This window comes from Actinomadura sp. WMMA1423 (assembly GCF_006547145.1).
Classification (GTDB): domain Bacteria; phylum Actinomycetota; class Actinomycetes; order Streptosporangiales; family Streptosporangiaceae; genus Spirillospora.
Genome location: NZ_CP041244.1, coordinates 2,299,983 through 2,357,021, shown reverse-complemented (window position 1 = coordinate 2,357,021; position 57,039 = coordinate 2,299,983). Strand labels below are relative to the sequence as shown.

At 73.3% G+C, this 57,039-nt stretch carries 51 protein-coding genes (2 of these 51 running past the window's edge); 32 read left to right on the top strand and 19 right to left on the bottom strand.

The annotated features are described in order from the left end of the window. From hrcA to FKD65_RS10915, 3 genes are all read left to right on the top strand, one after another. Positions 1-863, top strand: the 3' portion of a protein-coding gene (gene hrcA / locus FKD65_RS10925; protein WP_141577342.1) for a heat-inducible transcriptional repressor HrcA. 148 nt of this gene lie to the left of the window's left edge; the window shows 863 of its 1,011 coding nt (coding positions 149-1,011); its start codon lies beyond the left edge, outside the window; it ends in the stop codon at positions 861-863. Continuing rightward, the gene (gene dnaJ, locus FKD65_RS10920) at positions 864-1,997 is read left to right on the top strand and encodes a molecular chaperone DnaJ (RefSeq protein ID WP_141577341.1); all 1,134 of its coding nucleotides are present in this window, start codon (positions 864-866) and stop codon (positions 1,995-1,997) included. A 148-nt stretch (positions 1,998-2,145) separates the two neighbouring features. Further along, positions 2,146-2,877: a 16S rRNA (uracil(1498)-N(3))-methyltransferase gene (locus FKD65_RS10915; RefSeq protein ID WP_141577340.1), complete on the top strand. Its 732-nt coding sequence runs from the start codon at positions 2,146-2,148 to the stop codon at positions 2,875-2,877. A gap of 6 nt (positions 2,878-2,883) precedes the next feature. Here the strand turns inward: FKD65_RS10915 and FKD65_RS10910 are convergent, their stop codons facing one another. Beyond that, positions 2,884-3,570, bottom strand: a complete 687-nt coding sequence (locus FKD65_RS10910) for a hypothetical protein (RefSeq protein WP_141577339.1) — start codon at positions 3,568-3,570, stop codon at positions 2,884-2,886. Then, positions 3,567-4,109, bottom strand: a complete 543-nt coding sequence (locus FKD65_RS10905) for a SigE family RNA polymerase sigma factor (protein WP_240810078.1) — start codon at positions 4,107-4,109, stop codon at positions 3,567-3,569. The genes FKD65_RS10910 and FKD65_RS10905 overlap by 4 nt, the downstream gene beginning before the upstream one ends. 346 nt (positions 4,110-4,455) lie before the next feature. Here FKD65_RS10905 and FKD65_RS10900 point away from each other — a divergent pair, with 346 nt between their 5' ends. The 4 genes from FKD65_RS10900 (at position 4,456) to FKD65_RS10885 (ending at position 7,819) form a co-directional block, all read left to right on the top strand. Beyond that, a complete protein-coding gene (locus tag FKD65_RS10900) occupies positions 4,456-4,800 on the top strand; it encodes a histidine triad nucleotide-binding protein (protein ID WP_141577337.1) in 345 nt (114 codons plus the stop codon). Positions 4,801-4,935: 135 nt separating this feature from the next. Then, the gene (locus tag FKD65_RS10895) at positions 4,936-6,000 is read left to right on the top strand and encodes a PhoH family protein (RefSeq protein ID WP_141577336.1); all 1,065 of its coding nucleotides are present in this window, start codon (positions 4,936-4,938) and stop codon (positions 5,998-6,000) included. Next, positions 5,997-6,473 carry an rRNA maturation RNase YbeY gene (gene ybeY, locus FKD65_RS10890; RefSeq protein WP_141577335.1) on the top strand — a complete coding sequence of 159 codons (477 nt, stop codon included), beginning with the start codon at positions 5,997-5,999 and terminating at the stop codon, positions 6,471-6,473. Before FKD65_RS10895 ends, ybeY begins: the two co-directional genes overlap by 4 nt. Further along, the gene (locus tag FKD65_RS10885) at positions 6,473-7,819 is read left to right on the top strand and encodes a hemolysin family protein (protein ID WP_205718628.1); all 1,347 of its coding nucleotides are present in this window, start codon (positions 6,473-6,475) and stop codon (positions 7,817-7,819) included. Before ybeY ends, FKD65_RS10885 begins: the two co-directional genes overlap by 1 nt. A 117-nt stretch (positions 7,820-7,936) precedes the next feature. Here FKD65_RS10885 and FKD65_RS10880 read toward each other — a convergent pair whose 3' ends face one another. Beyond that, positions 7,937-8,275 (bottom strand): cytidine deaminase, encoded by a 339-nt coding sequence (locus FKD65_RS10880; protein ID WP_141577334.1) that lies wholly within the window; start codon positions 8,273-8,275, stop codon positions 7,937-7,939. A 180-nt stretch (positions 8,276-8,455) separates the two neighbouring features. On the opposite strand from FKD65_RS10880, the gene FKD65_RS10875 reads away from it, so the two are divergent. From FKD65_RS10875 to era, 3 genes are all read left to right on the top strand, one after another. Then, positions 8,456-10,588: an MMPL family transporter gene (locus FKD65_RS10875; protein ID WP_141577333.1), complete on the top strand. Its 2,133-nt coding sequence runs from the start codon at positions 8,456-8,458 to the stop codon at positions 10,586-10,588. Positions 10,589-10,640: 52 nt separating this feature from the next. After that, positions 10,641-13,982 (top strand): AfsR/SARP family transcriptional regulator, encoded by a 3,342-nt coding sequence (locus FKD65_RS10870; RefSeq protein ID WP_141577332.1) that lies wholly within the window; start codon positions 10,641-10,643, stop codon positions 13,980-13,982. A gap of 395 nt (positions 13,983-14,377) precedes the next feature. After that, positions 14,378-15,268, top strand: coding sequence for a GTPase Era (gene era / locus FKD65_RS10865; RefSeq protein WP_141577331.1), 891 nt, complete (start codon positions 14,378-14,380; stop codon positions 15,266-15,268). Between the two features lie 10 nt (positions 15,269-15,278). On the opposite strand, the gene FKD65_RS44130 is transcribed toward era, so the two are convergent. After that, a complete protein-coding gene (locus FKD65_RS44130; protein ID WP_168221006.1) occupies positions 15,279-16,106 on the bottom strand; it encodes a hypothetical protein in 828 nt (275 codons plus the stop codon). A gap of 101 nt (positions 16,107-16,207) precedes the next feature. Here FKD65_RS44130 and FKD65_RS10855 point away from each other — a divergent pair, with 101 nt between their 5' ends. The 3 genes from FKD65_RS10855 to leuA all read left to right on the top strand — a co-directional run bounded on the left by FKD65_RS10855 (position 16,208) and on the right by leuA (position 19,529). After that, the gene (locus FKD65_RS10855; RefSeq protein ID WP_141577330.1) at positions 16,208-16,819 is read left to right on the top strand and encodes a TerB family tellurite resistance protein; all 612 of its coding nucleotides are present in this window, start codon (positions 16,208-16,210) and stop codon (positions 16,817-16,819) included. A 1-nt stretch (position 16,820) separates the two neighbouring features. Further along, positions 16,821-17,591, top strand: coding sequence for a dimethylargininase (gene ddaH / locus FKD65_RS10850; RefSeq protein ID WP_141577329.1), 771 nt, complete (start codon positions 16,821-16,823; stop codon positions 17,589-17,591). Positions 17,592-17,801: 210 nt separating this feature from the next. Beyond that, a complete protein-coding gene (gene leuA, locus FKD65_RS10845) occupies positions 17,802-19,529 on the top strand; it encodes a 2-isopropylmalate synthase (RefSeq protein WP_141577328.1) in 1,728 nt (575 codons plus the stop codon). A gap of 71 nt (positions 19,530-19,600) precedes the next feature. Here leuA and FKD65_RS10840 read toward each other — a convergent pair whose 3' ends face one another. Further along, positions 19,601-19,852, bottom strand: coding sequence for a protealysin inhibitor emfourin (locus FKD65_RS10840; protein WP_240810077.1), 252 nt, complete (start codon positions 19,850-19,852; stop codon positions 19,601-19,603). Next, positions 19,849-20,895 (bottom strand): M4 family metallopeptidase, encoded by a 1,047-nt coding sequence (locus FKD65_RS10835; RefSeq protein ID WP_141577327.1) that lies wholly within the window; start codon positions 20,893-20,895, stop codon positions 19,849-19,851. The genes FKD65_RS10840 and FKD65_RS10835 overlap by 4 nt, the downstream gene beginning before the upstream one ends. A gap of 182 nt (positions 20,896-21,077) precedes the next feature. Here FKD65_RS10835 and recO point away from each other — a divergent pair, with 182 nt between their 5' ends. Both recO and FKD65_RS10825 read left to right on the top strand, forming a co-directional pair. Then, positions 21,078-21,842 carry a DNA repair protein RecO gene (recO, locus tag FKD65_RS10830; RefSeq protein WP_141577326.1) on the top strand — a complete coding sequence of 255 codons (765 nt, stop codon included), beginning with the start codon at positions 21,078-21,080 and terminating at the stop codon, positions 21,840-21,842. Next, positions 21,839-22,645 (top strand): isoprenyl transferase, encoded by an 807-nt coding sequence (locus FKD65_RS10825; RefSeq protein ID WP_141577325.1) that lies wholly within the window; start codon positions 21,839-21,841, stop codon positions 22,643-22,645. Before recO ends, FKD65_RS10825 begins: the two co-directional genes overlap by 4 nt. A 182-nt stretch (positions 22,646-22,827) precedes the next feature. Here FKD65_RS10825 and FKD65_RS10820 read toward each other — a convergent pair whose 3' ends face one another. The 7 genes from FKD65_RS10820 to FKD65_RS10790 form a co-directional block, all read right to left on the bottom strand. After that, positions 22,828-23,253, bottom strand: coding sequence for an OsmC family protein (locus FKD65_RS10820; RefSeq protein ID WP_141577324.1), 426 nt, complete (start codon positions 23,251-23,253; stop codon positions 22,828-22,830). A gap of 357 nt (positions 23,254-23,610) precedes the next feature. Continuing rightward, complete coding sequence (locus FKD65_RS10815; protein WP_141577323.1) at positions 23,611-25,224, bottom strand: M4 family metallopeptidase; 1,614 nt, start codon at positions 25,222-25,224, stop codon at positions 23,611-23,613. A gap of 211 nt (positions 25,225-25,435) precedes the next feature. Then, entirely contained in the window at positions 25,436-25,822 is a 387-nt protein-coding gene (locus FKD65_RS10810; RefSeq protein ID WP_089312674.1) for a Fur family transcriptional regulator, read from the bottom strand. Beyond that, positions 25,819-26,721: a metal ABC transporter permease gene (locus tag FKD65_RS10805; protein WP_141577322.1), complete on the bottom strand. Its 903-nt coding sequence runs from the start codon at positions 26,719-26,721 to the stop codon at positions 25,819-25,821. The genes FKD65_RS10810 and FKD65_RS10805 overlap by 4 nt, the downstream gene beginning before the upstream one ends. Further along, on the bottom strand, positions 26,718-27,434 hold the full coding sequence (locus tag FKD65_RS10800) for a metal ABC transporter ATP-binding protein (RefSeq protein WP_240810076.1): 717 nt from the start codon (positions 27,432-27,434) through the stop codon (positions 26,718-26,720). Before FKD65_RS10800 ends, FKD65_RS10805 begins: the two co-directional genes overlap by 4 nt. Positions 27,435-27,447: 13 nt before the next feature. Then, the gene (locus FKD65_RS10795; protein WP_141577321.1) at positions 27,448-28,398 is read right to left on the bottom strand and encodes a metal ABC transporter substrate-binding protein; all 951 of its coding nucleotides are present in this window, start codon (positions 28,396-28,398) and stop codon (positions 27,448-27,450) included. Between the two features lie 32 nt (positions 28,399-28,430). Further along, a complete protein-coding gene (locus FKD65_RS10790) occupies positions 28,431-28,739 on the bottom strand; it encodes a DUF6703 family protein (protein WP_141577320.1) in 309 nt (102 codons plus the stop codon). A 28-nt stretch (positions 28,740-28,767) separates the two neighbouring features. Between FKD65_RS10790 and FKD65_RS10785 the strand changes: the two genes are divergently transcribed. The 3 genes from FKD65_RS10785 to FKD65_RS10775 all read left to right on the top strand — a co-directional run bounded on the left by FKD65_RS10785 (position 28,768) and on the right by FKD65_RS10775 (position 32,194). Then, the gene (locus FKD65_RS10785; protein ID WP_141577319.1) at positions 28,768-29,052 is read left to right on the top strand and encodes an antibiotic biosynthesis monooxygenase; all 285 of its coding nucleotides are present in this window, start codon (positions 28,768-28,770) and stop codon (positions 29,050-29,052) included. 153 nt (positions 29,053-29,205) lie between these two features. Then, positions 29,206-30,636 carry a DUF1906 domain-containing protein gene (locus FKD65_RS10780; RefSeq protein WP_141577318.1) on the top strand — a complete coding sequence of 477 codons (1,431 nt, stop codon included), beginning with the start codon at positions 29,206-29,208 and terminating at the stop codon, positions 30,634-30,636. Between the two features lie 169 nt (positions 30,637-30,805). After that, positions 30,806-32,194, top strand: coding sequence for a glycine--tRNA ligase (locus FKD65_RS10775; RefSeq protein ID WP_141577317.1), 1,389 nt, complete (start codon positions 30,806-30,808; stop codon positions 32,192-32,194). A 132-nt stretch (positions 32,195-32,326) separates the two neighbouring features. Here the strand turns inward: FKD65_RS10775 and FKD65_RS10770 are convergent, their stop codons facing one another. Beyond that, positions 32,327-33,004: a hypothetical protein gene (locus FKD65_RS10770; protein ID WP_141577316.1), complete on the bottom strand. Its 678-nt coding sequence runs from the start codon at positions 33,002-33,004 to the stop codon at positions 32,327-32,329. A gap of 300 nt (positions 33,005-33,304) precedes the next feature. Between FKD65_RS10770 and FKD65_RS10765 the strand changes: the two genes are divergently transcribed. Together FKD65_RS10765 and secD are read left to right on the top strand one after the other, a co-directional pair. Then, the gene (locus tag FKD65_RS10765) at positions 33,305-33,745 is read left to right on the top strand and encodes a hypothetical protein (protein WP_141577315.1); all 441 of its coding nucleotides are present in this window, start codon (positions 33,305-33,307) and stop codon (positions 33,743-33,745) included. A 63-nt stretch (positions 33,746-33,808) separates the two neighbouring features. Then, complete coding sequence (secD, locus tag FKD65_RS10760; RefSeq protein WP_141577314.1) at positions 33,809-36,079, top strand: protein translocase subunit SecD; 2,271 nt, start codon at positions 33,809-33,811, stop codon at positions 36,077-36,079. Between the two features lie 46 nt (positions 36,080-36,125). On the opposite strand, the gene FKD65_RS10755 is transcribed toward secD, so the two are convergent. Together FKD65_RS10755 and FKD65_RS10750 are read right to left on the bottom strand one after the other, a co-directional pair. Further along, entirely contained in the window at positions 36,126-37,304 is a 1,179-nt protein-coding gene (locus FKD65_RS10755) for a septum formation family protein (protein WP_141577313.1), read from the bottom strand. A gap of 111 nt (positions 37,305-37,415) precedes the next feature. Further along, positions 37,416-39,302 carry a glycoside hydrolase family 15 protein gene (locus tag FKD65_RS10750; protein WP_240810075.1) on the bottom strand — a complete coding sequence of 629 codons (1,887 nt, stop codon included), beginning with the start codon at positions 39,300-39,302 and terminating at the stop codon, positions 37,416-37,418. Between the two features lie 322 nt (positions 39,303-39,624). Between FKD65_RS10750 and ppdK the strand changes: the two genes are divergently transcribed. The 8 genes from ppdK (at position 39,625) to FKD65_RS10710 (ending at position 49,200) form a co-directional block, all read left to right on the top strand. Then, entirely contained in the window at positions 39,625-42,324 is a 2,700-nt protein-coding gene (gene ppdK / locus FKD65_RS10745) for a pyruvate, phosphate dikinase (protein ID WP_141577311.1), read from the top strand. Between the two features lie 126 nt (positions 42,325-42,450). Beyond that, positions 42,451-43,320 carry a YdcF family protein gene (locus tag FKD65_RS10740; RefSeq protein WP_141577310.1) on the top strand — a complete coding sequence of 290 codons (870 nt, stop codon included), beginning with the start codon at positions 42,451-42,453 and terminating at the stop codon, positions 43,318-43,320. A gap of 32 nt (positions 43,321-43,352) precedes the next feature. Then, a complete protein-coding gene (locus tag FKD65_RS10735; RefSeq protein ID WP_141577309.1) occupies positions 43,353-44,627 on the top strand; it encodes a deoxyguanosinetriphosphate triphosphohydrolase in 1,275 nt (424 codons plus the stop codon). A 117-nt stretch (positions 44,628-44,744) separates the two neighbouring features. Next, positions 44,745-45,971 carry an NAD(P)/FAD-dependent oxidoreductase gene (locus tag FKD65_RS10730; RefSeq protein ID WP_141577308.1) on the top strand — a complete coding sequence of 409 codons (1,227 nt, stop codon included), beginning with the start codon at positions 44,745-44,747 and terminating at the stop codon, positions 45,969-45,971. Positions 45,972-46,019: 48 nt separating this feature from the next. Continuing rightward, positions 46,020-47,189: an MFS transporter gene (locus FKD65_RS10725; protein WP_141577307.1), complete on the top strand. Its 1,170-nt coding sequence runs from the start codon at positions 46,020-46,022 to the stop codon at positions 47,187-47,189. A gap of 143 nt (positions 47,190-47,332) precedes the next feature. After that, positions 47,333-47,785 carry a GtrA family protein gene (locus tag FKD65_RS10720; protein WP_240810313.1) on the top strand — a complete coding sequence of 151 codons (453 nt, stop codon included), beginning with the start codon at positions 47,333-47,335 and terminating at the stop codon, positions 47,783-47,785. A gap of 55 nt (positions 47,786-47,840) precedes the next feature. Continuing rightward, positions 47,841-48,701: an RNA polymerase sigma factor SigJ gene (sigJ, locus tag FKD65_RS10715; RefSeq protein WP_141577305.1), complete on the top strand. Its 861-nt coding sequence runs from the start codon at positions 47,841-47,843 to the stop codon at positions 48,699-48,701. Positions 48,702-48,762: 61 nt separating this feature from the next. After that, positions 48,763-49,200, top strand: coding sequence for a carboxymuconolactone decarboxylase family protein (locus FKD65_RS10710; protein ID WP_141577304.1), 438 nt, complete (start codon positions 48,763-48,765; stop codon positions 49,198-49,200). Positions 49,201-49,247: 47 nt separating this feature from the next. On the opposite strand, the gene FKD65_RS10705 is transcribed toward FKD65_RS10710, so the two are convergent. Then, a complete protein-coding gene (locus tag FKD65_RS10705) occupies positions 49,248-50,117 on the bottom strand; it encodes an LLM class F420-dependent oxidoreductase (RefSeq protein WP_141577303.1) in 870 nt (289 codons plus the stop codon). 131 nt (positions 50,118-50,248) lie between these two features. On the opposite strand from FKD65_RS10705, the gene FKD65_RS10700 reads away from it, so the two are divergent. Beyond that, positions 50,249-50,638, top strand: a complete 390-nt coding sequence (locus FKD65_RS10700) for a MerR family transcriptional regulator (RefSeq protein ID WP_141577302.1) — start codon at positions 50,249-50,251, stop codon at positions 50,636-50,638. 27 nt (positions 50,639-50,665) lie between these two features. Here the strand turns inward: FKD65_RS10700 and FKD65_RS10695 are convergent, their stop codons facing one another. After that, entirely contained in the window at positions 50,666-51,271 is a 606-nt protein-coding gene (locus tag FKD65_RS10695; protein ID WP_141577301.1) for a TIGR03086 family metal-binding protein, read from the bottom strand. Between the two features lie 82 nt (positions 51,272-51,353). Between FKD65_RS10695 and FKD65_RS10690 the strand changes: the two genes are divergently transcribed. Continuing rightward, on the top strand, positions 51,354-52,766 hold the full coding sequence (locus FKD65_RS10690) for a PLP-dependent aminotransferase family protein (protein ID WP_141577300.1): 1,413 nt from the start codon (positions 51,354-51,356) through the stop codon (positions 52,764-52,766). A 95-nt stretch (positions 52,767-52,861) separates the two neighbouring features. Here the strand turns inward: FKD65_RS10690 and FKD65_RS10685 are convergent, their stop codons facing one another. Next, entirely contained in the window at positions 52,862-54,136 is a 1,275-nt protein-coding gene (locus tag FKD65_RS10685; RefSeq protein WP_141577299.1) for an ABC transporter ATP-binding protein, read from the bottom strand. A 266-nt stretch (positions 54,137-54,402) separates the two neighbouring features. On the opposite strand from FKD65_RS10685, the gene FKD65_RS10680 reads away from it, so the two are divergent. Both FKD65_RS10680 and dnaG read left to right on the top strand, forming a co-directional pair. Continuing rightward, a complete protein-coding gene (locus FKD65_RS10680) occupies positions 54,403-55,938 on the top strand; it encodes a M20/M25/M40 family metallo-hydrolase (protein ID WP_141577298.1) in 1,536 nt (511 codons plus the stop codon). A 116-nt stretch (positions 55,939-56,054) separates the two neighbouring features. Next, on the top strand, positions 56,055-57,039 hold the 5' portion of the coding sequence (dnaG, locus tag FKD65_RS10675) for a DNA primase (protein WP_141577297.1). The gene runs 992 nt beyond the window's last position; 985 of the gene's 1,977 nt are visible here — the first part of the coding sequence; it begins with the start codon at positions 56,055-56,057; its stop codon lies beyond the right edge, outside the window.

Genomic DNA, 57,039 nt, shown 5'->3' with positions numbered 1-57,039 from the left:
AGGAGCAGGGCTACATCGCCCAGCCCCACACCAGCGCGGGGCGCGTCCCCACCGACAAGGGATACCGGCTGTTCGTCGACCGGCTGTCCACCATCAAGCCGCTGTCGGTCGCCGAGCGCCGCGCCATCGAGACGTTCCTGTCCGGCGCGTACGACCTCGACGACGTCGTCGGCCGGACGGTGCGGCTGCTCGCGCAGCTCACCCGGCAGGTCGCGGTGGTGCAGTACCCGTCGCTGACCCGCTCGGCGGTGCGGCACGTGGAGCTGGTCCCGGTGGCGGAGGGGCGGCTGCTGCTCGTCCTGATCACCAACACCGGGCGGGTGGAGCAGCGCGTCATCGAGACCGGCCCGATCTCCGAGGAATCGATCGGCCACCTCCGGGCGTTGCTCAACACGTGCCTGGACGGGCTCGGCTTCGGCGAGGTCCCGGCCGCGGTGGCGGACCTGCCCGACAAGGTGGGCCCGGACGAGCGGCCGGTCGCGGCGGCGGTGCTGTCGGTGCTGCTGGAGACGCTCGTCGAGAAGCACGAGGAGAAGATCGTCTTCGCGGGGGCGGCCAACCTCGCCGCCGTGGACTTCTCGCAGAGCCTGCGGGAGGTGCTGGTGGCGCTGGAGGAGCAGGTCGTCCTCATGCGGCTGCTCGGCGAGACCGGCGACTCCTCTACAGTTACGGTGCGGATCGGCACCGAGAACCCCGACCAGGGGCTCAAGTCGACCTCGGTCGTCGCCGCCGACTACGGGGTGGGCGACCTCACTCTGGCCCGGCTGGGAGTGCTCGGGCCGACACGCATGGATTACCCCAGCACGATGGGAGCGGTACGGGCAGTGGCACGCTACGTGGGACAGATCCTGGCGGGGTCGTAAGTGGCGAACGACTACTACGCGACCCTGGGCGTCCGGCGGGACGCCAGCGCCGACGAGGTCAAGAAGGCCTACCGCCGGCTCGCGCGGGAGCTCCACCCGGACGTCAACCCGGATCCGGAGACCCAGGAGCGGTTCAAGGAGATCACCCAGGCCTACGAGGTGCTCTCGGACCCCAAGAAGCGCGAGATGTACGACCTCGGAGCCGACCCGTTCGCGTCGGCGGGGGCCGGGGGCGCCGGGGGGTTCGGCGGCGCCGGGTTCCCCTTCAGCGACATCATGGACGCCTTCTTCGGCACCGCGACCTCGCGGGGCCCGCGCTCGCGCGCGCGGCGCGGCCGGAACGCGACGCTGCGGGTCGAGCTCGACCTCGCCGAGACCGCGTTCGGCACGACGCGGGAGCTGTCCATCGACACCGCGGTCGCCTGCACGACCTGCGAGGGGTCGGGCTGCGCGCCCGGCACCCACCCGGAGACGTGTGAGACGTGCCACGGGCGCGGCGAGGTGCAGCAGGTCCAGCGCTCGTTCCTCGGCCAGGTCATGACGGCCCGTCCGTGCCCGGCGTGCGGCGGCTTCGGGTCGGTGATCCGCAACCCGTGCACCGAGTGCTCCGGCGACGGCCGGGTCCGCACCCGGCGGACCGTCAAGGTCAAGATCCCGGCCGGGGTGGAGAACGGCATCCACATCCAGCTCGCCGGCGAGGGCGAGGTCGGCCCGGGCGGCGGCCCGCCCGGCGACCTGTTCCTGGAGATCGTGGAGAAGCCGCACCCCATCTTCGAGCGGGAGGGCGACGACCTGCACTGCACGGTCGAGATCCCGATGACGGCGGCGGCCCTCGGCACCAGCGTCACCATCGAGACGCTGGACGCCGCCGAGAGCGTCGACATCAAGCCCGGCACGCAGTCGGGGCAGGTCATCACGCTCTACAACCGGGGCGTCCGGCACCTCAACGAGAGCGGCCGCGGCGACCTGATGATCCACGTCAACGTGGAGACGCCGCACAGGCTCGACGAGGAGCAGGAGGAGCTGCTGCGGCGGCTCGCGACGCTGCGCGGGGAGGAGCGCCCGCCCGGCAGGTTCGCCCCCGGGCAGCGCGGCATGTTCTCCCGGCTCAAGGACGTCTTCAACCAGCACTGAAGCGCAGTGGCGGAGGCCTACCGGGAAGGCCTCCGCGGCGACTAGGAGCATGGTGGTGGGGCCCCGCGCGAACGGCGCGGGGCCCGGCCCTACGGAGAGCAGTGATGTGTTCAGCTGACCGGGGGCCCGCGCCCCGCGGGCGCCTCGGATGAGCCCGCCGGTCTTCCTCGCCGGGACGGACGCGCTGGAGCGCGACCGCGTCCTGCTGGACGGGCCCGAGGGCCGGCACGCCGCGGCCGTGCGGCGGCTGCGGCCGGGGGAGCGGGTCGACCTCACCGACGGCGAGGGCCTCCTGGCCGAGTGCGCGGTCACCGCCGCCGACCGGGCCTCCCTCACGCTGGACGTGCTGGCCCGGCACCGGGAACCCCCGCCCTCGCCGCGCCTCGTGGTCGTCCAGGCCCTCCCGAAGGGCGACCGGGGCGAACTTGCGGTCGAGACCATGACCGAGGTCGGCGTCGACGAGATCGTCCCGTGGTCGGCGTCCCGGTGCGTCACCCGCTGGCGCCCGGAGCGCCGAGAGAAGGCCCTCGGGCGCTGGCGCGCGACCGCGCGCGAGGCCGGCAAGCAGGCCCGGCGGAGCCGGTTCCCCGCGGTGCCGGAGCTCGCCTCCACCGATGACGTCGCGGAGCGGATCGCCGCCGCGGCCCTGGCCCTGGTCCTGCACGAGGAGGCCGATGCGCCGCTGAGCGCCGTGGAGCCGCCGGCGGAGGGCGAGATCGTCCTCGTGGTCGGCCCCGAGGGCGGGATCAGCGAGGACGAGCTGGAGCGCTTCGCCGCCGCGGGCGGCCGCGCCGCGCGGCTCGGCCCTACCGTCCTGCGCACCTCGACGGCGGGCGTCGCGGCGGCCAGCGTGCTGCTGGCCGCCACCGGCCGCTGGTAGCGCCGGTCAGGGCGTCGTGGAGGCGCCCTGCTCGGTGATGTTCGAGGGCGTGCTCGACTCGGTCGGCGGCGTCGGCTGCTCGCTCGGCTTGGTCGGCGGCTCGGGCGTGGTGCTGGGGGGCGGTGACGAGGGCGGCGTGCTCGGCGTCTGCGTCGGCGTCTCGCTCGGGCACGGCGTGGTCGCCGGCGTCGGCGCGGGGGACGTGCCGGCCGAGGTCCCCGGCGAGGGGATGCGGCAGGACGAGAGCCCCGGCGAGGAACTGGGGCTCGGGGACTGCGAGTCGCTCGGCTCGCCCGCCTCGCTGCCGCCGGGCGACGAGGGGCCGGGGAACTCGGGCCCGTTCCCCTGGCCGGTCTGGTCCCCGGTGGCGTCGCCGCCGCCGTGGCCGGCCTGGCTGCTGTTGCCGACCGACTGCTGGATCAGGTCGATCGTCTGCGGTGCCGTCACGCCCAGTCCGGCGATCACCACGGCGGCGGCCACGGCGAGGGCGGGCCGCGCCCAGTTCACGGTGAACCGGTCGAACCCGAAGCGCGCCGGGCCGAAGCGTCCGAGACCGAACCGGCGGCCCTGGCCGCCCTCGATCCGGGCCCGGATGCGCTCCAGGCCGTCGCCCGCGGGATTGACCGAGTCCGCCTCCGCGTGCAGGGCGCGGCGGAGGATCTCGCCGTGCTCGTCGTGGTGGTCGGTGGTCATGAGAACTGCTCCAGGACGTTGCGTAGCGCGGTCATGCCCCGCGCCGTATGACTCTTCACGGCGCCGCGGGAGATGCCCATCGCACCGGCGATCTCCGCTTCGGACAGATCGCCGTAGTAGCGAAGGACGAGCGCCTCCCGCTGGCGGGCGGGGAGCCGGGAGAGCGCGTCGATCACCGCCGAGCGCTCCAGCTCCCCGATGGCGCCGGCTTCCGCGCTCGGCGCGTCGGGCAGGCCCTTGGGGGCGTACTTCTCGACGACGGCGCGGTGCCGGAGCACCGATCGCGACCGGTTGACCACCGACTGCCGCAGGTACGACAGGGCCTTGTCCGGGTCGCGCAGCCGGCGCCAGCCGCCGTGCATCGCGACGAACGCGTCCTGCACGACCTCCTCGGCCGTCCCCGCGTCCCGGACGAGCATCGCCGCCAGGCGCACCAGCGAACGGTAGTTGGCGCTGTAGAGGGCGGTCACCGCCTGATCGGCGTCCCAGGCGGCGGCCACCGCTCCCGCCGTGCCCCTGGCCACGAGGGTCTCGGTCACGTCAGTTGGACGCGCACCCTCGTCGTTCGGTTTACGAAAGGGCATGTCCTGGTTTGCCTCGGTCACCTATCCGCCGCCTTTGCCGGCCCCTCGCCGTCCATTCGGACGAACGCGTCCGACCGGCATCTAACGGGCGTTCCCGCCGGGCGAGGTGCGCCGCAACGCCTTGTGGACCGGGGGGTCACGCCTTGAGCCGACAACCATAGCCAGTGGCCGGTCGCAATGCCGACGGCCACCGGGAGTCGACTCGGTGAAACCCTATCCGCCACGGCCGATCGTGATCCATGACTCTGCCGGTCCCGATAGGATTTTCGAGCGGTCACGGACCGCCCGCGAGGGGAGACAGATGACCGACTGCCTGTTCTGCAAGATCGTTTCCGGGGACGTCCCCGCCACGATCGTCCGCGAGTCGGCGGGGACGGTCGCGTTCCGCGACATCAACCCGCAGGCGCCCACGCACGTCCTGGTCATTCCGCGCGACCACCACCCGACGGCGGCCGAGCTGGCCGCGGCCGACGCCGAGCTGCTCGCCGAGCTGGTGCGCGAGGCCCACCAGGTCGCCGCCGACGAGGGCATCGCCGAGACCGGCTACCGGGTCGTGTTCAACACCGGCCCCGGAGCGGGCCAGACGGTGTTCCACGTGCACGCCCACGTGCTGGGCGGGCGCGGCCTCAACTGGCCGCCCGGCTGAGCCGCCGGGCAGGGCCGCCCGCCGCGCGGGAAATGCGGCGGCGGCGTGTCGGGGGTCGCCAGTACGATGGAACCGGTACACCTTGACACCCGGAGCAGACAGAAGGCAGGTCCGAAAGGCCGCAAGGCCCGGCTGATGGTCGAATCAACTCACGCGAGGCCGACGCGCGACGACCGGACAGGCTCGCGCTCGCAGATCAAGATCGTGGTGCCGGACGAGCATTCGATGGTGAGCCTGCTGGGCTCCCGCGACGAGTTGCTCCACGCGATCGAGCACGCGTTCGGCGCCGACATCGACATCCACGTCCGCGGCAACGAGATCACCGTGACCGGCCCGGAAGGTGAGACCGACCTCGTCTCCCGGCTCTTCACCGAGATGCTCGAGCTGCTCAAGGGCGGGACCCAGCTCACCCCCGACGCCGTCGAGCGCAGCCTCGCGATGCTGCGCGGCGAGAGCGGCGCGCGCCCCGCGGAGGTCCTCACCCTGGACGTGCTGTCCAGCCGTGGCCGGACCATCCGCCCGAAGACGCTGAACCAGCGGCGCTACGTCGACGCGATCGACAAGCACACGATCGTGTTCGGCATCGGGCCCGCGGGCACCGGCAAGACGTACCTGGCCATGGCCAAGGCCGTCCGCGCGCTGCAGGACAAGCAGGTCAACCGGATCATCCTGACGCGCCCCGCCGTCGAGGCGGGCGAGCGGCTCGGCTTCCTGCCGGGAACGCTCTACGAGAAGATCGACCCGTACCTGCGCCCGCTGTACGACGCGCTGCACGACATGGTCGACCCCGACTCGATCCCGCGCCTGATGGCCGCCGGCACCATCGAGGTCGCCCCTCTGGCCTACATGCGTGGTAGAACCCTCAATGACTCCTTCATCATCCTGGACGAGGCGCAGAACACCTCGCCCGAGCAGATGAAGATGTTCCTCACCCGGCTCGGGTTCGGGTCGAAGGTCGTGGTGACCGGCGACGTCACCCAGGTCGACCTGCCGAACGGGCAGATGAGCGGGCTGCGCGTCGTCCAGGAGATCCTGGACGGCGTCGGCGACATCCACTTCTGCCGGCTCGACAGCCGCGACGTCGTGCGGCACAAGCTCGTCACCGACATCGTCGACGCCTACAACCGCTACGACGAGAAGCAGGTGCCGCCGTTCAAGCAGGGCGCGGGCGGCGGCCCCCGCAAGCGGGGGCGGCAGTGAGCGTCGAGGTGCTGAACGAGTCGGGCGTCCAGGTCGACGAGCAGGGCATCGCCGACCTGTCCCGGCACGTCCTCGACGGGATGCGCGTCCACCCGCTGGCGGAGCTGTCGGTCCTGCTGGTCGACGAGGCCGCGATGACCGAGCTGCACGAGAAGTGGATGGACGAGCCGGGCCCGACCGACGTGCTGTCCTTCCCCATGGACGAGCTCCGTCCCGGGCACATGTCCGGCGGCGCCGACGAGGACGGCGAGACCGATCCCGGGCTGCTCGGCGACGTCGTGCTGTGCCCCGCCGTCGCCGAGAAGCAGGCGCGGGACGCCGGGCACAGCACCGCCGAGGAGCTGGAACTGCTGTGCACGCACGGCATCCTGCACCTCCTGGGCTACGACCACGCCGAGCCGGAGGAGCACAAGGAGATGTTCGGCCTGCAGGCCGGGCTCCTCGGCTCCTGGCGGGAGAAGCGCGGCGGTTGATGAGCACCGCGCAAGCGTGGCTGTCCGCCCTGGCGGTGGGCCTGGTCTTCCTGGCGGGCCTGCTGGCCGGCACCGAGACCGCGCTCGCCCGGGTGTCGCGCGTCACCGTCGAGGAGGCCGTCCGCGAGGGGCGCCGCGGCGCCAGGCGGCTGGCCGAGGTCGTCGCCGACCCGGCCCGCTACGTCAACATGGTCCTGCTGCTGCGGATCGGCTGCGAGCTGGTCGCCACCGTGATCGTCGCGGACCTGTGCATCTCCTGGCTGGACGAGACCTGGCGCGCCTACGTCACCGCCGCCGCCGTCATGATCCTCGTCAGCTACGTGGTGATCGGCGTGGGGCCGCGCACCCTCGGCATCCAGCACGCCGACCGGATCGCGCTGGCGGGCGCCGCCGTGATCCACCCGGTGACGCGGGTGTTCGGGCCGCTGCCCCGGCTGCTCATCCTCCTCGGCAACGCCCTCACGCCCGGCAAGGGCTTCCGGGAGGGCCCGTTCGCCTCCGAGGCGGAGCTGCGCGACCTGGTCGACCTCGCCGAGCAGCGCAGCCTGATCGAGCCGGTCGAGCGGGAGATGATCCACTCGGTGTTCGAGCTGGGCGACACCCTCGTCCGCGAGGTGATGGTGCCGCGCACCGACATCGTGTTCGTCGAGCGCACCAAGACGCTGCGGCAGGCGATGTCGCTGGCGCTGCGCAGCGGCTTCTCCCGCATCCCCGTCGTCGGCGAGAACGAGGACGACGTCGTCGGCATCGCCTACCTCAAGGACGTCGTCCGGCGCAGCCAGGAGCACCGCGAGGGCGAGTCGGTCGAGACGGTCGACTCGGTCATGCGGCCGGCGACCTACGTCCCCGACAGCAAGCCGATCGACGAGCTGCTGCGCGAGATGCAGGCCCGGCAGATCCACGTCGCGATCGTGATCGACGAGTACGGCGGCACCGCGGGCCTGGTCACCATCGAGGACATCCTGGAGGAGATCGTCGGGGAGATCACCGACGAGTACGACGTGGAGACCCCGCCGGTGACGTGGCTGTCCGACGACGCGGTCCGGGTCACCGCCCGCCTTCCCGTGGAGGACCTCGCCGAGCTGTTCGACGTGGAGATCGACGCCGAGGACGTCGAGACCGTCGGCGGGCTGCTCGCCCACGCGCTCGGCCGCGTCCCCATCGAGGGCTCCACCGCCGAGGTCGCCACCAGCGACGCCGGGACCGGCGAGACCGGCCCCGCGCTGTCGCTCAAGGCCGAGACCATCGCCGGCCGCCGCAACCGGGTCGGCACCGTCCTGGTGCGCCGCCTCGGCGCCCCGGTCGAGGGCGCCGAGAACCGCGCGGCCTCCGACCACTCCCGCTGACCGTCCGCCCGCCGAGGCCCCACCCGTCGGCGGACATGCAGAGGCGGCCGGATCACGTCCGCCGGGGGAGGCCGATGAGCGCGTTTCGCCGTCGCGCGGGGGCGGTGGCGGGCGGTCTCAGGGGCCGACCGTGTCGCGGACGCTTCCGTCGGGGGCGGCGAGCAGGACCGGGGCCTTCGGGCCGAGGTCGCGGACGGCGGCGATGTCGGCGGGGTCGGCGGCCTCGGCGGCGGTGACGACGGCGGCGGCCTCCAGGTCCTCGGCGCCGCTGGAGACGGCCATCGCGACGGCGACCTTGAGCGCCGAGAGCTTGAGGGACGGCAGGTCCACGCTCGTGGCGGAGTAGGTGCGGCCCGTCTCGTCGCGCACGGCGGCGCCCTCGGCGGCGCCCGTGCGGGCGCGCGCCGACCTGGCCAGGGTGATGATCTTCGCGTCCTCGGCGTTCAGCTCGCTCACGCACCCAAGCGTACGGGCATCGCGGACGGGCGGGGCGGGCGGCTCGGCGGCTCCCGAGCCCGGCCCGCGAGGCCGGGCCGGGCGGCCTGGTCGGCGGTCCGCAAGTCGGCTGCAAGTGGACGGCAAGGGCCGCACGTGAGCCTGTATGCCGTCGGACAATGCCGTTCTGGGGGAGAAGTGATGTCCCGTCTGCTCTACCGCCTGGGGAGGGCCGCCGCCGTGCGGCCCTGGCGGTTCATCGTCGTGTGGCTGGTGCTCGTCGCCGCGATGGCCGGGCTCTCCGGCGTCGCCGGGGGGACACTGCACGACAACTACACGATGTCCGGGACGGGCTCGCAGAAGGCCACGGACCTGCTGGAGGCCAGGTTCCCCGCGCTGTCGGGAGCCGACGCCCGCGTCGTGGTGCACGCGAAGTCCGGAAAGGTCGACCCGGTGAAGCTCACCGCGGCGGCGGGAGAGCTGCGCAAGCTGCCGCACGTCAGCGGCGTCGACCCGGCGGAGCTCGGCAAGGGCGGCGCGACCGCGCTGATGACCGTCCGGTACTCGGTGCCGGTCACCGACCTCAAGCCCAAGGAGACCCTCGACCTGCTGCGGTCGGCCACGCGGAACCTGGACGCCGCCGGCTACCAGGTCGAGTTCGGCGGCCAGGTCCCCGAGAACGTGACGGCGCCCGGCGGCGTCGCCGAGGCCATCGGGATCGTGGCCGCCCTCGTCATCCTGCTGCTGGCGTTCGGGTCGGTGGTGGCGGCCGGGCTGCCGCTCGCCGTCGCGCTGGCCGGGCTCGGCGTCGGCGTGTCGGGGATCACGCTGGTGGCGGCGTTCACCGACGTGGCGACCACCGCGCCGACGCTCGCCACCATGGTCGGGCTCGGGGTCGGCATCGACTACGCGCTGTTCGTGCTGACCCGGCACCGGGAGGGGCTCGCGGAGGGCCTCGACGTCCCCGAGTCGGTCGGGCGCGCCATCGCGACCGCGGGCCTGTCGGTGATCTTCGCGGGGTTCACGGTGCTGCTGGCGCTGTGCGGGCTGGTGCTGTCGCGGATCCCGGTGTTCATGACGATGGGGTTCACCACCGGCCTCGTCGTCGCGGCGACCGTGCTGAGCGCCGTCACGCTGCTGCCCGCCGTGCTCGGCCTCGCCGGCCGCCGGGTGCTGCGCCGCCGCGACCGGGCCGCGGGCGCGCGGATCTCCGTGCATTCGCCGCGGGTCCGGCGGTGGGCCGTGCACGTCGGGCGGCACCCCTGGCCGTGGCTGCTCGCCGCCGCCGTGCTGATGCTCACCCTCGCCGCGCCCGCGCTCGGCATGCGGACGTGGCCGAGCGACGCCAGCAGCGAGCCGACGTCCAACACCGTCCGCAAGGCCTACGACCTCGTCGCCGAGGGGTTCGGCCCGGGCGCCAACGGCCCGCTCGTCGTCGCCGTCGATCTCACCAGGACCGACAAGGTCGCCCTGCCGGGGCTGCGGGACCGGCTCGAGGCCACCGAGGGCGTCGCGTCCGTGGCGCCCCCGGTGGCCTCCCCGCGCGGCGACGCCGCGGTGATCATGGTCACCCCGGACTACGGGCCGCAGGACGAGCGCGTGACCGGCCTCGTCGACCGGATCCGCGCGGACGTGCTGCCGCCGGACACCGAGATCACCGGGCTGACCGCCGCCTACGTGGACCTGTCCCGGATGCTGTCGGACCGGCTGTGGCCGGTGATCGGCGTGGTGGTGGCGACGTCGTTCGTCATGCTGATGATCGTGTTCCGGTCGCTGCTGGCGCCGCTGAAGGCAGCGGCGATGAACCTGCTGTCGATCGGCGCCGCGTACGGGGTGCTCACGGCGGTGTTCCAGTGGGGCTGGGGCGCCGAACTGCTCGGCCTGCCGCACAGCGTCCCGGTGTCGTCGTTCATCCTGCTGCTGATGTTCGCCGTCCTGTTCGGCGTGTCCATGGACTACGAGGTCTTCCTGCTCTCGCGGGTCCGGGAGGAGTGGCTGCTGCACGGCGACGCGCGCGGCTCGGTGTCCACCGGGCTCGCCGCGACCGGCCGGGTGATCAGCAGCGCGGCGCTGATCATGGTGGCGGTGTTCCTCGGCTTCGCCGCCGACCCCGGCCTGGTGATCAAGCAGATGGGGGTCGGGCTCGCGGTGGCGGTGGCGCTGGACGCCACGGTCGTCCGGCTGGTCCTGGTGCCCGCCACGATGTCGCTGCTCGGACGGGCGAACTGGTGGCTGCCGGGGCCGCTGGCCCGGGTGCTGCCCGAGATCGATCTGCACGGCGGCTCGGCGCCCGCCCCGGCGGCCGAGCGGCGGCCCGAGCCCAGCCGCGCGTAACCGGGGGAGTGATCACGATGGTGCGGCATGTCCCGGTTAGGCTGAGCGGGACATGTCGCCTGTCGTACGCGTTCTCGGGGCCTTCGGAGCCGAGGTGGCGGGGGCCTCCGCCGACCTCGGCGGTCACCGGCAGCGCTCCGTGCTCGCCCGCCTCGTCGCCGCGCGGGGCCGGATGGTGCCCGCGGACAGGCTCGTCGACGACCTGTGGGCGGGCACGGCCCCGCCGCGCGCCGCCGCCGGCCTCCAGTCGTTCGTGTCCCACCTGCGCCGCGCGCTGGAGCCCGGCCGTCCGCCTCGCACGCCCGCGCGGGTCCTGGTCACCGAGCCGCCCGGGTACGCGCTGCGGCTGCCGGACGGCGCCGTCGACGCCTGGCGGTTCGACGCGCTGATCGACCAGGCCGCCGAACTGGCCGCCGGCGACCCGGTGGAGGCCCGCCGCCGCGCGGAGGCGGCGCTCGCCGAGTGGCGCGGGCCCGCCTACGCCGAGTTCGGCGACCTGCCGTGGGCCGCGGCCGAGGCCGCCCGCCTGGACGAGCGGCGCCGGCTCGCGGTCGAGCGCCGCGCCGGGGCCATGCTGCTGCTCGGAGCCGCCGCCGAGGCCGTCCCCGACCTGGAGACCCATGCCGCCGCCAACCCGCTGCGCGAGGAGGCGTGGCGGCTGCTGGCCCTCGCCCTCTACCGCGCCGGGCGGCAGGGCGACGCGCTCGGCGCGCTGCGGCGCGCCCGCACGGCTCTCACCGAGGAACTCGGCGTCGATCCAGGCCCGGCACTGCGCCGCCTGGAAGGCGACATCCTGGCGCAGGACCCCGCCCTGGGGGAGCCGGAACGGCCGGCGGCGCCGCGCCCCGTGCTGCGGCTCGCGCCGGAGCCCCGAGCCGGGGACGGGCCCGTCTTCGTGGGACGCGTCCAGGAACTGGAGCGGCTGGAGGAGGCCGCCCGCAGCGCGGCCGCGGGCCGCGGCGGCGCCGTGGTGCTCTGCGGCGACGCCGGGATGGGCAAGACCGCCCTCGCCGAGAGGTTCTCGCGCCACCTGGCCGGACGGGGCTGGACGTGCGGATGGGGGACGGCGCCGGAGACCGGGGGAGCACCCGCGGCCTGGCCCTGGGCCGAACTGCTGCGCGGTCTGGCGGCCGCCGCCCCGCCCGGCCCGAGCCTGGCCGGACGGCTCGGGCCGCTGCTGGACGACGCCGTCATCGAGCACGACGACGCAGACGTCGTCACGGGCCGCTTCCGCCTCCACCTGGCGGTCGGGGACTACCTCGCCGAGTTCGCGGCCACCGCGCCGCTCCTGCTCGTTCTGGACGATCTCCACTGGGCCGACGAGGAGACCCTCGCCCTGCTCATCCGGCTCGCCGGGCGGCTGCGGGACCGTCCCGTCCTGCTGCTGGCCACGTTCCGGCAGACCGAGATTCCGGACGGCCTCGCCGCCGCGCTGGCCGCCCTCGCCCGGCACGAGCCCGCGCGGATCGAGCTGGCCGGGCTGTCGCCGGCGGAGGTCGCGGCCCTCGTCCGGGGCACCTGCGCCGCCGGCGTGGACGACGCGGAGCTGTCGGCGATCGCCGAGCGCACGGGCGGCAACCCGTTCTTCACCCGGGAGACGGCCCGGCTCCTGGACGCCGAGGGGCTGCCCGCCGCCACGCGCCGGGTCCCGGCCGGCGTCGGCGACGTGCTGCGGCGCCGCATCGCGCGGCTGCCGGGACCGGTCCAGACCGTGCTGCGGGACGCCGCCGTCGCCGGCCGGGACGCCGACCTGCGCGTCCTGGCCGACCTGGCCGGGGACGAGGAGACGGTGATCGACGCCGTGGAGGCGGGCCTGGCCGCGGGCCTCGTCACCGAGCCCGCACCCGGCCGGATCCGCTTCGCGCACGCCCTCGTCCGCGACACCCTCTACGCGGGCCTGTCCCGGGCCCGCCGCACCCGCGTGCACGGCCGGGTCGCCGCCGCGCTCGAACGGCACCTTCCGGGTGAGGTCGCCGCGATCGCGCACCACTACCTCGAATCCGGCACAGACCCCGACAAGGCGGTCCGGTACGCGCGGCGTGCCGCCGCGGCCGCCGAGATGCGGTTCGCGCACGGCGCCGCGGCCGACCTGTGGGTCCGCGCCGTCGAGACGCTCCGCGCCCGGGGGCCCGAGGCGACCCGCGACCGGCTGGAGGCGGAGGTCGCCGCGATCCGGTCCAGCGCCCTCGCCGGACAGGTCGTCGACGCCAGGATCCGGCGGATCGCCGCCATCGCCGACGCCCGCGCGTTCGGCGACATGCGGCTCCTCGCCCGGGTCATCGTCTGCTTCGACGTCCCGACGCTGTGGACGAGCCGCGAGTACGGGAGCCTCGACCTCGCCGTCGTGGAGGCCACCGACGAGGCTCTGCTGCGCCTGCCCGAGGACGAGCCGGAGCTGCGGGTCAGGCTGCTGACCACGCTCGCGATCGAGCTGGAGGGCGAGCAGGACGACCGGGGCGCCGCGGCCGCCGCCGGGGCGCTCCGCCTGGCCCGCGCGCTGGGCGCGCCCGAGCTGATCGCCCTCGCGCTCAACGGCTCCTACATCAACTCCTACCGGGGCGCGGAAGGGCTCGCCGAGCGGCACCGGTTCGCCTCCGAGCTGCTCGACCTCGCCACCGAGCACGACCTCGGCACCTACCGCGTCCTCGCGCACCTGCAACTCCAGCAGACGAGCGTCGCCGCGCTCGACCTGCCCGCCGCGCACGGGCACCGCGCCGAGGGCCGCCGCCTGGCCGAGCAGTACGGGCTGCCGCTGCTCGCCCGCATCGCGGACTGGTACACGGCGCTGGTGCGCGCCTTCGCCGCCCGGCCGGACGAGGCGGAACGCGCGTTCGCCGAGGTTGGCGGCTCCATCGGGCGGACCCGCATCTGGTTCAGCGAGCGCGGAATGGCGCTCCTCGGCCCGTTCTGCCTGCGGCTCGTCCAGGGGCGGGCGCAGGACGCCATGGACGAGGCCGCCTGGCTGCACGAGCAGTGGGGGCACGTCGCGGCCACCGCGGACATCTACGCCCTCACCCTGGCCGCCGCCGGCCGCGCCGCCGAGGCCCGCCGGATCGTCGCCGGAGCCGGGCCGGTCCGCCGCGACTACTTCTTCGACCTGACGATGGCGGTCCGCGGCCTGCGCGCCGTCGCCCTCGGAGACCGCCCCCTGGCCGAGGAGGCCTACGCGGCGCTGCTGCCCTACGAGGACCACTTCACCGGCGGGGCGACCGCCGTCGCCACGGTCGGCCCCGTCGCCCAGGTCCTCGGCGACCTCGCCCGCTTCCTGGAGCGCCCCGCCGACACGGCCGCCGCCCACTACCGCAGGGCCGCCGAGGTCTCCGCCCGCCTGGACGCCCCCTTCTGGACCGAGAAGGCCACCGCGGCCCTCAAGTCCCTCGGCACCGCGGCGTGACCGCCCCCACCCCGAACCCGACTAGACTGGCGCCACACCGACCGCCCACACGGCGACAGCCCGCAGTGCCCGTCGACGAAGGGCCACCAAGGCCTGAGGAGGGACACTGCCATGAACGCGCACGCCGGTTTCGAAGGTGCGTCGACCCCGGCCACCGGCGCAACCACGCGACGACCCCAATGGTTGCGATCGCGTCCGAAGGCAGGTTCGAGCCTGCGAGAACCTGATCGCGTAGCGAGCCGCCAAGGCGAGACGGAGCGATGCCAGCGATCGCCCGCAGTGCCCGACGATGGAGGGCCGCAAGGCCCGAAGGAGGAGTGCACTGCGATAAGCACAGATCGCCCGCGTTTCTCGACGATGGAGGGCCGCCAGGCCCGAAGGAGGAGAGAAACGCAATGAATACCGGTTTCGCCTGTTTTGTTGGGCGGCCCAATGTGGGCAAGTCGACGCTGATGAACGCGCTGGTCGGGACGAAGGTGGCGATCACCAGCAGCCGCCCGCAGACGACGCGGCGCGCCATCCGGGGAATCGTGCACCGTCCGGACGCGCAGCTCGTCGTCGTCGACACCCCCGGCCTGCACAAGCCCCGGACGCTGCTCGGGGAGCGGCTCGACAGCCTCGTCCGGTCCACACTGACCGAGGTCGACGTGATCGGGTTCTGCGTGCCCGCCGACCAGCCGGTCGGGCCCGGCGACAAGTACATCGCGCGAGAGCTGGCGGGGGTGAAGAAGACCCCCGTGGTCGCGATCGTCACCAAGACCGACCTCGCCGCCCCCGAGCGGGTCGCCGAGCAGCTGCTCGCGGTCGGGCGGCTCGGCGAGTTCGCCGACATCGTGCCGTGCTCGGCCGAGAGCGGCTACCAGGTCGGCCTCGTCGCCGACCTGCTGATCTCGCACCTGCCGGAGGGCATGCCGCTGTACCCGGAGGGCGATCTCACCGACGAGCCCGAGCAGGTCCTGGTCGGCGAGCTGATCCGCGAGGCGGCGCTGGAGGGCGTCCGCGACGAGCTGCCCCACTCGATCGCCGTGGTCGTGGACGAGATGGCGCCCCGCGAGGGCCGCGACGACCTCGTGGACGTCTACGCCCACCTGTTCGTCGAGCGGTCCAGCCAGAAGGGGATCATCATCGGCCACAAGGGTTCGCGGCTGCGGGAGGTCGGCGCGGCGGCGCGCCGGCAGATCGAGGCGCTGCTCGGCACGAAGGTGTTCCTCGACCTGCGCGTCAGCGTCCTCAAGGACTGGCAGCGCGACCCCAAGCAGCTCCGCAGGCTCGGCTTCTACGACTGAGGGGGCGGCGTCAGTCCGCGTCCTGCCGGGGCGCCTTCCCGCCGGCGCCGGGCTGGTCCTCCTTGCCGGGCTCGCCGTCGGGGTGCCGCGGTTCCTCTTGCGGCTGCCCCTGGCGGGCCCACGCCTGCCGCTCCGACGGCCAGGCGGCGTACTCCCCGGACGCGTGCTGCTGGTCTGCGTACTGCTCGCCGGTGTACTGCTGGTCGGCGTAGGGGTACTGCGGGTCTTCCTGGTCTTCCCGCTGCTGCGACCTCGCGACGCGGTCGCTGACCGGGCGGGCGAGGCTGAAGCCGACCACGAGCAGGGACGTGATGACCGCGAGGTACCAGCCGAACCGGACGGTGATCTGGTAGCCGAGGTCGAGGCCGGTCTGGGGCAGGTCGTCGCGGACGTCGCCGAGCCGCAGCACGAAGATCCCGCACACCAGCAGGGCGAGCATGCCGGGCACCGCGGCGAGGCCGCCGATCCGGGCGTCCCGCCCGATCAGGTCCCAGGCGGCCAGCGCGATCGCGATCACGGCGAGGACCGGGACGGCGAGGACGATGTCGTCGGCGTCGATGCCCGCGATGCTGCCGAGGTCGCGGCTCAGCGAGCGGCCGAACAGGTCGACGACGACCTCGGCGCGCGCCCACGGCAGGAACGCCGACACCAGCAGCCCGGACGCGGCGGTGATCAGGGCGGCGATCCACGCGGCGCCCCCTCGGCGCGGGTACGGGCCGGGCACGGCGGGGACGGTCTCGGCCTGGTCGTCGTGGGTCGGCGGGTAGCCGTCGACGGGCGGCAGGAAGGACGGGCGCGGCCGCGCGCGTCCCGCGTCGGAGCCCAGGTCACCGGTCATGAACCCAGCGTAAACGTAAGAAGGGCATTGCCCGGGACGGCCACCTCGGCGCGCGCGGATCTGTAGGTTGGAACGAAGTCCGTTATGGGAGGAGAGCGCCGGTGTTGCTCGTTTTTGGCCTGACGGCGGTGTTCCGTACGGTCAGCGAGGGGACGTTCCACTGCCCGCAGTGCGGGGGTGACCGCGCCTACCGCAGGCGCACCGGACGCCGCTGGTTCTCGGTGTTCTTCGTCCCGACGGTGCCGCTGTGGCGCCTCGGGCAGGCCGTGGAGTGCCGCACGTGCCGCGCCCGCCTCCCCGTCTCCACCCTGCGGATCCCGACCGCGCAGCAGATGGCCGAGGCCCTCGCCGCCGGGATGCGGGCGGCCGCCGCCCTGGTGCTGCGCTCCGGCGACCCCGCCGACGCCGCGGCCCGCGCCCGCGCGATCGCCACGGTCACCGGGTACGGCGAGCCCGCCTACGACGCGGCCGCCGTGGACGCCGACCTCGTCCTGCGCCGGACGTTCCTCGAGCAGGAGGTCGTCCAGGCCGGAGCGCACCTCGCCGTGGAGGCCAAGGAGTGGTTCCTCGCGCAGGCCGTCCGGATCGGGCTGGCGGACGGCCCGCTCGGCGAGGGGGAGCGGTCCGCCCTGCACGGCATCGCCGACCTGCTCGGCATGTCCCGCGCCTACGCGCTCGGCGTCATCGTGACCACTGAGGGGGCGGCTCGCTGACATGGACTCCGCCGCCTGCCCCCCGGGCAGGGCACTGGTCAGAGCGCCCGGCCCGCGTCTCGCCGAGGCGATCGTCACCCACGCGGCCCGCCGCCCCGTGGACGTGGAGCTCGCGGCGCGCCAGCACGAGGCGTACATCGCGGCGCTGCGGGCCGCGGGCTGGCGCGTCCGGGCCGTCCCGCCCGCCGACGACCAGCCCGACGCCGTCTTCGTCGAGGACGCCCTGGTCGTCTGCGGCGACCTGGCCATCGTGGGCCGGTCCGGCGCGCCGGGCCGCCGCGGCGAGACCGCGGGCGCGGAGCGGGCCGCGCGGGAGCTCGGCCTGCGGATCGAGCGGATCAAGGAGCCGGGCACGCTGGACGGCGGGGACGTCCTGCAGGTCGGCGGCACCGTCTACGTGGGCCGCGGCGAACGGACGAACGAGGAGGGCATCTGCCAGCTCGCGCACCTGCTGGGCGGGCGGAAGGTCGTCCCGGTGGACGTCCGCGGCTGCCTGCACCTGAAGTCGGCGATGACCGCGCTGCCGGACGGCGGTCTGATCGGCGTCCCCGAGATGGTGGACACGGCGGTGCTGCCCTGCCTGCGGGTAGCACGGGAACCGGAGGGCGCCCACGTGGTGGTGCTGGGTCCCGACCACGTCCTCATGGCGGCGTCCGCGCCGCGCACCGCCGCCCGGCTGGCGGCGGACGGCCTGCGCGTCACGAGCGTCGACATCAGCGAGTTCGAGGCGCTCGACGGCTGCGTGACCTGCCTGTCCGTCCTCGTCCCCTGACCGGGCCGGGGCGCCGGGGAAGACACCGCGTCTCAGCATCCGGACGCTCGTTTCCGTAACACGGATGGCATCTGTTAACTTGGCGAACGTGTTGCGTGAGCTGCTCCTCCTTAGCGGCCGCAGCGGGGCCCTGTAACCAGGCCGGCTCCCTCGCTGCGGGGCTTCGCCGTGGACGTCGGCCGCGAGGTTCGAGCAGAGAGAACTCAACGGATGTATCCGCAACAGCAGACTTCCGGCATGCCCTTCCAGCGCTACGCGCCCTTCGCCCCCGTCAGGCTGGCGGACCGCACGTGGCCGGACCAGGTGATCACCGAGGCTCCGCGCTGGTGCGCCGTCGACCTCCGCGACGGCAACCAGGCGCTGATCGACCCGATGGACTCCCACCGCAAGCTCAAGATGTTCGAGCTGCTCGTACGGATGGGCTACAAGGAGATCGAGGTCGGCTTCCCGGCGGCGAGCCAGACCGACTTCGACTTCGTCCGGCAGATCATCGAGGAGGACCGGATCCCCGATGACGTCGTCGTCCAGGTGCTGACCCAGGCCCGCCCCGAGCTGATCGAGCGGACCTTCGAGGCGGTGCGCGGTGCCAGGCAGGCGATCGTCCACCTGTACAACTCGACCAGCACGCTCCAGCGCCGCGTGGTGTTCGGGCAGGACAGGGACGGCATCACCGCGATCGCGGTGGAGGGCGCCAAGCTGTGCGCCAAGCTCGCCGAGGACATGGGCGACACCGAGATCTACTTCCAGTACTCGCCGGAGTCGTTCACCGGCACCGAGTTGGAGTACGCCGTCGAGGTCTGCAACGCCGTCAACGACGTGTGGAGGCCGACGCCGGACCGGAAGGTCATCGTCAACCTGCCCGCGACGGTGGAGATGGCCACCCCGAACGTGTACGCCGACCAGATCGAGTGGATGAACCGGAACCTGTCCTACCGGGACTCGGTCATCCTGTCGCTGCACCCCCACAACGACCGCGGGACGGCCGTCGCCGCCGCCGAGCTGGGCTACATGGCGGGCGCCGACCGCATCGAGGGCTGCCTGTTCGGCAACGGCGAGCGCACCGGCAACGTGTGCCTGGTCACCCTCGGGCTGAACCTGTTCACCCAGGGCGTCGACCCGCAGATCGACTTCTCCGACATCGACGAGATCCGCCGGACGGTCGAGTACTGCAACCAGCTGCCCGTCCACGAGCGGCACCCCTACGGCGGCGACCTGGTCTACACCGCCTTCTCCGGCTCCCACCAGGACGCCATCAACAAGGGCTTCGACCACCTGCGGCGCGACGCCGAGGCCGCCGGCGTGCCGGTGGAGCAGTACGGGTGGGAGGTCCCGTACCTGCCGATCGACCCGCACGACGTCGGCCGGACCTACGAGGCCGTCATCCGGGTGAACAGCCAGTCCGGCAAGGGCGGCGTCGCCTACGTCATGAAGACCGAGCACGCGCTGGAGCTGCCGCGACGCCTCCAGATCGAGTTCTCCCGGGTCGTGCAGGAGCACACCGACAGCGCGGGCGGCGAGGTCACCCCCGAGCGCATGTGGGAGATCTTCGAGTCGGAGTTCCTCACCGGCGGCCCGCGCGCCGGGCTGCTGGCGCACCGCGCGACCTCCCGGGTGGACGAGAAGGACGCGCTCAGCTGCGACGTCCGCGTGGACGGCGAGATCCGCGAGATCGCGGGCGTCGGCAACGGCCCCGTCTCGGCGTTCGAGGACGCGCTCGCCACGATCGGGATCCACGTCCGGGTGCTGGACTACGCCGAGCACGCGATGAGCGCGGGCGGCGACGCGCGCGCCGCCGCCTACGTCGAGTGCGACGTGCGGTTCGGCGACGGGGAGGGCGCGTCGGTGTGGGGCGTCGGCATCGACGGCAACATCGTCACCGCGTCGCTCAAGGCGATGCTGTCGGCCGTCAACCGGGTGGCCCGCGCGCAGCAGGGGTAGCTGGTGGCGGCCGTCTCGGGTTCAGGTCCCCCCAAGGCGCCTGAACCCGAGTGAGGCCTGGAACAGGCCGGTCAGATACGACCGAGGACGTGGTGGACCAGTTCCCGGAGGGGGCCGTGGAGCTGGGCCTCGCCGACGGTGGTCCGGTCGCCGTCGATGTCGATCTCGTAGAGGAACTGGTCGGGGATTCGGCCCGGCGGCGGCACGCTTTTCAGATCGACGCGGCCGACGAGTCTCGACAGCATCGGATCGCTGGCGCTGTCGGACTCGCCGCGCCGTTCGATCCCCGCGAACCCCCCACTGCGGATGACTGTCACCTTCACTGCGTCTCGTTCGCCCCCAAGGAGACTCCTACCCCCGTCCAGGCCCGGCTCACCGCCTCGGCCTCCGCGGAGCCGGCCCCGTAGCGCGCGGTCGCGGCCGTGACGGTCGCGGCGGCGAAGCCGGCGAAGTCGACGTCGGCGGCCAGGGAACCGGCGGTGAGCGTGTCGTACCAGATGAGGCCGGCCTTCTGCCAGGCGTTGCCGCCGATGGCGGTGGCGGCGAGGAAGAAGGCGCGGTTCGGGATGCCCGAGTTGATGTGGACGCCGCCGTTGTCGCGATAGGTGTCGACATAGTGGTCCATGTGGGCCGGCTGCGGGTCCTTGCCGAGCTGCGGGTCGTCATAGGCGGTGCCGGGCTCCTTCATCGAGCGGAGCGCGACGCCGTTGACGCCGGAGGCGAGCAGGCCCTCCCCGATGAGCCAGTCGGCCTGGTCGGCGCCGTGGCCGAGGTGCCACTGCTTCACCAGCGAGCCGAACACGTCGGACACGGACTCGTTCAGGGCGCCGGACTGGCCGTAGTACTCCAGGTTGGCGGCGTACTGGGTGACGCCGTGGACGAGCTCGTGCCCGGTGACGTCGAGGGGGCCGGTGAAGTCGGTGAACAGGACGCCGTCACCGTCTCCGTAGACCATCTGCTCGCCGTTCCAGAAGGCGTTGTCGTAGCCCGCGCCGTAGTGGACGGTCGAGATCATCGGCAGGCCCGCGCCGTCGATCGAGTCGCGCCGGTACACGGCCTCGAAGAAGTCGAAGGTCGCGCCCAGCCAGTCGTAGGCCCGGTCGGCGGTCGCGTCGCCGGTGGCCGGGGCTCCCTCGGCCCGCACGGTGCGGCCGGGCAGGGTCTCGAGGTGCCCAGCGTCGTTGATCGTCCGCTTGGGGACGAAGTCCTCGGACGGGGAGGGGGCGGCGGCCGCGGCCGTCCGGCGCTCGGCGAACTGGGCGGAGGTGAGCGCCAGCGTACGGCGGGCCCGGCCGCGTATGGCCGGATCATCGGCTTCGCGGGCGATCCGTTCCAGCATGTGCGGTGGCACGATGTGGCATCTCATGCCACAACGCTGCCAGCAACCCGCGGCTCCGGCCATGACTTTCGGGGGACCGCTACGGCCGAATCCGGTCACGTTGCGTGTTCGTAATAAAGCGCTGCGGGGTCATGGTGGGACTTGTGGAGATCCTGGGGAAATGGTGCCGGCGCACCGAGGCACCGGGCGGCGTACGTCAGAATGAACGGGTGACCCTGTACCGCGACGAAGGCATCGTCCTGCGCACCCAGAAGCTGGGCGAGGCCGATCGCATCGTGACGGTGCTGACCCGGCGGACCGGCCGGATCCGCGCCGCGGCGAAGGGGGTCCGCAAGACCAGGTCCCGGTTCGGCGCCCGGCTCGAGCCGTTCACGCACGTGGACCTGCAGCTGTACGAGCGGCGCTCGCTCGACCTGATCACGCAGGCCGAGACGCTGCGCCCGTACGGGGAGGCGCTCGTCAGCGACTACCCCCGCTACACGGCGGGGACGGCGATGCTGGAGACCGCGGAGAAGCTCACCAGCGAGGAGGGCGAGCCCGCGCTGCGGCAGTTCCTGCTGCTGGTCGGCGGGCTGCGCACGCTCGCCGAGCGCGCCCACGACCCCCGGCTCGTCCTGGACGCCTACCTGCTGCGCTCGCTGTCGGTCGCCGGCTGGGCGCCCGCGCTCGACGAGTGCTGCCGGTGCGGCAACCGGGGCGGCCTGCGCGGGTTCGCGATCGCGGCGGGCGGCGCGGTGTGCGCGAACTGCCGCCAGCCGGGCGCCGCGACCCCGGCGCCGCCGACGTTCGCGCTGATGCTGGCGCTGCTGCGCGGCGACTGGGAGTACGCCGACGGCAGCGAGCAGCGCCACCGGATGGAGACCAGCGGCCTGGTGGCCGCCTACCTGCAGTGGCATCTGGAGCACGGGATCCGTTCCCTGCGCCACGTGGAGCGCGAGACGCGCGACGACGACACCGATAGGGAGAGAGTTTGAGCAGGGCCGTATCGCCTCCGGAACCGCACCGGGACGGCGCCACCCCGCCCCCGATCCCCGCGGACCTGGTGCCGCGGCACATCGCCATCGTCATGGACGGCAACGGCCGCTGGGCCAAGGAGCGCGGCCTGCCGCGCACCGAGGGGCACAAGCGCGGCGAGGACTCGCTCTTCGACGTGATCATGGGCGCGATCGAGCTCGGCGTCCCGTACCTGTCGGCGTACGCGTTCTCCACCGAGAACTGGAAGCGCTCGCCCGACGAGGTGCGCTTCCTCATGGGCTTCAACCGCGACGTGATCCGCCGCCGCCGCGACCAGCTCCACTCGATGGGCGTGCGGGTCCGGTGGGCGGGCCGGCGGCCCCGGCTCTGGCGCAGCGTCATCAAGGAGCTGGAGACGGCCGAGGAGATGACGCGCGACAACGACGTCCTCACCCTGCAGTTCTGCGTGAACTACGGCGGCCGCGCCGAGATCGCGGACGCGGCGGCGGCGATCGCCAGGGACGTCCGCGACGGCCGGCTCGACCCCGGCAAGATCAACGAGAAGCTCTTCGCCCGCTACCTGGACGAACCCGGCATCCCCGACGTGGACCTGTTCCTGCGCTCCTCGGGGGAGCAGCGCACGTCCAACTTCCTGCTCTGGCAGTCGGCGTACGCGGAGATGGTGTTCCTCGACACCCTCTGGCCGGACTTCGACCGCCGCCACCTCTGGCACGCCTGCGAGATCTACGCCTCCCGCGACCGCAGATACGGAGGAGCCGTGCCTAATGCGGTTTTCTCAGGTCAAGCGCCTGGGGGCGCTTGACCTGAGAAAACCGCGGGCGATCGCTGGCATCGCTCCGTCTCGCCTTGCGGCGCGCTGCGCGATCAGATTCTTGCTTCGCTCGAATCTGCCTTCGGACGCGATCGCGCCCGTTCAGCTCGTTGCGTGGCCGGGGAGGTGGCTGGGCTTGGTGGGCCCGGTCCATTCCCCGGCCTCCAGGCGGGTCAGACCAGGCTGGCGTCTAGGGTGATCTCGGTGCCGGAAAGGGCCTTGCTCACCGGGCAGCCTTCCTTGGCGGTCTGGGCGGCCTTCTCGAAGTCGGCGGCGGACAGGCCGGGGACGCTGGCCCGGACGGTCAGGTGGATGCCGGTGATGCCCTCGCCAGGCTGGAAGGTCACCTCGGCCTTGGTGTCGACCTTCTCCGGCGGGGTCCCGGCGCCGGCCAGGCCGTGCGAGAGCGCCATCGAGTAGCAGGTGGAGTGGGCGGCGGCGATCAGCTCTTCGGGGCTCGTGCGGCCGTTCGGCTCCTCGGACCGGGACGCCCAGGTCACGTCGTAGGTGCCGAGCTTCGATGAGTCCAGCGAGACGTTCCCCTGGCCCTCCAGCAGAGAGCCTTCCCAGTGCGCGTTCGCGGTGCGTGTCGTAGCCATGCCCCGATTCTTCACCATGGCGCGACCGGTGGATCACCCGAACCGCGGGAACGCCCCGCGCCGACGCCGGCGCGGGGCGTTCCCGGTTCGGGATCAGTGCCTGTCCTGAAGTGGCCTCGGCCACGCGCGCGAACGCGTGACCTGCCCGGTTCCGTGAAGCCGCAGGCGAGCGGAACCGGGCGGATCGCGAAGCGATGCCGCGTTCGCCCAGGCACGGTCACGTAGCGAGCCGCCAGGCGAGCGAAGTGGGCCGGGACTGTTGAAGACACAGCCGCCAGGCGAGCGAAGTGGGCCGGGACTGTTGAAGACACAGCCGCCAGGCGAGCGAAGTGGGCCGGGCCTGTGATGAAGCGCGGACTAGTTGACGTTCACCGCGGACCAGGCCGCGGCGACGGTGTTGTACTGGGTGCTGCCCGTGCCGTAGAGGTCCTTGGCCGCGTTGAGGGTCGCGGTGCGCGCGCCCGCGTAGTTGGTCGAGGACGTCATGTACGTGGTCAGCGCCCGGTACCAGATCTTCGTGGCGGCGTCCCGGCCGATGCCGGTGACCGTGGAGCCGTTGGAGGTCGGGCTGTTGTAGGAGACGCCGTTGATCGTCTTCGCGCCGCTGCCCTCGGACAGCAGGTAGAAGAAGTGGTTGGCGACGCCCGAGGAGTAGTGCACGTCGAGGTTCTTGGTACTGGTCGACCAGGAGTCGGCGGAGCTGCCGTCCTTGCTGGGCTTGTCCATGAAGCGCAGCGCGGCCTTGCCGAAGCCGGGCAGGACGATCTCCTCGCCCACCAGGTAGTCGCCGACGTCGTTGCCGTTGTTCGCGTAGAACTCCACCGCGGCGGCCATGATGTCGGACGTCGCCTCGTTCAGCCCGCCGGACTCACCGCTGTAGGTGAGGTTCGCGGTGGAGCTGGTGACGCCGTGGCTCATCTCGTGCGCCGCCACGTCCAGCGACGTGAGCGGGCCGAGCTGGCTGCCGTCGCCGTCGCCGTAGGTCATGCAGAAGCACGAGTCGTCCCAGAAGGCGTTGGCGTAGCCGCTGCCGTAGTGGACGCGGTTGTAGGACCCCTTGCCGTCGCCGGCGATGCCGGTGCGGCCGAAGACGTTCTTGTAGAAGTCCCAGGTCGTGTTGGTGCCGAACTGGGCGTCCACGGCGACGGTGGCGCGGTCGGACGTCGTGCCGCTGCCCCAGTGGTTGTCGGCGTCGGTGAACAGGGTGGCGGGGGCCCTGTGGAAGCACCAGCTCAGGAAGCAGAGGTCGGTGTCGTTCTGGGCGTCGCCGGTGTAGGTGTTGCCGCGCGTCGGGTCCTTCAGCTGGTAGGTGCTGCCGGACAGCGTCGTCTGGAGCGGGACCGTCCCGGTGTAGAGCGACCTGCCGTCGCCCTCCACGGTGCGGATCGTCTCCTCGCTGAGGAGCACCTTGCCGGTCGCGGCGTCCACGGACGTGAAGACGCGGCTGGGCGTCCCGTCGGCCTTCTTCCCGACGGTCTGGACGCGCCAGGCGAGGCGCGGCGCGTGGTCGGCGGTGCGGGACTCCACGACGAGCGCGGGGGAGCCGTCGGCCTTGCGGCTCTTGGTGACGGCGCGCTTCTGGGCGGTCTTGGCGGAGACCTCCGGGCTGGAGTCCGACGGAGCCTTCTTGAGGGTGAGGCTGGTGCCGCGCCAAGCGCCGGCCGCCGACTCGTGGACGACGATGTCGCCGCCCAGGACGGGGAGGCCGTTGTAGGTGCGGGTCATGCGGGTGTGCGAGGTGCCGTCGCGGTCGACCCCGACCCCGACCACCTGGAACGCCTGCCCGTCGCCGCCGCGCACCTCGGCGCGGCGGCCGGCCAGCGTCCCGAGCGCGTGCTCGGCGGCGGCACGCGGGCTCGGCGGGGACGCCGGCTGCCGCGCGGAGGCGGGGAGCGCGGTGGCGGCCGACGCGAGCAGCGTCGCCGAGGCCAGGAGCGTGATCCTTCGGCTGGTGAACGCCCGTCTTGTCATGAACGCCCTCTCGTGCGGGCGCCACGCTCCCCCGAGGGCCCTCCGTCGGGCCCGCCGTGGCGACGGGACATTTATGACATAGGGCTACTGGGAAGTAGATGTAGCAAACTGCCAAGAAACGCCTACGGTGCGTGTGAGATACCGGCTCTGTTCGAGTTCAGGGCACGGCGGCGCCTCGGCAGAAAGCGCGCGGGATGGGCGATTCCGGACTTCAGGACGGCTTCGCGGCGCAGTTCGCGCAGGTCCCGAAGACCTCGACCGTGTGGGTGATGTCGACGAAGCCGTGCTCGGCGGCGATCGTGTCGGCCCAGCGCTCCACGGCGGGGCCCTCGACCTCGACCGTCCGGCCGCAGTCGCGGCAGACGAGGTGGTGGTGGTGCTGCTCGGTGCGGCAGGCGCGGTACACGGCCTCGCCCTCGTCGGTGCGCAGCACGTCGACCTCGCCCGCGTCGCTGAGCGCCTGGAGCGCCCGGTAGACGGTGGTGAGGCCGATCTTGGAGCCGTCGGCGCGCAGGTCGGCGTAGATGTCCTGGGCGCTGCGGAAGCCCTCGCAGCCGGCCAGCACCTGTCGCACGGCGTCCCGGCGGGCCGTCGTCATCCCCGTAGTACCTCCGCCTCGGCGTCCACGCGCGGCTCGACCCCGGACCCGGCGTCCCTCCCGTCGAGGGCGCCGACCGCGGCGCGGGCGCGCCTGCGGCGCACCACCGAGCCCCCGGCGACCGCGGCCACGAACACCGCGAGCGCCAGCAACACGATCGAGGGGCCCGGGGGAAGATCGTACTGGAAGGAACCCGCCAGACCCGCCACGGCCGACAGTACACCGATCCCCATCGCGGCCAGCATGGTGCTCCAGAATCCCCTCGTGAGCTGCTGCGCCGCCGCCACCGGGACGACCATCAGCGCGCTGACGAGCAGCAGCCCGATCGCGCGCATCGAGATCACCACCGTGACCGCGGCGGTCGCGGCGATCAGCACGCCGAGGAACCGCACGGGCAGCCCGGCCGCGCGCGCGACCTCCTCGTCCTGGCAGAGCAGGAACAGCTCGCGGCCGAACAGCGCGATGACCGCGAGCACCGCCGCGGCGAGCCCCGCGACGACGTAGAGGTCGTCCGCCGTCACGCTGCTGATCGAGCCGAACAGGTAGGACTGGAGGCCCGCCGAGCCGCCGCCGGCGGCGCTCGTCAGCAGCACCCCGCCCGCCAGCCCGCCGTAGAACAGCAGGGCGAGCACGACGTCCGCGCCGCTGCGACTGCGCGCCCGCAGGACCTCGATCGCGACGGCGCCGAGCACCGACACGACCAGGGCGGCGAGGACGGGGGAGGTGCTGGTGAGCAGCCCCAGGCCGATCCCGGTCAGCGCGATGTGGCCGACCCCGTCGCCGAGCAGGGACAGCCTGCGCTGGACGACGAACGTCCCCACCGCGGGGGCGGTCAGGCCGATGAGCACCGCCATCACCAGGGCGACGCGCATGAAGTCGTACTGCAGCATCTCGCTCACGCGGGCCTTTCGAGGGTCTGCCGGACGGTCTGGCGGACGACGCGGCCGTGGCCGAGCTCGACCGTGCGGGTGACGAGCGGGGCCATCGGCCCGAGCTCGTGGGCCACGAGGACGACCGTGCGCCCGGCGCGGGCCAGCTCGTGCAGGGCCGACGCGAACGCCGCCTGGCTGCCCGCGTCGACGCCGGCGGTCGGCTCGTCCATCACGAACACGTCGGGCTCGCCGGCGAGGGCGCGGGCGATGAGGACCCGCTGCTGCTGCCCGCCCGACAGCAGGTGCGCCGAGTCGCGGGCCCGCGCGGCGAGCCCCACCGTCTCCAGGGCGCGCTCGACGGCGGCGCGGTCGGCCGCCCGGTCGGCGAGCGGCGCGGGCCGCCAGCGCGAGCGCCGGGCCACCCGGCCGGACGCCACGACCTCGCGGACCGTCGCCGGCACGCCGCCGCCCATCGGCAGCCGCTGCGGCACGTACCCGATCCGCCTCCAGTCGCGGAACCGCGCGGGCGGCTCGCCGAAGATCTCGGTCCGGCCGCCGGCCAGCGGGACGAGCCCGAGCAGCGCCTTGACGAGGGTGGACTTGCCCGCCCCGTTCGCCCCGAGGACGGCGAGCACGTCACCGGGCTCCACCCGCAGGTCGACACCGGCGAGGACCGCGCGGCCGTCCCGCCGGACGAGGCCGCCGGCCATGTCGAACGGCGGGGCGGTGGTCGCGGTCATCGGCGGTCCCCGTTCATGAGCACTCCAGCGCGGGCCGCAGGGCCCCCAGGTTCTGTCGCATGATCGTCATGTAGTCGCCGGACGCGCCGTCGGCCACGCCCTCGGCCGGGTCGAGCACGGCCGTCCGCACGCCCGCCTCGCGCGCCAGGGCGCCGGCGACCCTCGTGCTCGCCAGGGTCTCGGTGAAGACCGTCGTCGCGCCGGTGGAGGAGACGAGCCTCGACAGCTCGGCCAGCCGCTTCGGGGACGGCTCGCCGGACGGGTCCACGCCCGCGACCGGGATCTGGCGGAGGCGGTAGCGGTCGGCGAGGTAGCCGAACGCGGCGTGCGCGGTCACGATCTCCCGCCGCGCGCAGGTGGCCAGCCCCTCCCGGAACTCGCGGTCGAGTCCGGTCAGCGCCTGCGCGGTGGAGCGGGCCCGCTCCCGGTAGCCGGCCGCGCGGCCGGGGTCGGCGGCGGCCAGGCGCTCGCCCAGCGCGGTGGCCACGGTCGCCATCCGGCTCGGGTCGAGCCAGATGTGCGGGTCGTAGGACGCCTCGCGGTGCCGTAGCCCGTCGTGGGCCTCCTCGTCGTCGGTCTCGCCCGGCGGCGGGAGCTTCGGCACGAGGCTCGCCGCGTCGAGCGCCCTGCCCTCCGCGTGCTCGCGGACCGCGTCGTCCACGGCGGGCTGGACGCCCCTGACGTAGACGGCGTAGTCGGCGTCCTCCACGTTCGCGACCTGCCGCGCCGTCAGCTCCAGGTCGTGGGGCTCGGTCCCGGGCCTGGTGAGCGTGCGGACGAAGACGTCGCCGCCGCCGACCCTCTCCGCCAGCCAGGCCATCGGGTAGAACGACGCGACCACCGAGGTCTTGCCCGGCGGGACGCCCGCGCTCGCGTCGGTGCAGGCAGTCAGGCCCGCGGCCAGCCCCGCCAGGGCGACGGCCGCCGCCGGCGCGGTACGCAGGACTGCGGGGATTCGGGGCACATTGTCATTATTGACGAAGATGAAAACGGTTGTCAAAACCGACCGATGCCGCGTCCCAGGGCGAATCCGACTAGAACGACTAGCGCGACGATCCGGAGGGCCTTTCCCGAGCCCTCCAGCGCGGGCCAGTTCAGGTAGGCGAACCAGCCCAGCGCGGCGGCCAGCACCAGCAGCCCGGCCGCGGCCACCCAGCCGGTTCCGGCCATCCCGATCACCAGCAGCACGAACACGGCGGCGAGCAGGACCCACCGCGGCATCCGGTGCAGCAGCACCACCGGCGCCGCGCTGCGCCGCTCGACCGCCGCCCGCAGCCCCGTCCGGCGCTCACCTCTCGTCTCCACACGCCCAACGTACTGCCAGGATGGACGGATGATCGCGATAACCCGGTACCGGGTGCCGGAGGAGGAGTCCGGCGGCTTCGCCGAGAGCATGACCGAGGTCCTGGCGGCGCTGGCCGCGAGCACCGGTTTCCGCTCCGGCCGCCTCGCCCGGACCGTCGACGACCCCGGCCTGTGGGCCCTCGTCACCGAGTGGGACGGCGCGGGGCACTACCGCCGCGCCCTCGGCGCCTACGAGGTGCGGCTCCGGTTCATGCCGCTCGCCGCGCTCGCCGTGGACGAGCCGGGCGCCTACGAGGTGGTCTCCTCGGCCTGAGCGGCGCGCCCGGGCGACCCGGCCGGGGGCCGCGCCGCGGGCATGGTCAGAATGCGGGAAACCGCTGGTCAAGAAGCGAGGCGTCCCGGTTTCGGAGACCTGGTCAAGGTCATCCTCTCCGCACATGATCATGCGCTCCGCGGAGGAGATGTGATGCGCCGTGCCGTCCTGTTCCGCCTGTCGCCGGCGGCGGCCGTCGCCGCCGCCCTCGCCTTCGCCGGGACGGCCCCCGCGGGGCCCTCGTCCCATCCGGCCGCCTCGCTCAGCCGAACGGGCCCCTCGGGCCCCTCGGGGAGCGCGGGGAGCGGCCACGGCCCGCGCGTGGTCGAGTACCGGGGGCTGCGGATCCCCGTCCCGGCCGGCTGGGAGGTGCACCGGCTCGACCGGGAGCCGTCCCGCTGCGTCCGCTACGACCGGCACGCGCTCTACCTCGGCCGCCCCGGCCCGCAGCCGGACTGCCCGGCCCGCGTCGTCGGCCGCACCGAGGCCCTCCACCTGGAGCCCGCGGCCGACCGGCGGGCGGCGCGGACCGTCGTGCACCCCGGCGCGCTCGCCTCGGTGACCGTCCCGCGGACCGCCGACCACGAGACGCGGCTCACCCTCCCCGAAGCCGGTGTGACGATCACCGGCGTGTACGGCGGGGACCCGGAGGCGCTCCAGCGGATCCTGCGCGGCACCCGGCCGGCCGGAGGAGGGGCCGCCGCGCCGGACGGACGGGACGCGCCCCGCGGGGGCACCGCCGTCCCCCCGCCGCCGGACGAGGGCGCGGACGCCGGCGACGATCCGGGACCCGTCGAGGACCCCGGGCCCGTCGAGGAGCCGGAGCCCAGCGGAGGCCCGGTGCCCACCGACGATCCGCCTCCCGTCGGCGGCCCCGCGCCCAGCCAGGGGAATGCGGCGGAGCGCCCCTGGGTGCGGGGGAAGGGCTTCGACACCTGCACCGCCCCGTCCCTCGCGACGATGAGGGCCTGGCGCCCGTCCTTCAAGGTCACCAACATCTACATCGGGGGAGCGGCGCGCGGGTGCGCCCAGCCGAACCTCACGGCGTCCTGGGTGAGGCAGGTGCGCGCGATGGGCTACCGCCTCACCGCGACCTACGTGGGCCTCCAGGCGCCGTGCGGGAGCCGCTCGCAGCGGTTCAGCGCCGGGAACGCCAAGTCGCAGGGCACCCGGGCCGCCGTGGACGCGGCCCGCAGGGCCAGGGCGCTCGGGATCCCGGAGGGCAAGCCGATCTACTACGACATGGAGGCCTACAAGCACGGCAGGAGCACCTGCCGGGCCGCCGTCCTCCGGTTCGTCGACAACTGGGTCGACCGGCTGAAGGACGAGGGGTACCAGCCGTGCCTCTACAGCAGCTCCACGTCCGGCATCCGCGACGTGGGCCGGTCCTCGATCAGCAAGCCCGTCTGCGTCTGGTTCGCCAACTGGGACCGCCGGGCCAAGGTGTACGGCGACCCCTATCTGCCGGACGGCTGGTGGTCCCCCCACCGCCGCGTCAAGCAGTACCGCGGCGACCACCGCGAGACGCACGGCGGGGTCACCCTGAACATCGACAGCGACATCGCGGACGGCCGCGTTTACTGAGTCCTGCCCAACGGCCCCCGTGCCCTAAGCTGGGGAACACTCTCCGGCGGCGGCGGCGCCCGCGCCGGAGCACATCACCGGGGATCACACTCGCCGCCGCCCGCCGTCGCCGCGGGACCGGGGCGCACTCACTGTTCCCGCCGACCGCCAGCCGGATGGAGAATCTTTCATGGCACGCCGTTCCGATGTGCTGGAAACGATCGTCAACCTCGCCAAGCGGCGGGGCCTGGTCTTCCCGTCGAGCGAGATCTACGGCGGACTCCGCGCCTCCTGGGACTACGGCCCGCTCGGCGTCGAGCTGAAGAACAACGTCAAGCGCCAGTGGTGGAAGTCGATGGTGCAGGGCCGCGACGACATCGTCGGCCTCGACTCGTGCGTCATCCTGGCGCGCGAGGTCTGGGAGGCCAGCGGCCACGTCCAGGCGTTCGTCGACCCGCTCACCGAGTGCCAGTCCTGCCACAAGCGCTTCCGGGCCGACCACCTGGAGGAGGCCTACGCGGAGAAGCACGGCCGCCCGCCGGCGAACGGCCTCGCCGACATCACCTGCCCGAACTGCGGCGTGAAGGGCTCGTTCACCGAGCCGAAGATGTTCAACGGACTGCTCAAGACCTACCTCGGCCCCGTCGAGGACGAGTCGGGCCTGGCCTACCTGCGGCCCGAGACCGCGCAGGGCATCTTCATCAACTACCTGAACGTGCAGAAGTCCACGCGCCGCAAGGTGCCGTTCGGCATCGGCCAGGTCGGCAAGTCGTTCCGCAACGAGATCACGCCCGGCAACTTCATCTTCCGGACCCGCGAGTTCGAGCAGATGGAGATGGAGTTCTTCGTCAAGCCCGGCAGCGACGAGGAATGGCACCAGTACTGGATCGACGAGCGCATGCAGTGGTACGTCGACCTCGGCATCCGCAAGGAGAACCTGCGGCTGTACGAGCACCCGCAGGAGAAGCTGTCGCACTACTCCAAGCGGACCGTCGACGTGGAGTACCGCTTCGACTTCGTGGGCAGCGAGTGGGGCGAGCTCGAGGGCATCGCCAACCGCACCGACTACGACCTGACGACGCACTCCAAGGCGTCCGGCGCCGACCTGTCGTTCTTCGACCAGGAGTCCGGCGAGCGGTTCACCCCGTACGTGATCGAGCCCGCGGCGGGCGTCGACCGCTGCACGCTCACCTTCATGATGGACGCCTACGCCGAGGACGAGGCGCCGAACGCCAGCGGCAAGATGGAGAAGCGCACCGTCATGCGGCTCGACCGGCGGCTCGCCCCGGTGAAGGTCGCGGTGCTGCCGCTGTCGCGCAACGCCGACCTGTCGCCGAAGGCCCGCGACCTCGCCGCTCGGCTGCGCCGCAAATGGACCGTCGACTTCGACGACGCCAGCGGCATCGGCCGCCGCTACCGCCGCCAGGACGAGATCGGCACGCCGTTCTGCGTCACCGTCGACTTCGACACCCTCGAGGACGACGCGGTGACCGTCCGGGAGCGCGACTCCATGAGCCAGGAGCGCATCGCGATCAGCCAGGTCGAGTCCTTCCTGGCCGCGCAGCTCGTCGGCTGCTGACCCGGCTCCGGGGCCGTGAGCCCCGGTGGTGAACGTGACGGGCCGCCCCGGTGTGCCGGGGCGGCCCGCTTTCCTGGGAGCACGTTCTGGAGGGGCTTGACGCCTCCGCGGGAGCTCCGTTCCGGTCCCCCGTCAGCTGGTGACGTAGAGGGACTGGTTGTAGGTGCCGGATCCGGCGACGGTCTCGCCGCGCAGCGCGTACGTGGCGGTCACGGTGGCGGTGGACGGGCAGAGGAAGCTGCTGCCCGACTGCTTGTTGACCGTGGCGTTCTGCACGCCGACCTGGGCCTCGCTGCTGCTGGTGACGGGCCGCGAGGCGTTGCTGCCGTTGTAGCCGTTGGCGGTGAGGTTGCCGCCGTACACGCAGGTGATGCCGCCGAGAAGGTTGATCACGGCCTTCACCTTGAAGTTGGCGATCGTGACGGTGGCGTCCCGGCCGCCGGTGTGGCCGGCGTCGTAGGTGACGTTGCCGCCGGTCCACGGCAGGTTCTGCGTGGTGATCGTCGAACTGGTGGTACCGCTGCACGGGCCGCCGCCGGCGCCGGTGAAGCTGGCCGAGGCGACGTTCAGCGCGCTGCCGTCGGAGTTGATCGAGCCGGTCATCGTCGACTGGCTGCAGGATCCGCCGCCGAGCGAGCTGTTGACCGTCGCGGTGCCGAGCAGTGAGGCCTGCACGTTGCCGGAGTAGGCGGCGGCCGTGGCCGAGCCCTTGCGGATGGTGGTGCCCGCGGCGTACGCGGGGGCGACCCCCGCGGCGAGGACGGCCAGTGCGGCGGTCCCGACGATCGCGGTCTGTCTGATTCGTGCCACCGGAGACTCCTCTGTCCGGTTCGGGGTGGGCATACGCGAAAGTAATTCGCATAATTGGCGCGGGCAATGGCGGGCGGCCGACTGCTCCCTGGCCGGATCGGGACACCAGCCAGTGTCTGCTGGTAAGGCCGGAGACGCGGGGGCGGGCAAGGTCTTTGTCACGCACCACCACCTTGACGGGCCCGCTTCCACGGCTCTCACCCGTCCGGGGCGGCGGCCGATAGGCCGGTGAAACTCGGCTAGGTTGGCGGGAACGGACGGGCGAGCGACTCGCCGGAGACCCGGTGGGAGGAGGGCGGCATGCGCGACGCGCACCATCCCGCCTTCCGGCGGCCCGTCGCCCGGCTGCTCGTCGTGGTGCTCGGCCTCCTCGGCTTCGTCGCCGGGCCGGCCGGGGCGAGCGTCCCGGTCGGCGCGGGCATGCCGGGCCGGGCGCCCTCCACCGGGACGGTCTCCGGCGTCCGGAGCGGGGTGGTGCACCAGGCGCCCGCCCGAACCCGGACCGCCGGCAAGCCGCGCACGGCCGGGCGCACGCAGACGGTCATCGCCGCCGCTCTCCACGCGGCCGGCGCGGCGGCGCCGAGCGCCCAGCCCGAGCACGCGGTGCTCCCGGCGTCCGCCGCCGGAGCGCGGCCGCCGTCCGGGCGCCCGGCCCGGCCCGCCGCCGCGCCCGTCTCGCCCGACGTCGCCCCGAGGGGCACGCCGCGCGGGCGCGCACCGCCCGCCTCCACAGGGATCTGAGCTCTCTGTCCCCGGTGCCGCACGCCGTCGTGCGGCGCCGAAGCCCCTGTGTGGAGGTTCCCCTTGACTCGCGCCAACGTGGTGCGGGCGGTACTGGCGTTCGCCGTGCTCGCCACATCGTTCTACTTCGCCTGGTCCAAACCCGCCCGCCTCGGACTCGACCTCCGCGGCGGCACCCAGATCGTCCTGGAGACGCAGGACTCCCCGACGGTGAGGGCCGACCGGGAGTCCACCGACCGCGCCCGCGAGGTGCTGCAGCGGCGCGTCGACGCGCTCGGGGTCGCCGAGTCGTCCATCACCCGTTCCGGGGACCGGCGGTTGATCGTCGAGCTCCCGGACGTCCAGGACCCGACCCGCGCCGCCGAGGCCATCGGCAAGACCGCGCAGCTCACCGCCCATCCGGTGCTCGCCGGAGCCGGAACGCCGGCGAAGGGGCAGCAGCTGATCCCCGACGAGCGCGGGCAGCGGATCCTCGTCGGCCCCGCCGCGCTCACCGGCGCCGGGATCGGCTCGGCGAGCGCCTCCTACGACCCGCAGAACCTCGGCGGGTGGGCCGTCGACGTCCGGTTCAAGGACGGCGGGGGCGCCACCTGGGAGCGGCTGACCGCCAAGGCCGCCTGCGCGGTGGGCGACGAGCGCCGCGTCGCCATCGTCCTGGACGGCAAGGTGATCTCCTCGCCGCAGGTCACCGAGAGCGTGGCCTGCGGCGTCGGCATCACGGGCGGCTCCACGCAGATCACCGGGGACTTCGACCCGGACGAGGCCAAGGACCTCGCGGCCCTCATCCAGGGCGGCTCGCTGCCCGTCCCCGTGAAGATCATCGAGCAGCGGGTGGTCGGCCCGACGCTCGGCGACGAGGCGATCGACGCCAGCGCCCGCGCCGCCGTCATCGGCATCCTGCTGACCGGCCTTTTCATCGTGGCGGTCTACCGGCTGGCGGGCCTGCTCGCCACGGTCGCGCTCGCCGGGTACGCGCTGATCTCCTACGGCGCCCTCGTCGCCGTGGGCGCCACCCTCACGCTGCCGGGGCTCGCCGGGTTCGTGCTGGCGATCGGCATGGCGATCGACGCCAACGTGCTGGCCTTCGAGCGCGCGCGGGAGGAGCGGGCGGCGGCGCCCGGCCGCGGCGCGCGGGCGGCGCTGGCCGTCGGGTTCGACAAGGCCTGGTCGGCGATCGCCGACTCGGCCGTCACCACCCTGCTGGCCGGGGGGCTGCTGTTCTTCCTGGCCTCCGGGCCGGTGCGGGGCTTCGGCGTCACGCTCACCATCGGCGTGCTGGGCTCCCTCGTCTCGGCGATGCTGCTGAGCCGGGTCCTCACCGACGCGGCCGCCGCGCGCATGCCGAGGCTCAGCAGGGGCCGGGCGGGCGGCCTCGGCGGCGCCGGCCGCATCCGGTCGTGGCTGGAGAACAGCGGACCGGACCTGATGAGGCGCAGCCGGCTCTGGCTCGGCCTGTCCGCACTCGCCGTCGTCCTCGCCGTCACGGGGATCTTCGCCCGCGGCCTGAACTTCGGCGTGGAGTTCACCGGCGGCCGCCTGGTCGAGTACTCCACGAGCAGGCACGTCGACATCGACACCGCCCGCGCCGCCGTCGCGGACGCCGGGTTCCCGCGCGCGGTCGTCCAGACCTCGGGCGAGGACGACATCTCCGTCCGGACGTCCGACCTGAGCAACGCGGAGGAGAGGCGCATCCAGGACGCCCTCGCGAAGGAGGGCGGCGGGGCGGCCAAGCAGCGCGACGAGCTGATCGGCCCCAGCCTCGGCGACGAGCTGCGGACCAAGGCCCTCATCGCCCTCGCCGTGGCGCTGCTGGTGCAGCTCGCCTACCTGACGATCCGGTTCCGCTGGACGTTCGCGGCGGGCTCGGTGATCGCGATGTTCCACGACATCACGATCGTCACCGGGATCTTCGCGTGGCTGGGCAAGCCGATCGACGGCGTCTTCCTCGCCGCGCTGCTCACGATCATCGGCTACTCGGTGAACGACTCGGTCGTGGTGTTCGACCGCGTCCGGGAGATGTGGACGGCGAACCCCAAGGGCCGCTTCGCCGACATCGCGAACCGGGGCACCCTGCAGACCGTCCCGCGGACGATCAACACCGGGGTGGGGGCCCTGTTCATCCTGGCGGCCCTGGCCGTCCTCGGCGGCGACTCCCTGACGGACTTCGCCATCGCGCTGCTGATCGGCATCGTCGTCGGCACCTACTCCAGTGTCTTCACCGCCACGCCGCTGGCGGTCGTCCTGGAGCGCCGCACGAAGGCCCCGCCGCCCCAGCCGAAGCAGAAGTCCAGGCCCGCCCGCCGCACCCCCGACGACTCGGGCGCCGTCGTCTGACCCGCCGGGGCCGCCGCCCGCTGCGGCGGCGGCCCGGGCGGGGAGGTCACTTCTTCGGCACGAACGACCGCTTGAGCAGCCCGTTGCCCGCGATCAGGCAGTACACGTCCCGATAGCCGATTCTCCACTCCTGCTCGGTCGGCGTGGAGAACGTGCGGTAGACGCCGTCGGGCGGCGAATCCCTCCCCCAGATGTCCGCCGCCCGCTTCGCGCAGCCCTTCGAGGCCGTCTTCTGGAGTTTCTCTCCGCCCGGGTACTCCTTGCCCTGGAGCTTGTACGTCGCCAGTACCTGGAACTTGTGCGGCCGATCGCAGTCCACGACCGGAGGGGTCATGCTGTCGTCCCACTTCTCCAGGCATTCGCCCTGCTCGAACATCGCCTCGTGCCGGGGAGTGATCACGGCGCGGCTGAGGGGAGTGATGAGCGCCAAGCCCTCGCCGACGTACTTGCCCTCGCCGACGTAGACGAGCGTGCACGTCACAGTCCGCTTCCCATGCTCCCAGTCCTTGCGCTTGGGAAGCTCGGCCCGCGCGTCGAAATCGTCGTTCACGACCCTCTTCACGTTGTCCGGGGTGCGTTCCTTGCACAGCGCCGCCGCCTGGGCGGCGAGCCGTCCGGCTCCGGGGAAAGGGCCGTCGGGGAGCGTCGGCTTGGCGACCACCTCACCGTTGTGGGGGCTGTCGCAGGGGCTGGGGAACACGTTCGGATCGGCCGAGTCACGGGTCTGCGCCGTGAAGCAGTCACCCACCTTCAGGGTCGACGACAGCACGTAGGCGTCCCGCCGGCGCGGGTCGGCCTCGCCTTCTCCGGCCGAGAACAGCGAGTCGCCGAACAGCACCGCGATGATCACCGCTGCCGCGATCCAGGCGGCCGAGGCGCCGAGCCCGCCGAGAGCGAGGCCCCTGCCGCGGCCTCCCCGGCGGCGGATCTGCACCAGGGCGGCGACGGCGAAGGCGATCGCGAACAGGACCAGGCCCACGGCACCGGTGACCAGGGCGGCGATGGCGAAGCCGTTCGTCCCCGCTCGGACGGGTCGCTCGCCCTCGATGGGCGAGGGTTCCGGATCGTCCGTGGGCGAGGTCCCGTCCGCGTCATCCGCCGACGGGGCCGCGTCGGCCGGGCCGGGCGTGGAGTCCGCGTCGGACGTGGGCGCGCCGGGTGGTGCCGAGGCGGGGGCGGGCGCGGGGTCGTCCGGCACGTCGTCAGGAGGCGGTGGCGTGGTCACGGCGAAACGGTAGGCCGGACAATGGGTAAAAACCCGGCCTTTCGGGCGGTCGTCGCCGAGTCGTGATCGAGGGAGGCCCGTGGCCGGGGCGGTCCCGGCCACGGGTGGGGGTCAGGCGAGGGGCGGCTGGTCCGGGGGGTTCTCGGCCCTGATCACCTGCATGACGGCGTTGATCAGCGCCAGGTGGGTGAAGGCCTGGGGGAAGTTGCCGAGGTGGCGGCCGGTGTGGGGGTCGATCTCCTCGGCGTACAGCTGCAGGGGGCTCGCGTAGGACAGCAGCTTCTCGCACAGGGCGCGGGCCCGCTCCAGCTCACCGATCATCACCAGGGTGCTGACCAGCCAGAACGAGCAGATCGTGAAGGTGCCCTCGTCCGACTCGAAGCCGTCGTCGGTCTCTCCCGCGCGGTAGCGCAGGACGAGGTCGTCCTCCGAGAGCTCGTCGGCGATGGCGAGGACGGTCTCCCGGACGCGCTTGTCGTCGGCGGGCAGGAACCCCAGCAGCGGGATCAGCAGCGCCGAGGCGTCCAGCGCCGTCGCGCCGTAGTGGGCGGTGAAGACGCCGCGCTCGTCCAGCGCGTTGGCGAGCACGTCGGCGTGGATCTCGTCGGCCGCGGCCTGCCAGCGGTGCGCGCGCTCCTGGTCGCCGCGGATGCGCGCGAGCCGCGCCCCGCGGTCGGCCGCGACCCAGCAGAACACCTTGGAGGAGGTGAAGTGCTGCGGCTCGCCGCGCACCTCCCACATGCCGCAGTCGGGCGTCCGCCAGTTGGCGAGGGCGTCCTCGACCTGCTTGACGACGATCTTCCAGAGCCGGTCGTCGAGCCGGTCCCGCTTGCGGACGAACAGGTAGATGGAGCCGATGATCGCGCCCCACACGTCGTGCTGCGCCTGCATGTACGCCTCGTTGCCGATGCGGACCGGGCGGGCGTTGTCGTAGCCGGTGAGGTGGTCGAGCGTGGACTCGGGCAGCTCCTCCCGCCCGTCCAGCCCGTACATGATCTGGAGCTTGCCCTCGGCGGCCTCGGCGACGTCGGTGATGAAGTAGAAGAAGTCGTTGGCCTCCCAGTCGTAGCCGAGCGTGTAGAACGCCCACAGCGCCATCGTGGAGTCGCGGATCCAGGTGTAGCGGTAGTCCCAGTTCCGGTCGCCGCCCGGCGCCTCCGGCAGCGACGTCGTCGCCGCCGCGGCCACCGCGCCGGACGGGGCGAACGTCAGGCCCTTCAAAGTGAGCGCGCTGCGCTGCAGATGGCTGCGCCAGGGGTGGTCGGGGAAGCGGCCCCGGTCGAGCCAGTGCTGCCAGTGGTGGACCGTCCAGACGAGCCGGTCCTGCGCCTCCTCCCACGAGGAGGGCGCCGCGTGCTCGCTCCAGGACAGCGCCACGAACCGGGACTCGCCCTGCTTCAGCAGCGTCCTGGACGTGGCGAGCGACCCCTCGAACCCGACGTTCATGTCGGTGGTGAGCCGCAGCCCGACGCCGTTGCCGCGGGCGACGGCCTCGTGGTAGCCCGAGCCGGTGTGCTCCCAGCGCGCAGGCGTCTGCCCGTAGTCGAACACCGGCATGCAGTCGAGCCGGACCTGCACCTGCCCGTTCACGCAGCGCACCATCCGCAGCAGGACGTGGTCGGCGTCGTAGTCGGTCGGCGCCCTGCGGTGCGTGTGGGAACGTTCCGTCTCGTGGTGCCAGGGCCCCATGAGGAGCGCGTCGGTCACGACGAGCCAGCCGCCGTGCACCCACCAGGTGGTCTCCATCACCATGGTCCCGGGGATGTAGCGCTGCGCGGCGGGCACCTCCACGCCCGCCGGGCCGACCCGGAAGTATCCGGCGTCGCGGTCCAGGATGGAGCCGAACACGCTCGGCGAGTCCATCCGGGGCAGGCACATCCACTCGATGTTGCCGCTGGGGGCGACCAGGGCGGTCGTCTCGCAGTCGGACAGGAACCCGAAATCGGCGATGGGGGCGAACGGATCTCCCGCCCGGCCGCCGGCGACCTTCGGCCTCACAACGTCACCTCCTTGATTCATCATTCCCTCTTCCGCGCAGTGGGTACGTCATGGGTACGAGCCGCTCGCCAGGGGTGCCCGGGCGAGGCGGTTTGGGGTGGTGTGTCCCTGGTCTCCCTATTGGAATAGACCACTATCCGCGGTCTGAGCTGGGATAACTCTCCTCGGCGCACCGGGCGCCGAGCAAGTCCCGACTTCGCGGGTACAGTCCCGGCAAACAGGGCAGCGGACCCGCCGCCCGGGGTGGCGCGACGCCGCGTCGCCCCGCGAGCGCGGGCCCGGAACTGCCACTGGGTGGAACCGGAGCGAGAAGGAGCTCCCCGTGCCGAAGTTCGTGTACGACTTCACTGAGGGAAACAAGGACCTCAAGGATCTCCTGGGGGGCAAGGGCGCCAACCTGGCCGAGATGACCAATCTCGGGCTGCCCGTGCCGCCGGGGTTCACGATCACCGCGGAGGCCTGCCGGCACTACCTCGAGCACGGGAACCTGCCCGAGGGCCTGGCGGACGAGGTGAACCGGCACCTGGCCGACCTGGAGTCGGCGATGGGCAAGAAGCTCGGCCAGAGCGACGACCCGCTCCTGGTCAGCGTGCGGTCCGGCGCCAAGTTCAGCATGCCGGGCATGATGGAGACCGTCCTCAACGTCGGGCTGAACGACGAGTCCGTGCACGGCCTCGCCGCGCAGGCGGGCGACGAGCGGTTCGCGTGGGACTCCTACCGCCGGCTGATCCAGATGTTCGGCAAGACCGTCCTCGACATCGACGGCGACCTGTTCGAGGACGCGGTCGAGGACGCCAAGCGCGCCCGGGGCAGCGACGGCGACGGCGACCTGACCGCCGAGGACCTCAAGGGCCTCGTCGACCGGTTCAAGAGCATCGTACGGGAGAAGGCGGGCCGTGAATTCCCGACCGACCCGCGCGAGCAGATGGACCTGGCGGTCAAGGCGGTGTTCGACTCCTGGAACGCGCCCCGCGCCATCCTCTACCGGCGGCAGGAGCGCATCCCCGTCGACCTCGGCACCGCCGTCAACATCTGCTCGATGGTCTTCGGCAACATGGGCCTGGACTCGGGGACGGGGGTCGCCTTCACCCGCGACCCCGCGTCCGGGCAGCAGGGCGTCTACGGCGACTACCTGCAGAACGCCCAGGGCGAGGACGTCGTGGCGGGCATCCGCAACACCGTCGCGCTGAAAGAGCTGGGGCACATCGACAAGGCGTCCTACGACCGGCTGCTCGAGATCATGGAGACGCTGGAGAACCACTACCGCGACATGTGCGACATCGAGTTCACGATCGAGCGCGGGAAGCTGTGGATGCTGCAGACCCGGGTCGGCAAGCGGACCGCCGGCGCGGCGTTCCGGATCGCCTGCCAGCTGCTCGACCAGGGGCTCATCGACCTCGACGAGGCCGCCCGCCGGGTGACCGGCGACCAGCTCGCCCAGCTCATGTTCCCCCGCTTCACCGAGCGGGTGGACGGGGTCAAGAAGATCACCAAGGGCATGAACGCCTCCCCGGGCGCGGCCGTCGGCAAGGCCGTGTTCACCTCCGAGCGCGCCGTGGAGCTGGCCGAGCGGGGCGAGGAGGTGATCCTCGTCCGCCGCGAGACCAACCCCGACGACCTCGCCGGCATGGTCGCGGCCAGGGGCGTCCTCACCTCCCGCGGCGGCAAGACCTCGCACGCCGCGGTCGTCGCCCGAGGCATGGGCAAGACGTGCGTCTGCGGCGCCGAGGAGCTCGACGTCGACGTCAAGGAGGGCCGCTTCACCGCGCCCGGCGGCCTCACGGTCACGGAGGGCGACGTCATCTCGATCGACGGGTCGTCCGGCGACGTCTACCTGGGCGAGGTGCCCGTCGAGGACTCGCCCGTCGTCCGCTACTTCGAGGGGCAGCTGTCGATCGAGGAGGGCGGCGACCTCGTCAAGGCGGTGCACCGCCTCATGGAGCACGCCGACGCGAGGGCCGCGCTGAAGGTCCGCGCGAACTCCGACAACCCGGAGGACTCGGCCCGGGCCCGCCGGTTCGGCGCGGCCGGAATCGGGCTGTGCCGCACCGAGCACATGTTCCTCGGCGACCGGCGGCAGCTCGTCGAGGAGCTCATCCTCGCCGAGGACGACGACGAGCGGCAGGCCGCGCTGGACGCCCTGGAGCCGCTCCAGAAGAGCGACTTCGAGGGCATCTTCGAGGCCATGGACGGGCTGCCCGTCACCATCCGGCTCATCGACCCGCCGCTGCACGAATTCCTCCCCGACATCACCGAGCTGTCGGTCAGGGTCGCGCTCGCGGGCGACGAAGCGGACGCCAAGGACCGGAGACTGCTCGAGGCAGTCAACCGACTGCACGAGCAGAACCCTATGCTGGGCCTGCGCGGAGTGCGGCTCGGTTTGGTGATTCCCGGTCTGTTCGCCATGCAGGTGCGCGCGATCGCCGAGGCCGCGGCGGCCCGCAGGCGGGCGGGCGGCGACCCGCGCCCGGAGATCATGATCCCGCTGGTCGGCGCCGTCCAGGAGCTGGAGGCCGTCCGCGACGAGGCGCTCGGCATCCTGGCCGCGGTCAGGGAGTCGAGCGGGGTGGACGTCCCGGCGCTGATCGGCACGATGATCGAGCTGCCCCGGGCCGCGCTGACCGCCGGCCAGATCGCCGAGGCCGCGGAGTTCTTCTCCTTCGGCACCAACGACCTCACCCAGACGACCTGGGGCTTCTCCCGGGACGACGTCGAGGCGGCGTTCTTCTCCCGCTACCTGGAGCTCGGGATCTTCGGGGTGTCGCCGTTCGAGACCCTCGACCGCGAGGGCGTCGGCAGGCTGGTGCGCATCGCGGCCGAGGAGGGCCGCAGGGCGCGCCCCGGCATCAAGCTCGGCATCTGCGGCGAGCACGGCGGCGACCCCGACTCGGTGCACTTCTGCCACGAGGTCGGCCTGGACTACGTGTCCTGCTCCCCGTTCCGCATCCCCGTGGCCCGGCTGGAGGCCGGCCGCGCGGCCATCGAGGCCGGGGACGCCTCCGGCGGGAGCGACAGCCGCTGACACCGGTCCCGGCGGCCGGCCACCGCGCCCGCGTCATGGCCGCCGGGACCGATCCGGAACGGATGACACGCCGTCCTGGCGAACCTCGGGCGCGTGCCGCACCATCTCACTAACGTGTCCGATGCGATGACGGTGGAAGCGGAGTTGCCGGAGTTCAAGCCGGAAGACCAGGGGACGGACGGGCCCGACGAGCGGGAGGGCGGTCCGCGGCGGCGGCGCGCCCGGTGGCGCAGGTCGCCCTGGTTCAGGATCCCCGCCGGGATCCTCGTCGGGCTGCTGGCGGTCGCGGTGCTGACGCCCGTCACCGTCGGCGCGCGGATCTGGTACCAGGCCCGCCAGGACGAGCGCCCCCGCTCCGACGCGATCATCGTGCTCGGCGCCGCGCAGTACAACGGGGTGCCGTCCCCGACGCTGAAGTGGCGGCTCCAGCACGCCCTGGACCTCTACCGCCACGGCGTCGCGCCGGCCATCGTGACGGTCGGCGGCAAGGCGCCCGGCGACAACTACACCGAGGCCGGCGCCGGCCGCACCTGGCTGATCGACAAGGGCGGCGTCCCCGCCTCCAGGGTCTTCGCGGTGCCCGTCGGGCGCGACACGCTGGAGAGCATGAAGGCCGTCGGCAAGGAGTTCGACCGGCACCACTGGTCCTCGGGCGTGATCGTCACCGACCCGTGGCACGGGCTGCGCTCCAAGAAGATGGCCGAGGACAGCGGCATCAAGGCCGCCGCGTCGCCGACCCGCAGCGGCCCGAGCGTGCAGACCCGCGACACCCAGTTCCACTACATCGTCCGCGAGACCGGCGGCTACCTGTCCTACGTGCTGCTGGGCAAGAGCGTCCAGGTGCCCGACGAGACCATCAAGCGGATCCACATCGACCCGTCCGGGTCCGCCTCGTCGTCGCCGGGGACGTCCTCGCCGGGGCCCTCCTCTTCGGCGCCTCCCTCCACGGCGCCTCCCTCCACGGTGCCCCCTTCCTCGGTGACGCCGGGCCGCTGAGGCCCCGGCCGCCCTTTACCCTGGACAGGGACATGACGATCAACACGACCCCGGGCTACGACGCCCGCGACAGGCAGCGCTGGGCGCCCGAACCCCCCAAGCGCCGCGACCGCACGGCGTTCGAGCGCGACCGGGCCCGCGTCCTGCACAGCGCGGCGCTGCGCCGCCTCGCCGCCAAGACGCAGGTGGCCTCGCCCGGCGCCGACGCCGCGGCCGACACCGTGCAGAGCCTGCGCACCCGCCTCACCCACTCCCTGGAGTGCGCGCAGGTCGGCCGCGAGCTGGGCAAGGCCCTCGGCTGCGACCCCGACCTGGTCGAGACGGCGTGCCTGTCGCACGACATCGGGCACCCGCCGTTCGGCCACAACGGCGAGTACGCGCTCGACATCGTCGCGCGCGACTGCGGCGGGTTCGAGGGCAACGCGCAGAGCCTGCGCGTCCTGACCCGGCTGGAGCCCAAGTCGTTCGCGGCGGACGGCCCGCCCCTGCACGGCCGCAGCGTCGGCCTCAACCTGACCCGCGCCGCGCTCGACGCCGCGATGAAGTACCCGTGGCCGCAGGCCGAGGCGGTGAACGGCAAGTTCGGCGTCTACGACGACGACGCCGACGTGGCGCGCTGGGTGCGCGACGGCGCCGAGCCGGGCCGCACCTGCTTCGAGGCCCAGGTCATGGACTGGAGCGACGACGTCGCCTACTCCGTCCACGACCTCGAGGACGCGCTGGTCGCCGGGCACATCGACTTCGGCCGGCTCGCCGACCCCGGCGAGCGCCGCCTCGTCGCCGCCACCGCGGCCAAGCTGTACTGCCCCGACGCCGGGCAGGCCGAGCTCGAGGAGCGCTTCGCCGCGCTGCTCGCCGAGCCGTACTGGCCCGACCGCTACGACGGCACCCCCCGCAGCCTCGCCGCCCTCAAGAACCTGACCAGCACGCTGATCGGGCGGTTCTGCCTGGCCGCCGAGGACGCCACGCGGGAGGCCTACGGCGACCGACCGCTCACCCGCTACGCGGCGGAGCTGATCGTCCCGCGGGCGCAGCGGCTGGAGAACGCCCTGCTCAAGGGCATCACGGCGCACTACGTCTGGATAAGCCACGAGGAGATCAGGGCCCGCCAGCGGACGCTGATCACCGAGCTGGCGGAGATGATGCTCGCGGGCGCGCCGGGCACCCTCGACCCGGGGTTCCGCGACGCGTTCACCGACGCCGCCGACGACGCGGCCCGGCTGCGGGCCGTGATCGACCAGATCGCCTCCCTGACCGACCTTTCGGCGATGGCCCGCCACCGCATGCTGGGCGGACGCGGCTACTGACCTGCGGCGAGGCCCTGGGCGCGGGGAGGAATCCGCTCCGACGCGCCAGACGGCGGCCCTTGTCTCGTTACAGAGGCCGCTGTAGGGATAGCTACAGGTCAACTACAGGAGGTCGCCATGCCCGAGGAGACGTTCGTCATCGCCGGCGCCGGTCTGGCCGGGGCCAAGGCGGCGGAGGCGCTCCGGGAGGAGGGCTTCGCGGGCAGGGTGGTGCTGGTCGGGCAGGAGGTCGAGCGGCCGTACGAGCGGCCTCCGCTCTCGAAGGGCTTCCTGCTGGACAAGGAGCCCCGGGAGAAGGCCCACGTCCACGAGGCGGACTGGTACGACAAGCACGACGTGGAGCTGCGGGTCGGCACGTCCGTCGCGTCCATCGACCGGGGCGCGCACCAGGTGCGGCTGTCCACCAAGGAGCCGATCTCCTACGACAGGCTCCTGCTGGCGACGGGCGCCTCCCCGCGGCGGCTGGACGTGCCGGGGTCCAAGCTCCAGGGCATCCACTACCTGCGGACGATGGCCGACTCGGCGGAGCTGAAGCAGGCGCTGGCCCCCGGCGGGCGCCGGGTGGTGGTGGCCGGGGCGGGCTGGATCGGGCTGGAGACGGCGGCCGCCGCCCGCGGGTACGGCAACGAGGTGACGGTCATCGAGCCGGAGCCGGTGCCGCTGCACGCCGCGATGGGGCCCGAGCTCGGCGGGATGTTCGCCGACCTGCACCGCGAGCACGGCGTCGTCCTGCGGATGGACGAGGGCGTGGCCGGGTTCTGGGGCGCCGGGCAGGTGTCGGCCGTGGTGACCTCCGGCGGCGCCGAGGTGCCCGCGGACGTCGTGGTCGTCGGCATCGGCGTGCGGCCGAACAGCGAGCTCGCGAAGGAGGCCGGGCTGGAGGTCTCCGACGGGATCCTCGTCGACCAGTCACTGCGCACGTCCGACCCCGACATCTACGCCGCGGGGGACGTCGCCAACGCCTACAACCCGCTGCTCGGCCGCCGGATCCGCGTGGAGCACTGGGCGAACGCGCTGAACGGCGGGCCAGCCGCGGCCCGCGCGATGCTCGGCCGCGACGTCGTCTACGACCGGGTGCCCTACTTCTTCAGCGACCAGTACGACCTCGGCATGGAGATGTCGGGCGCCGCCGCGCCGGGGGAGTACGACGAGGTCGTGTACCGCGGGGACGTCCCGGGACGGGAGTTCATCGCGTTCTGGCTGTCCGGCGGCCGGGTCGTCGCCGGCATGAACGTCAACGTGTGGGACGTCACCGGGGACGTCCAGGCGCTGATCCGCTCCGGCCGCCCGGTCGACGCCGCCCGCCTCGCCGACCCGGGGGTGCCGCTCGCGGACCTGGCGTGAGCCGCCCGGGGCCCGGCCCCGCCGCGTAGGCCACGTAGAGTCTTCTCGGTGGTCACCGAGAAGATCGCGATTCCGCCCCGGGCCCGCGTCGCGGTGACGCTGGCGTTCGCCGCGCACGGCCTGCTCGGCGCCGCCTGGGTCGCCCGCATCCCGCAGATCAAGGAGCATCTCGGGCTGGGCGAGGGCACGATGGGCGTGGCGCTGCTCGGCGCGCCCGTCGGCGTCGTCGCGGCCGTCCGGTTCGCCGGGCGGATCGTCGGCCGGTGGGGCAGCCGCGCCACGACGGTCGCCGCCGGGGCCGCCGGGGCGCTGTCGCTGGTCCCGCTCGGCCTCGCCTGGAACCTCGGCGCGCTGGTCTGCGCGCTGCTGCTGCTGGGCGCCTCCCTCGGGCTGATGGACGTGGGGATGAACGCGCAGGGCGTCGCCGTCGAGCGCGGCTACGGGCGCCCGCTGATGTCCGGGCTGCACGGCTCCTACAGCGTCGGGACGCTGCTGGCGGCGCTGGCGGGGGCGGCGGCCGCGCACGCGGGCGTCCCCGTCCAGCTGCACCTGGCGGTCGCCGCGGCGGCCCTGATCGCCCTGCTGGCGCTCGGCTGCCGGGGCCTGCTGGACCGTTCCGCCGACGAGACGCCCGAGCCGGCCGAGGACGCGGCGCCGCCCGCGAGGTCTTCGCGCCTGCCGCTGGTCATGCTCGGCGTCATCGGGCTGTGCTCGTTCGTCGGCGAGGGCGCCATGGCCGACTGGAGCGCGATCTACCTGCGGGAGGACCTCGGCACCGGCCCCGGCGCGGCCGGCCTCGGCTACGCCGGGTGCGCGGTGGCGATGACCGTGGGGCGGCTCACCGGGGACCAGGTCGTCGCCCGCTTCGGGCCCGTCCCGGTGCTGCGGGGCGGATCGCTGGTCGCCGCGCTGGGGCTCGGCCTCGGACTCGCCGCGGGCGACCCCACGGCGGCGGTGGCGGGATTCACGCTGTTCGGCCTCGGCGTCGCGGTCGTGGCGCCCGTCACCTTCAGCGCGGCGGGCAACATCCCGGGCGTCCCGGCGGCGGCCGGGATCTCCCGGGTCACCGGGGTCGGCTATCTCGGCCTGCTCGGCGGCCCGCCCGTCATCGGGTTCGTCGCTCAGGGCGTGGGCCTGGCATGGGCGCTGGCGGTGCCCGTCGCGCTGGTCGGGCTGATCGTCCTGCTCGCGCCGGCGGCGGAGACGGCCGAGCGGTGACGGCGGGCCGGTGGTGGCGGGCCGGTGGCGGGGCCGGGTATCGGCCGGCCGCCGGCGGCGGGACGGTAACGGTGGGTCACTGATCTTTGGGTTGCGACCTTCGTATATGTCCTACTCAGGTAAGGTCTGGGCGAGTGAGCACCATGCAGCGGTCGCGACCGTCCGAAACGGTCCCGCCCGCCTCGGCGTTCCGGACATTCCTGAGCGAGCTGCTCAGCTTCGGTTTCGTGGGATGCCTCGGCACGCTGATCATGATCTTCGGCGCCAACCTGATGCGCGCGTGGCTCGGCGGCAGCCCGGTCACGAGCGTCGTCGTGCCGACGGTGGTGTCCACGCTGTCCTCCTACCTGCTCAACCGGTTCTGGACGTTCCGGCACCGCGACAGCGACGGCTCCGGCCGGGAGGTCGCGATCTTCTTCGCGCTGAACGGCGTCGGGCTGCTGATCCAGGTGCTGTGCACCGGCTTCACCTACTACACCCTCGGTCTGCACGGCGGGCTCGCCTACAACCTGGGGCTCCTCGCGGGGGTGGGCCTAGGCTCGGCCTTCCGCTACTGGTCGTACAAGAAGTGGGTGTTCACGCCCGCGGCGGCGTGAGGCCGGGACCGGGGGAGCCGCCCCCACGGAAGCGAAGCCGAGGCACGGAGCGGGTGTGAGCCGACTCGACGAGGAATGGGCCGACCACCGGCCCGCCGTCTTCGGCGCCGCGTACCGGATCACCGGGAGCGTCGCGGACGCCGAGGACATCACCCAGGACGTGTGGCTGCGCGCCTCCGCGCGCGAGTCGCTGGACGACGTCCGCGACCTGCGCGCCTGGCTGGTCACGGTGGCCGCGCGACGCGCCTACGACGTGCTGGGCTCGGCCCGCGCGCGGCGCGTCGACTACGTCGGGCCGTGGCTGCCCGAGCCCCTGCTGACCGGGCCGGACGCCGCCGAGCCGGTGCTCGTGGACGAGACGGCCGGCACCGCGATGCTGGTGGTGATGGAGGAGCTGTCGCCGCCCGAGCGCGTCGCGTTCGTCCTGCACCAGGCGTTCGAGGTGCCCTACGAGCAGATCGCCGACGTGCTCGGCAGGTCGGCGGGCGCGTGCCGGCAGCTCGCCTCCCGCGCCCGGCGCAAGATCGCCGCGGCGCTGCCGGCCCGGCCCGCCCCGGCGCGGGAGCGGGACCGGGTGCTGGAGGCCTTCCGCTCCGCCTACGAGCGCGGCGACGAGGCCGCGCTGCTCGCGCTGCTGGACCCGGACGCCACCTACACCACCGACGGCGGCGGGCGCGTGTTCGCCGCCCGCAAGGTCATCGCCGGGGCGGGGCGGGTGGCGACCGCGCTGCTGCGCGTCGGCGCCCGCAACACGTTCCGGCTGGAGTTCGCGGAGGTCAACGGCCGCCGCGAGCTGCTGGTGCGGCGGGACGGCCGCCCGGCCGCGGTCGACACCGTGGAGGTCGCGGGCGGCCGCATCACCGCCATCCGCCGGGTCCTCAACCCCGAGAAGCTCACCTCCGTGCACCGGTCCTGAACCGGTCCGTCACGCGCGTCCCGGGTGCGTCGTCTCCCTGGCGACGAAGGGAGAGGAACGCATGGCGCGCATGCTGCTGCAGGAGGCCTCGCCGGAGGTCCACGCGGGCTTCATGAGGATCGCCGCGGTGATCCGCCGGGGGCCGCTGGACCGCCGGGTGCAGGAGCTGGTCAAGATCAGGGCGTCCCAGCTGAACGGCTGCGCGTTCTGCGTGGACCGGCACACCGGTGACGCCCGCGCGGCGGGGGAGGAGGAGCGCCGCATCCACCACCTCACGGTGTGGCGCGAGTCGCCGCTCTACAGCGACGCCGAGCGCGCGGCGCTCGGCTACGCCGAGGCCGTGACGCGGCGGGAGCCGGTGGGCGAGGAGCTCTGGGAGGCGCTCCGCGAGCACTACCCGGAGCGCGAGCTCGGCGACCTCGCCGGGCTGGTCTCGCTGATCAACGCGCTGAACCTGTTCGGCGTCCCGCTGCACCTCCGGCCGCCCGCGCAGGCCTAGGCGGGGCCCCGCGCGCCGCGCCCCGTCGCGGCGTCCGGGGGCGGGGCTCACCGGCCCGCGGGGACGATCTTCTCGGTCTGGGCCAGGGCCTCGGTGAGGATCCCGGCGAGGTCCTGGCCGGTGCCCTGGGAGAAGATCACGTGGTCGACGCCCCGCTCGGCGAGCCGTCCGACGGTGTCGACGGCGGCGCCGACCGACGGGGTGCCGGTGAAGTAGGTCAGCGACGTCTTCTCGATCTCGGCGAAGTCGCGGCCCTCGCGCTCGCAGTGCTCCCGCAGGACGTCCAGCTTGTGCGGCAGCTCGTCGCCGTCGAAGAGGTTGCAGGCGTCGGCGTACTTCGCCACGAACCGCAGCGTCTTCTTCTCGCCGCCGCCGCCGATGAGGATCGGCGGGTGCGGGCTCCTCAGCGCGGGCGGCGAGTTGAGCGGGCGCTCCAGCGCGTAGTGCCCGCCCTCGAACGCCGAGTCGTCGCCCTCCCACATCCGGTGGGCGATGCGCAGCGTGTCCTCCAGCCGCTCGAACCGCTCGGCGGTCGGCGGGAAGGGGATGCCGAGGCCGCGCGACTCCTCGTCGTTCCAGGCCGCGCCGATGCCGAGCCACGCTCGGCCGCCCGACAGGACGTCCAGCGTGGTCACGGTCTTGACCAGGACGCCGGGGTGCCGGTAGGTGACGCCGGTGACCATCGTCCCGAGCGTGATCCGCTCGGTCAGCGCCGCCGCGTAGGCGAGCGCCGAGTAGCCCTCCAGCATGGGCTCCTCCGGCGGCCCCACCATGCTGATCTGGAAGAAGTGGTCCATCACCCACAGCGAGTGCAGCCCGCCCTGATCGGCCTCGCGCGCGATGCGGCCGAACGTGGGGGCTATCTCCTCGGGCCCTCCGGGGAAGGTGAAGCTGGGAATCTGTAGTCCGATGCGCATGGCGGTCCTTCGTTCGCTCGCTCGGCGGTGTTCCTCTCCTTCCACTTTGGGACCTGGAGTGCGCTCCAGGTCAAGTCGGCACCCCGGCCGGGCGTTGACCTGGAGTGCGCTCCAGGTGCGATCCTGGGGGCGTGAGCTCCTACTCCCCAGCCGAGACCGCCGAGAAGAGCGGTTTCAGCATCGACACTCTGCGTTACTACGAGAAGATCGGGCTGCTGGCCGGGATCGCGCGGAACGCGTCGGGACGGCGCGTGTTCAGCGACGACGACCTGGCGTGGCTCTGGATGCTGCGCTGCCTGCGGGGCACCGGGATGCCGATAGCCGAGATGCTGCGCTTCTCCGAGCTGGCCCGCGGCGGCGACGAGACCGTCCAGGAGCGGCTCGAACTGCTGGAGGCGCACGACCGCCGGGTCGAGGAGCGGATCGCCGCGCTGCGCACGCAGCAGGAGCAGATCAAGATGAAGATCGGCTTCTACCGGGAGGCGGCGACGATCTGCGACGCGGCCCCCGCCCCGAACTGAGCGGGGACCGGGCCCGACCGGACGCCCTCATCGCCACGCCGGGTTCCGGCCCAGCATGGTGAGCAGGCGGTCCCGCGGCCGCGCGCCGTCCATGGAGGGGACGGACGGGGCGAACGAGTCGCCGGGCCCGCGGCCCTCCTCGGGGACGATGGCGGCGACCTTGAGGGAGGCCTCCACGAGCTCGCCGGTGGGTTCCCACGCGGCGCCGATCGCGGCCGCGACGTCCCAGGCGTGCACGACGAGGTCGACGAAGTGGAAGCTGATCGCCAGCGAGGCGGGGAAGGCGCCGCCGTCGCGGATCTCGGGGAGGGCGAGCTCGGCGTCCAGGGCCACCTCGGCGAAGGCCCCGGTCACGAGGTCGGCGGACGCCCGCGCGGCGGCGTAGGGGTCGTCGCCGAGGTCGCCGCCGCGCCACGCCGACAGCCGGGCGCCGCCGCCTCGAGCGGCGGCCGCGAAGCCCTCGTCCTGGCTCACCTGGTGGCGCAGCAGGCCGTGCAGCGTCCAGTCGGGGCACGGCGTCGGCAGGCGCAGCGCGTCCGGCTTCACCTGCGCGACGACGGACAGGTAGAGGTCGGCCGCCTTCCGGTCGAGCGGGCGGAAGTCGGTCGTGAGCAGTTCGGTCAGCAGGTCCATGCGGCCACGCTAGGGAGCGGCAGAGGCCCAGGTACAGGTCCAAAATTGCGGAGAATGACTGAGCCGATCTAGGGTCGGCGCCGTGGATCTCCACGTGAGCCTGGTGGGGCGCCGCGACCTCGCCGGGCAGATCTACGGCCAGTTGCGCGCCGCGATCCTGGACGGGCGGCTGCGCGCCGGGGAGGCGCTGCCGCCGACGCGGGAGCTGGCGCGGCGCCTGGCGATCTCCCGCAACACGGTCGGCGTCGCCTACGACAGGCTCGCCGCCGAGGGGTTCCTGACGAGCCGGGTGGGCGCGGGGACGTTCGTGCGGGAGACCGGGTCGGCCGCGCGCGGCGCGCCCGACGCCTCGCCGCTGCGGCCGCGCCGCGTGTGGGAGGCGGTGTCGGCCTGGCCGGCGCCGATGCCCGGTGTCCGGTGGGACCTGCGCGCCGGGCTGCCCGACGTGCGGCTGTTCCCCTACGAGGCGTGGCGGCGGATCATGTCGGGGCTCCTGCGGCCGTCGGGGCTGGCCGATCCCGCCTCGGCGGCGGATCCGGCCGGGCTGCCCGCGCTGCGGGAGTCCGTCGCGAGGCACGTGGGCGTCTCGCGGTCGGTGCGGGCGAGCGGGGCCGACGTCGTCATCACCTCCGGCGTCCAGCAGGCCCTCGACCTGATCGTCCGGGTGCTGCTCGAACCGGGCGACGTGGTGGCCGTGGAGGACCCCGGGTACCCGCCCGTCCGGATGCTCCTCACCGCCGCCGGGATGCGGGTGCGCGGGGTGCCGGTCGACGCCGAGGGCCTGCGGGTGGACGCGCTGCCCGGCGAGGCGCGGGCCGTCTACGTCACCCCGTCGCACCAGTTCCCGCTGGGCATGCCGATGTCGCTGCCGCGCCGCAGGGCGCTGCTCGACTGGGCGCGGCGCCGGGACGTGGTGGTCGTCGAGGACGACTACGACACCGAGTACCGCTACGGCGGGCGGCCCGTCGAGCCGCTGCAGAGCCTGGACGAGGACGGCCGCGTCCTCTACACGGGGACCTTCTCCAAGATCATGCGGCCGGTGCTGCGGCTGGGGTTCCTGGTGGCGCCGCCGTCGCTGCACCACGCGTTCCGGATGGCGCGCTACGTCTCGTCCTGGCACGCCGAACTGCCCGCGCAGGCCGCGCTCGCCCGGTTCATCGACGAGGGCCTGCTCGCCCGGCACATCCGCAGGTCGCGCCGCGAGTACATGGCGCGGCACGAGCGGGTCGCGGAACTGGTCGCCGGGCTGGCGGGGGAGCGGCTGGAACTCCTTCCCTCCGAGGCGGGGCTGCATCTGAGCGCCGCGTTCCGGGACGGCACCGACGACGCCGCCGTCGCCGCGCGGGCGCTCGCGGCGGGCGTCGGGCTGTTCGCGCTCTCGGAGTTCGCCGTGACCGGGCCGCCGGCCACGGGCCTGGTCTTCGGCTACGGCGCCGTGGCCGAGCCCGAGATCGACGAGGGGATGCGGCGGCTCGCCGCGGTCCTGTCCGGGTAGCGGTCCTGTCCGGGTAGCGGTCCTGTCCGGGTAGCGGTGCTGGCCGGGAGCGGTGCTGGCCGGGAGCGGTGCTGGCCGGGAGCGGGGCTGGCCGGCTAGCGCTGGACGGGCGTGATGCGCCGGCCGTGCGCGCCGAAGAACAGGATCCGCTCGAGGTCGACCGCCAGCGCGACGCGCTCGCCCCGGTCCGGCCGCCCGCCGGGCCCGATGCGGAACACCAGGTCGGAGCGCCGGTGGTGGCCCGCGTGCTCCTCGTGCGGTTCCTCCTGCTCGGCCGGCCGTCCGAACAGCGCCCGCACCCGCTCGCCCAGCCGGGGCCGCTCCGCCGCCGCGGCCCGCGGCCGCTCGGGGCGCCCGACCTCGCTCGCGTCCACCGTGGGGATGCCCGCCTCGGCGTAGGCGAGCCACTCGTGCCCGTGGAACTCCAGCGCGCGGACCTGCCCGGACAGGACCGTCCCGGCGGCCGCGGGCGAGCCCGGGGCGATCGGCGTCATCGTGCCGGGGCGGATCCCGACGATCACGGGCCGGCCGTGGTGGCTGATGAGCGCGGACGCCCGCGGGTCGTTCCACGGCAGGGCCAGCCGCTGCGGCCCGAGGTCGAGCACCAGCCCCTGGCCCTCGACGGCCCACAGCGTGGCCTGCAGCAGGTTGATCGGCGGGGAGCTGAGGAACGCGGCCACGAACACGGTCGCCGGGTCCTCGTAGATCTGCTCGGGGGTGCCGACGTCCTCCAGGACGCCGTCGCGCAGCACCGCCATCCGGTCGGCCATCGTCATGGCCTCGACCTGGTCGTGCGTGACGTACACGGTGGTGGTGCCGGACGAGCGGACGAGCGCGGCGATCTCGACGCGCAGTTCCGTGCGCAGCCCCGCGTCCAGGCTCGACAGCGGCTCGTCCATCAGGAACAGCGAGGGCTCCCGCACCAGCGCCCGCCCGATCGCGGCCCGCTGCCGCTGGCCGCCGGACAGCGTGCGGGGCAGCCGGTCGATCATCGTGTTGATGCCGAGCGCGCGCGCCAGCTCGACGACCTTCGCCGACGCCTCGGCGCGGTCGTCCCCGGACACCTCCAGCGGGAACATCATGTTCCCCTTGACCGTGCGGTGCGGGTAGAGCGCGCCCTCCTGGAACACCATCGCCACGTTCCGCTCGCGCGGCGCCAGGCCGTTGGCCACGGTCCCGTTCAGCCACAGGTCGCCGGAGGTGATCTCCTCCAGCCCGGCGATCATGCGCAGGATGGTCGACTTGCCGCAGCCGGACGGCCCGAGGAGGACGAACAGCTCCCCGTCGTTGATGCGCAGGCGGACGTTGCGGACGGCCACCTGGCCGCCGGGATACACCTTGTCGACGCCGTCTAGCACAACATCCGTCATCGAGTCCGCCTGGGGGTGGGCAAATCTTCGGTGGGCCATCTCATCGCGGGGCGGTCCGAGTTGTCCAGGGTGAATCCGGGGTTACCTGCCGTTAACACGGCCGAGTCCGGCCAGTAGAGCGCACATTCCGGGCATCGCTGGATTTTCCCGGCCTTGACCTGATCGGTGCCGTGCCGGGTCAGGGGACCGCCGCCCTGGAGATCGGCCGGCCGCCGTGTCACCTTTGATCATGTAACCCGTTCCGGGTTCGAAGGAGGAGCTCCCCCATGCACGACTCCCCACCCCCCGTCACCCGCCGAACCTTCCTGCACCGCACCGGCGCGGGCGCCGTCCTGCTCGCGGGCGGCGTCCTCGCGGGCGGCACCGCCGCCGCCGCGCCCGGCGGCCGGTCCGCCCTCGCCGGCGGGCCCGCGCCCGCCGGCCTCGACCCGCTGGCACTGCTGAAGAAGATGCTGTCGTTCGACACCCAGAACTTCGGGGAGGGCGGCGTCACCCGGCCCTACGCTGAGATGCTCAAGGCCGTCTGGGGCTCCGCGGGCGTCCCCGCGGAGATCATCCCCACGCCGAAGAAGGACAACGTCCACCTCGTCGCCCGCATCGAGGGGACCACGGCGGCGCCCCCGCTGCTCCTGCTCGGCCATTCCGACGTCGTTCCAGTGGAACGTGACAAATGGTCGGTCGACCCGTTCGCCGGCGTCGTCCGGGACGGCGAGGTCTACGGCCGCGGCGCCCTGGACATGAAGGGCGCCAACTCCGCGAACATCAGCGCCCTGCTGCGGCACGTGAAGGAGGGCGCGAAGTTCGACCGCGACATCATCGTCCTCACCGACTGCGACGAGGAGGCCGGGCAGTACGGCTCCCACTGGCTCGCCGAGAACCACTGGGACAAGATCAACGCGGGCATGGTGCTCACCGAGGGCGGCTGGTTCCTCGCGCAGAAGGACCGCCGCACGCCGATGCTCATCACGGTGACGCGCCAGGACAAGGTCTACTTCAACCTCGACCTCGTCGCGGACGGCACCGCCACCCACTCCTCCAAGCCCAACCCCGACTCGGCCATCGCCAAGCTCTCCCGCGCCGTCACCGACATCGACACCTGGCTCGCGCCCGTCACGCTCACCCCCGTCACCCGGGAGTACTTCGGCGCCCTGGCGAAGGCCACCGACGACCGCCCGCTCGAGCGGGCGCTGCGGCTGCTGCTGTCCGCCCGCTCGCAGCAGGCCCGCGAACGGGCCGCCGCGCTCGTCGTCAAGCGCAGTTCGTACCCCTGGCTGCACCAGGCCCTCCTGCGCACGACGCACGCGTTCGTGATCGAGGACGCGGGCTACAAGGAGAACGTCATCCCGTCCAAGGCCACGCTGCGCGTCAACTGCCGGGGCGTCCCGGGCGGCCAGCGCCCCCGCGACTTCCTGGCCGCGATCCGGCGCCGCCTCGCGGACCGCGACGTCGCCGTGAAACTCGCGGGCAACCCGGGGGAGTCGGAGGAGGACGCCCTCAAGCGGCTGGACGAGACCTGGGGCAAGGCGCCGTCCAGTCTCGACTCCCCGCTGTTCGAGGCGATCGGCGACGCCGCCGCCAAGACCTACCCGGACGCCGTCTTCGCCCCCGCGCTGTTCGAGGCCGGGACGAGCCTGTCGCCGTGGACGTCGAAGGGAGTCCCCGGCTACGGCGTCTACCCCTACGTCGTCGACAACGACCAGCTGATCGCGATGCACGGCAACGACGAGCGCATCACGGTCGAGGCCCTCAAGCAGGGCACCGAGTTCATGTACCGGCTCTTCGGCCGCTTCCGGGTGGGCTGACCCGGCGCGCCCCCTGCCCCGCCGCGAGACCGTCCTGCGGTGGGGCCGGGGGCGCTCCCATGCCCGTCGCGGCGCGATGCCGCCGATGTCACGGGCCCGCCGTAGACTCCTTGCTCGTGGCAGGCCGGATTCGCAATGAGGACATCGCGCTCGTGCGGGAGCGCTCGTCCATCGCCGACGTGATCGGCGAGTACCTGCAGCTGCGCAACGCGGGCGGCGGCAACCTCAAGGGCCTCTGCCCGTTCCATGACGAGAAGTCCCCGTCGTTCAACGTGACGCCCTCGCGCGGGCTGTACTTCTGCTTCGGCTGCGAGGCCGGCGGCGACGTCATCAAGTTCGTCCAGGAGATCGAGCACCTCACGTTCTCGGAGTCGGTCGAGCGGCTCGCCGCCCAGGCCGGGATCCAGCTGCGCTACGAGGAGGGCGGCGGGCGCGGCCCCCGCCAGGACGGCGGGCAGCGCGCCCGCCTGATCGAGGCGCACCGGGCGGCGGCCGAGTACTACGCCGGGCAGCTGGCCTCCGCCGCCGGCGCGCCCGGCCGCGCGTTCCTGTCCGAGCGCGGCTTCGAGGCCGCCGACGCCGAGCACTTCGGCGTCGGGTTCGCGCCCCGCGAGTGGGAGGGCCTCGTCCGGCACCTGCGCGGGCGCGGCTTCGCCGACCGCGACATCGTCGCCGGGGGCCTCGCCAAGGAGGGCCGCCGCGGCCCGATGGACCGATTCCGCGGCCGGCTGATGTGGCCGATCCGCGACCTGTCCGGCGACGTGATCGGGTTCGGCGCCCGGCGCCTGTTCGAGGACGACGACGGGCCCAAGTACCTGAACACCCCCGAGTCGCCGCTCTTCCACAAGAGCTCGGTCCTGTACGGGGCCGACCTCGCCAAGAAGGAGATCGCGCGGCGGCGGCAGGCCGTGGTCGTCGAGGGCTACACCGACGTGATGGCCTGCCACCTGGCGGGCGTCCCGACGGCCATCGCCACCTGCGGCACGGCGTTCGGCGACGAGCACATCAAGGTGCTGCGCCGCCTCCTGATGGACCAGGACGAGTTCCGCGGCGAGGTGATCTTCACCTTCGACGGCGACGCGGCCGGGCGCAAGGCGGCGC

What these genes read in the sequence shown, in the direction of transcription:
- FKD65_RS10915 (WP_141577340.1), top strand. Translation starts at nt 2,146, where the DNA reads ATGAGCCCGCCGGTCTTCCTCGCCGGGACGGACGCGCTGGAGCGCGAC.
- FKD65_RS10910 (WP_141577339.1), bottom strand. Translation starts at nt 3,570, where the DNA reads ATGACCACCGACCACCACGACGAGCACGGCGAGATCCTCCGCCGCGCC.
- FKD65_RS10900 (WP_141577337.1), top strand. Translation starts at nt 4,456, where the DNA reads ATGACCGACTGCCTGTTCTGCAAGATCGTTTCCGGGGACGTCCCCGCC.
- FKD65_RS10895 (WP_141577336.1), top strand. Translation starts at nt 4,936, where the DNA reads ATGGTCGAATCAACTCACGCGAGGCCGACGCGCGACGACCGGACAGGC.
- FKD65_RS10885 (WP_205718628.1), top strand. Translation starts at nt 6,473, where the DNA reads ATGAGCACCGCGCAAGCGTGGCTGTCCGCCCTGGCGGTGGGCCTGGTC.
- FKD65_RS10875 (WP_141577333.1), top strand. Translation starts at nt 8,456, where the DNA reads ATGTCCCGTCTGCTCTACCGCCTGGGGAGGGCCGCCGCCGTGCGGCCC.
- FKD65_RS10870 (WP_141577332.1), top strand. Translation starts at nt 10,641, where the DNA reads ATGTCGCCTGTCGTACGCGTTCTCGGGGCCTTCGGAGCCGAGGTGGCG.
- era (WP_141577331.1), top strand. Translation starts at nt 14,378, where the DNA reads ATGAATACCGGTTTCGCCTGTTTTGTTGGGCGGCCCAATGTGGGCAAG.
- FKD65_RS44130 (WP_168221006.1), bottom strand. Translation starts at nt 16,106, where the DNA reads ATGACCGGTGACCTGGGCTCCGACGCGGGACGCGCGCGGCCGCGCCCG.
- ddaH (WP_141577329.1), top strand. Translation starts at nt 16,821, where the DNA reads ATGGACTCCGCCGCCTGCCCCCCGGGCAGGGCACTGGTCAGAGCGCCC.
- leuA (WP_141577328.1), top strand. Translation starts at nt 17,802, where the DNA reads ATGTATCCGCAACAGCAGACTTCCGGCATGCCCTTCCAGCGCTACGCG.
- FKD65_RS10835 (WP_141577327.1), bottom strand. Translation starts at nt 20,895, where the DNA reads ATGAGATGCCACATCGTGCCACCGCACATGCTGGAACGGATCGCCCGC.
- FKD65_RS10820 (WP_141577324.1), bottom strand. Translation starts at nt 23,253, where the DNA reads ATGGCTACGACACGCACCGCGAACGCGCACTGGGAAGGCTCTCTGCTG.
- FKD65_RS10815 (WP_141577323.1), bottom strand. Translation starts at nt 25,224, where the DNA reads ATGACAAGACGGGCGTTCACCAGCCGAAGGATCACGCTCCTGGCCTCG.
- FKD65_RS10810 (WP_089312674.1), bottom strand. Translation starts at nt 25,822, where the DNA reads ATGACGACGGCCCGCCGGGACGCCGTGCGACAGGTGCTGGCCGGCTGC.
- FKD65_RS10800 (WP_240810076.1), bottom strand. Translation starts at nt 27,434, where the DNA reads ATGACCGCGACCACCGCCCCGCCGTTCGACATGGCCGGCGGCCTCGTC.
- FKD65_RS10785 (WP_141577319.1), top strand. Translation starts at nt 28,768, where the DNA reads ATGATCGCGATAACCCGGTACCGGGTGCCGGAGGAGGAGTCCGGCGGC.
- FKD65_RS10780 (WP_141577318.1), top strand. Translation starts at nt 29,206, where the DNA reads ATGCGCCGTGCCGTCCTGTTCCGCCTGTCGCCGGCGGCGGCCGTCGCC.
- FKD65_RS10775 (WP_141577317.1), top strand. Translation starts at nt 30,806, where the DNA reads ATGGCACGCCGTTCCGATGTGCTGGAAACGATCGTCAACCTCGCCAAG.
- FKD65_RS10765 (WP_141577315.1), top strand. Translation starts at nt 33,305, where the DNA reads ATGCGCGACGCGCACCATCCCGCCTTCCGGCGGCCCGTCGCCCGGCTG.
- FKD65_RS10740 (WP_141577310.1), top strand. Translation starts at nt 42,451, where the DNA reads ATGACGGTGGAAGCGGAGTTGCCGGAGTTCAAGCCGGAAGACCAGGGG.
- FKD65_RS10735 (WP_141577309.1), top strand. Translation starts at nt 43,353, where the DNA reads ATGACGATCAACACGACCCCGGGCTACGACGCCCGCGACAGGCAGCGC.
- FKD65_RS10730 (WP_141577308.1), top strand. Translation starts at nt 44,745, where the DNA reads ATGCCCGAGGAGACGTTCGTCATCGCCGGCGCCGGTCTGGCCGGGGCC.
- FKD65_RS10720 (WP_240810313.1), top strand. Translation starts at nt 47,333, where the DNA reads ATGCAGCGGTCGCGACCGTCCGAAACGGTCCCGCCCGCCTCGGCGTTC.
- FKD65_RS10710 (WP_141577304.1), top strand. Translation starts at nt 48,763, where the DNA reads ATGGCGCGCATGCTGCTGCAGGAGGCCTCGCCGGAGGTCCACGCGGGC.
- FKD65_RS10705 (WP_141577303.1), bottom strand. Translation starts at nt 50,117, where the DNA reads ATGCGCATCGGACTACAGATTCCCAGCTTCACCTTCCCCGGAGGGCCC.
- FKD65_RS10695 (WP_141577301.1), bottom strand. Translation starts at nt 51,271, where the DNA reads ATGGACCTGCTGACCGAACTGCTCACGACCGACTTCCGCCCGCTCGAC.
- FKD65_RS10685 (WP_141577299.1), bottom strand. Translation starts at nt 54,136, where the DNA reads ATGACGGATGTTGTGCTAGACGGCGTCGACAAGGTGTATCCCGGCGGC.
- FKD65_RS10680 (WP_141577298.1), top strand. Translation starts at nt 54,403, where the DNA reads ATGCACGACTCCCCACCCCCCGTCACCCGCCGAACCTTCCTGCACCGC.